36 protein-coding genes (2 of these 36 cut by a window edge) are annotated in these 57,671 nt (G+C 41.7%); 20 read left to right on the forward strand and 16 right to left on the reverse strand.

Going from position 1 to position 57,671, the window contains the following annotated elements:
- The 3 genes in view from IWX76_RS06470 to rnc are tightly spaced (at most 28 nt apart) and all read left to right on the forward strand, a layout consistent with a single transcriptional unit that may run on beyond the window.
- Positions 1-211, forward strand: the 3' portion of a protein-coding gene (locus tag IWX76_RS06470) for an acyl carrier protein (protein WP_031266521.1). 26 nt of this gene lie to the left of the window's left edge; the window shows 211 of its 237 coding nt (coding positions 27-237); its start codon lies beyond the left edge, outside the window; it ends in the stop codon at positions 209-211.
- 28 nt (positions 212-239) lie between these two features.
- On the forward strand, positions 240-1,493 hold the full coding sequence (fabF, locus tag IWX76_RS06475; protein ID WP_196859102.1) for a beta-ketoacyl-ACP synthase II: 1,254 nt from the start codon (positions 240-242) through the stop codon (positions 1,491-1,493).
- Between the two features lie 22 nt (positions 1,494-1,515).
- Positions 1,516-2,244 carry a ribonuclease III gene (gene rnc, locus IWX76_RS06480; RefSeq protein ID WP_196859103.1) on the forward strand — a complete coding sequence of 243 codons (729 nt, stop codon included), beginning with the start codon at positions 1,516-1,518 and terminating at the stop codon, positions 2,242-2,244.
- Between the two features lie 5 nt (positions 2,245-2,249).
- Here the strand turns inward: rnc and IWX76_RS06485 are convergent, their stop codons facing one another.
- Positions 2,250-2,957 (reverse strand): hypothetical protein, encoded by a 708-nt coding sequence (locus tag IWX76_RS06485; RefSeq protein WP_196859104.1) that lies wholly within the window; start codon positions 2,955-2,957, stop codon positions 2,250-2,252.
- Between the two features lie 135 nt (positions 2,958-3,092).
- On the opposite strand from IWX76_RS06485, the gene IWX76_RS06490 reads away from it, so the two are divergent.
- The 3 genes from IWX76_RS06490 to nadD are packed head-to-tail and all read left to right on the forward strand — an operon-like array spanning position 3,093 to position 5,139.
- Positions 3,093-3,956, forward strand: coding sequence for a YicC/YloC family endoribonuclease (locus IWX76_RS06490; RefSeq protein ID WP_196860010.1), 864 nt, complete (start codon positions 3,093-3,095; stop codon positions 3,954-3,956).
- Between the two features lie 16 nt (positions 3,957-3,972).
- Positions 3,973-4,545, forward strand: coding sequence for a guanylate kinase (gene gmk, locus IWX76_RS06495; protein ID WP_196860011.1), 573 nt, complete (start codon positions 3,973-3,975; stop codon positions 4,543-4,545).
- Between the two features lie 18 nt (positions 4,546-4,563).
- The gene (gene nadD, locus IWX76_RS06500) at positions 4,564-5,139 is read left to right on the forward strand and encodes a nicotinate (nicotinamide) nucleotide adenylyltransferase (protein WP_196859105.1); all 576 of its coding nucleotides are present in this window, start codon (positions 4,564-4,566) and stop codon (positions 5,137-5,139) included.
- 1 nt (position 5,140) lies between these two features.
- Here the strand turns inward: nadD and IWX76_RS06505 are convergent, their stop codons facing one another.
- Positions 5,141-5,854 carry an SAM-dependent methyltransferase gene (locus tag IWX76_RS06505; RefSeq protein ID WP_196859106.1) on the reverse strand — a complete coding sequence of 238 codons (714 nt, stop codon included), beginning with the start codon at positions 5,852-5,854 and terminating at the stop codon, positions 5,141-5,143.
- A 383-nt stretch (positions 5,855-6,237) separates the two neighbouring features.
- On the opposite strand from IWX76_RS06505, the gene IWX76_RS06510 reads away from it, so the two are divergent.
- Both IWX76_RS06510 and IWX76_RS06515 read left to right on the forward strand, forming a co-directional pair.
- The gene (locus IWX76_RS06510; RefSeq protein ID WP_196859107.1) at positions 6,238-7,779 is read left to right on the forward strand and encodes a DUF6600 domain-containing protein; all 1,542 of its coding nucleotides are present in this window, start codon (positions 6,238-6,240) and stop codon (positions 7,777-7,779) included.
- Positions 7,780-7,881: 102 nt separating this feature from the next.
- Complete coding sequence (locus IWX76_RS06515) at positions 7,882-9,462, forward strand: peptide chain release factor 3 (RefSeq protein WP_196859108.1); 1,581 nt, start codon at positions 7,882-7,884, stop codon at positions 9,460-9,462.
- A 249-nt stretch (positions 9,463-9,711) separates the two neighbouring features.
- On the opposite strand, the gene IWX76_RS06520 is transcribed toward IWX76_RS06515, so the two are convergent.
- The 5 genes from IWX76_RS06520 to IWX76_RS06540 form a co-directional block, all read right to left on the reverse strand.
- Positions 9,712-10,659: a formylglycine-generating enzyme family protein gene (locus IWX76_RS06520; RefSeq protein ID WP_196859109.1), complete on the reverse strand. Its 948-nt coding sequence runs from the start codon at positions 10,657-10,659 to the stop codon at positions 9,712-9,714.
- Positions 10,660-10,761: 102 nt separating this feature from the next.
- Positions 10,762-12,747 carry a RagB/SusD family nutrient uptake outer membrane protein gene (locus IWX76_RS06525; RefSeq protein ID WP_196859110.1) on the reverse strand — a complete coding sequence of 662 codons (1,986 nt, stop codon included), beginning with the start codon at positions 12,745-12,747 and terminating at the stop codon, positions 10,762-10,764.
- A 9-nt stretch (positions 12,748-12,756) separates the two neighbouring features.
- A complete protein-coding gene (locus tag IWX76_RS06530; RefSeq protein ID WP_196859111.1) occupies positions 12,757-16,062 on the reverse strand; it encodes a SusC/RagA family TonB-linked outer membrane protein in 3,306 nt (1,101 codons plus the stop codon).
- A gap of 58 nt (positions 16,063-16,120) precedes the next feature.
- On the reverse strand, positions 16,121-17,620 hold the full coding sequence (locus IWX76_RS06535; protein ID WP_196859112.1) for an alpha-L-fucosidase: 1,500 nt from the start codon (positions 17,618-17,620) through the stop codon (positions 16,121-16,123).
- 6 nt (positions 17,621-17,626) lie between these two features.
- A complete protein-coding gene (locus IWX76_RS06540) occupies positions 17,627-19,147 on the reverse strand; it encodes a sulfatase family protein (RefSeq protein WP_334641393.1) in 1,521 nt (506 codons plus the stop codon).
- 238 nt (positions 19,148-19,385) lie between these two features.
- Between IWX76_RS06540 and IWX76_RS06545 the strand changes: the two genes are divergently transcribed.
- The gene (locus tag IWX76_RS06545; RefSeq protein ID WP_196859114.1) at positions 19,386-23,303 is read left to right on the forward strand and encodes a two-component regulator propeller domain-containing protein; all 3,918 of its coding nucleotides are present in this window, start codon (positions 19,386-19,388) and stop codon (positions 23,301-23,303) included.
- A gap of 38 nt (positions 23,304-23,341) precedes the next feature.
- Here IWX76_RS06545 and IWX76_RS06550 read toward each other — a convergent pair whose 3' ends face one another.
- Positions 23,342-24,586, reverse strand: a complete 1,245-nt coding sequence (locus IWX76_RS06550) for a family 16 glycosylhydrolase (RefSeq protein ID WP_196859115.1) — start codon at positions 24,584-24,586, stop codon at positions 23,342-23,344.
- A 215-nt stretch (positions 24,587-24,801) separates the two neighbouring features.
- Here IWX76_RS06550 and IWX76_RS06555 point away from each other — a divergent pair, with 215 nt between their 5' ends.
- The 3 genes from IWX76_RS06555 (at position 24,802) to IWX76_RS06565 (ending at position 29,314) form a co-directional block, all read left to right on the forward strand.
- A complete protein-coding gene (locus IWX76_RS06555) occupies positions 24,802-26,712 on the forward strand; it encodes a beta-N-acetylhexosaminidase (protein WP_196859116.1) in 1,911 nt (636 codons plus the stop codon).
- A 77-nt stretch (positions 26,713-26,789) separates the two neighbouring features.
- On the forward strand, positions 26,790-28,166 hold the full coding sequence (locus IWX76_RS06560; protein ID WP_196859117.1) for an arylsulfatase: 1,377 nt from the start codon (positions 26,790-26,792) through the stop codon (positions 28,164-28,166).
- A 104-nt stretch (positions 28,167-28,270) separates the two neighbouring features.
- Positions 28,271-29,314 (forward strand): sialidase family protein, encoded by a 1,044-nt coding sequence (locus tag IWX76_RS06565; protein WP_334641396.1) that lies wholly within the window; start codon positions 28,271-28,273, stop codon positions 29,312-29,314.
- Between the two features lie 69 nt (positions 29,315-29,383).
- Here the strand turns inward: IWX76_RS06565 and IWX76_RS06570 are convergent, their stop codons facing one another.
- The 4 genes from IWX76_RS06570 to IWX76_RS06585 all read right to left on the reverse strand — a co-directional run bounded on the left by IWX76_RS06570 (position 29,384) and on the right by IWX76_RS06585 (position 36,521).
- The gene (locus tag IWX76_RS06570; RefSeq protein WP_196859118.1) at positions 29,384-30,292 is read right to left on the reverse strand and encodes a glycerophosphodiester phosphodiesterase family protein; all 909 of its coding nucleotides are present in this window, start codon (positions 30,290-30,292) and stop codon (positions 29,384-29,386) included.
- 171 nt (positions 30,293-30,463) lie between these two features.
- Positions 30,464-31,981: a RagB/SusD family nutrient uptake outer membrane protein gene (locus tag IWX76_RS06575; protein WP_196859119.1), complete on the reverse strand. Its 1,518-nt coding sequence runs from the start codon at positions 31,979-31,981 to the stop codon at positions 30,464-30,466.
- Between the two features lie 22 nt (positions 31,982-32,003).
- Positions 32,004-35,324, reverse strand: a complete 3,321-nt coding sequence (locus IWX76_RS06580; RefSeq protein ID WP_196859120.1) for a TonB-dependent receptor — start codon at positions 35,322-35,324, stop codon at positions 32,004-32,006.
- Between the two features lie 51 nt (positions 35,325-35,375).
- On the reverse strand, positions 35,376-36,521 hold the full coding sequence (locus IWX76_RS06585; RefSeq protein ID WP_196859121.1) for a FecR family protein: 1,146 nt from the start codon (positions 36,519-36,521) through the stop codon (positions 35,376-35,378).
- 101 nt (positions 36,522-36,622) lie between these two features.
- Between IWX76_RS06585 and IWX76_RS06590 the strand changes: the two genes are divergently transcribed.
- Positions 36,623-37,297, forward strand: coding sequence for an RNA polymerase sigma-70 factor (locus IWX76_RS06590; protein WP_196859122.1), 675 nt, complete (start codon positions 36,623-36,625; stop codon positions 37,295-37,297).
- Here IWX76_RS06590 and IWX76_RS06595 read toward each other — a convergent pair.
- From IWX76_RS06595 to IWX76_RS06610, 4 genes are read right to left on the reverse strand one after another with little or no spacing between them, the layout of a single operon-like run.
- On the reverse strand, positions 37,284-37,544 hold the full coding sequence (locus tag IWX76_RS06595; RefSeq protein WP_196859123.1) for a CBU_0592 family membrane protein: 261 nt from the start codon (positions 37,542-37,544) through the stop codon (positions 37,284-37,286). The two genes, IWX76_RS06590 and IWX76_RS06595, sit on opposite strands and share 14 nt — an antisense overlap.
- A gap of 14 nt (positions 37,545-37,558) precedes the next feature.
- A complete protein-coding gene (locus tag IWX76_RS06600; RefSeq protein WP_196859124.1) occupies positions 37,559-38,794 on the reverse strand; it encodes an alkaline phosphatase family protein in 1,236 nt (411 codons plus the stop codon).
- A gap of 20 nt (positions 38,795-38,814) precedes the next feature.
- Complete coding sequence (locus IWX76_RS06605) at positions 38,815-40,611, reverse strand: RagB/SusD family nutrient uptake outer membrane protein (protein ID WP_196859125.1); 1,797 nt, start codon at positions 40,609-40,611, stop codon at positions 38,815-38,817.
- Between the two features lie 11 nt (positions 40,612-40,622).
- A complete protein-coding gene (locus tag IWX76_RS06610; RefSeq protein ID WP_196859126.1) occupies positions 40,623-43,856 on the reverse strand; it encodes a SusC/RagA family TonB-linked outer membrane protein in 3,234 nt (1,077 codons plus the stop codon).
- A gap of 135 nt (positions 43,857-43,991) precedes the next feature.
- On the opposite strand from IWX76_RS06610, the gene IWX76_RS06615 reads away from it, so the two are divergent.
- From IWX76_RS06615 to bglX, 7 genes are all read left to right on the forward strand, one after another.
- Positions 43,992-44,582, forward strand: a complete 591-nt coding sequence (locus tag IWX76_RS06615; RefSeq protein ID WP_196859127.1) for a TetR family transcriptional regulator — start codon at positions 43,992-43,994, stop codon at positions 44,580-44,582.
- A 60-nt stretch (positions 44,583-44,642) separates the two neighbouring features.
- Complete coding sequence (locus IWX76_RS06620) at positions 44,643-47,546, forward strand: ligand-binding sensor domain-containing protein (protein WP_196859128.1); 2,904 nt, start codon at positions 44,643-44,645, stop codon at positions 47,544-47,546.
- A 248-nt stretch (positions 47,547-47,794) separates the two neighbouring features.
- Complete coding sequence (locus IWX76_RS06625; protein ID WP_196859129.1) at positions 47,795-50,806, forward strand: SusC/RagA family TonB-linked outer membrane protein; 3,012 nt, start codon at positions 47,795-47,797, stop codon at positions 50,804-50,806.
- A gap of 11 nt (positions 50,807-50,817) precedes the next feature.
- Complete coding sequence (locus IWX76_RS06630; RefSeq protein WP_196859130.1) at positions 50,818-52,305, forward strand: RagB/SusD family nutrient uptake outer membrane protein; 1,488 nt, start codon at positions 50,818-50,820, stop codon at positions 52,303-52,305.
- A gap of 67 nt (positions 52,306-52,372) precedes the next feature.
- Positions 52,373-53,740: a glucoamylase family protein gene (locus IWX76_RS06635; RefSeq protein WP_334641402.1), complete on the forward strand. Its 1,368-nt coding sequence runs from the start codon at positions 52,373-52,375 to the stop codon at positions 53,738-53,740.
- A gap of 2 nt (positions 53,741-53,742) precedes the next feature.
- Positions 53,743-55,488, forward strand: coding sequence for a family 43 glycosylhydrolase (locus IWX76_RS06640; RefSeq protein ID WP_196859131.1), 1,746 nt, complete (start codon positions 53,743-53,745; stop codon positions 55,486-55,488).
- Positions 55,489-55,491: 3 nt separating this feature from the next.
- Positions 55,492-57,671 carry the 5' portion of a beta-glucosidase BglX gene (gene bglX, locus IWX76_RS06645; protein ID WP_196859132.1) on the forward strand. 118 nt of this gene lie beyond the right edge of the window, so the window shows 2,180 of its 2,298 coding nt (coding positions 1-2,180); the start codon lies at positions 55,492-55,494; its stop codon lies beyond the right edge, outside the window.

Genomic DNA, 57,671 nt, shown 5'->3' on the forward strand with positions numbered 1-57,671 from the left:
GGCTATTATCGTTGAAAAATTAGGTGTGGATGAAAGCGAGGTGACCCCGGAAGCTTCTTTCACGAACGACTTGGGTGCGGATTCTTTGGATACTGTGGAACTTATCATGGAATTCGAAAAAGAATTCAATGTAGCAATTCCTGATGATCAAGCTGAAACCATTGGTACAGTTGGTCAAGCAGTTGCTTATCTAGAGAAAAACGTAAAGTAAACATACGGTCTCCGTATAATCCGTATAAATGGAATTAAGAAGAGTAGTAGTTACAGGTTTAGGTGCGCTCACTCCAATAGGCAATACTGTTCCAGAATTCTGGGACAGTTTGTTAAATGGGGTGAGCGGCGCTGCGCCTATTACAAGTTTTGACGTCGAAAAGTTCAAAACCAAATTTGCATGTGAATTGAAAAATTTCAATCCTGAAGACTTCATGGATAGAAAAGAAGCACGCAAATTAGATCAGTTTGTTCAATATGCAATCGCTTCTACGGCTGAAGCGGTACAAGATGGCCAATTCGATTTTACCCAATTAGACACCAACCGTGTTGGCGTAATCTGGGGATCTGGAATTGGTGGCATAAAGACCTTTATGGAAGAAATGAGGAACTTTTTCTCTGGTGATGGTACACCAAGATTCAATCCTTTCTTCATTCCTAAATTGATTATTGATATCGTTTCAGGACATATCTCCATCAAATACGGCCTAAGAGGTCCGAATTTTGCTACCGTATCTGCCTGTGCTTCTTCAACGAATGCCATGATCGATGCTTATAATTATATTCGCCTGGATATGGCCGATGTAATTATCAGTGGTGGATCTGAAGCGATTATCAATGAAGCTGGTATTGGCGGTTTTAATGCGATGCACGCCCTTTCTACACGTAATGATGATCCAGCTACCGCTTCCAGACCTTTCGATAAAGATCGTGATGGTTTTGTTGCAGGCGAAGGCTCTGGTACCATCATTTTTGAAGAATTGGAACATGCTAAAAAGCGTGGTGCTAAAATTTATGCTGAAATTGTTGGTGGCGGAATGAGCGCTGATGCCAATCACATTACTGCCCCTCACCCTCAAGGTTTAGGCGCAAGAATGGTGATGACAAATGCCTTAAAAGATGCACAAATGACCACTGCTGATATTGATTACATCAATGTTCACGGAACGTCGACACCACTTGGTGACTTTTCTGAAACACAGGCTATTGTAGACCTTTTCGGGGAAGATGCTTATAAACTGAATATCAGTTCTACAAAATCAATGACAGGCCACTTATTGGGTGCTGCAGGTGTTATTGAAGGTATTGCTGCTATTCTTGCAGTGAGAAATGATATCGTTCCTCCAACCATAAATCACTTTACAGACGACCCTCAGTTAGATTCTAAACTGAATTTCACCTTTAACAAAGCTGAAAAACGCACCATCCGTGCTGCTTTAAGCAATACCTTTGGTTTTGGTGGCCACAATGCGTCTGTAATTTTTAAAAAATACGAGGAATAGAAGTAGTGATTTTTACTAATTAATGCCATTGATAAATTTCTATAAACTCCACTTATCGCGTGATAGGGAGTTTATTAAAAAGCTGAAAAACATTTTAGGCTTTGTGCCTGGTAATGCCGTTTTGTATAAAATGGCATTCAGGCACCGGTCTGTGGCTAAAGTTTTGAAGAATGGCAGTAAAAGCAGTAATGAACGCCTGGAATTTTTAGGCGATGCTATTCTGGGTTCTGTTATTGCCGAACTGCTTTTTAAGGCTTACCCTTATAAAGAAGAGGGTTTCCTGACAGAAATGCGTTCTAAAATTGTTAACAGGGTTAACTTAAATCAATTAGCCCGGAAGATGGGATTTGACCAGCTTCTTGTTTTTGACCAGAAAATGGTTAATGTATCCACCAAAAATCACTCGATGCTTGGTGACGCCTTTGAAGCTCTTGTGGGCGCAGTTTATCTGGATAAAGGTTATAACTTCACTAAAGAATTCTTGTTAAAGCGTATCGTTAAGCCTTACATCGATGTACACACTTTAGAGCTTACAGAAACCAATTTCAAAAGTAAGCTGATCGAATGGTGTCAACGTCATGGAAAAGATGTGACGTTCGACCTGGTACCGAATATTGAAGGCGATAGTCCGAAACTTTTTACCATACAGGCCGTCATTGATGGCGAAAGCTTTGGTATAGGCAGAGATTACAACAAGAAAAACGCGGAGAAACAGGCCGCGGAGAAAACCTGCGAAGCGCTATCCCTCTAATTACTTTACTTTTTAAGGGTATCGCTGTATTTTTTATAAGCCTCCCTAATGTATTTTAACGCGTCGTATTCCGACCAGTTTTTTGCTGTTTCATAATCCGGACGGTAATTTAGCATGAAGTCTTCCAAAGCTTTACCACTTAAATCGGTATGCTGTTTAATCAGCGACTCATTGAAATAACCATCTATTTCCGTCTGTTGCAATTCGGTGTTGTAATAGCGGTTAAATCTTTTTGCGTTTTTAGGCGTACGGCCAAATAATTCATACAGGGCAGTGAGCGGCGTAAATATATATGAAAGTACAGGCGGTTTCCCGGCATAAAAGGAACCTTTATCCCTGAAATCTCTCTTCACTTCATTCATTTCCTGCTTCTTAGTCTTTCCGTAAATATTTACTTCGGCTAGTGTAGTTCCCTTATCTACATAAATAACTACGTCTTTTACAGAGGAAATCACCAGCTGTGCATCTGCATAGCTCTGTTTATAGACTAGCAGCGTGTCACCCGGATAAGCGCTGATCTGGAATAAGCCAAAATCATTACTTCGAACCGTTACCTTATTTTTTTTGTTATAAATTTCTGCTGCGGCAACCCGGCTCTGTGTGCCTTTTTCCATGATTACGCCTTTAATTATACCCGTTTCCTGAGCCGTAGCTTGGAAAACAGTACTGGTAAACACTAAAAAAAGGGCGATATAGGTGAGTTTAAGCTTCATATTTAAAAATATAACAACAAAAATAGACAATGTTATTCAGGGAATATGTTAAAAACTCTTAAATCTAATAAAGGAATAACACGCATACTTTCAACGATTAAACAATAAATTATATCTTTGCACATGATAAAATCAATGACAGGTTACGGCCTGGCCTCTACCGATCATGAAAACGTTAAGTTTTCTGTAGAGATCAAATCTTTAAACAGTAAGTTTTTAGAACTTAGCTTAAAGCTTCCAAAAGCTTACAACGAGAAGGAATTATTTTTACGTAACCTTTGCAGTAAGGACATTGAAAGAGGGAAGGTTAACGTTTCGATCAACGTTGAACGTACCGATGAGCAATTAAAAGGTGCCCAAATCAATACCGAACTCCTTACCAAATACTACAATCAATTAGCGGCGATTAACGAAACTTTAGGGGCCAATTCTACTAATTTATTACAGGCTGCTTTAGCTTTACCTGAAGTAATTAGCTATTCGGAAGAGGACGGCAAAGAGTCTGACTGGACCATCCTGCACGATACTTTCTTAAAAGCGCTGGCTAATTTTAACCAGTTCAGAATGATGGAAGGCAATGTATTAAAGGCCGACCTGGAGCTTCGCATCAAAAATATATTAAGCTTTTTTGAAAAAGTAGAGGAATTAGCACCATTGCGGATCCCTCAGGTTAAAGCCCGACTTAACCAGTTTCTGGAAGAAAGCCAGGTAAAAATTAATATCGATCAGAACCGTCTGGAGCAGGAATTGATTTATTACATCGACAAACTGGACATCACCGAAGAACGTATCCGCTTAAAAAGTCACTGCGACTATTTTATAGAAACCTTAAATGGGTCAGATACGAATGGTAAAAAATTAGGCTTTATCTCGCAAGAGATTGGCAGAGAAATTAATACCATGGGTGCAAAAGCAAATGATGCACAGATACAGCAGCTGGTTGTTGGCATGAAGGAAGAATTGGAAAAGATTAAAGAACAACTGCTTAACGTATTGTAGCAGCATGAATACACAAATGACACAAGGTAAATTGATTATATTTTCAGCACCCTCCGGTGCTGGAAAAACAACCATCGTAAAACACTTATTAAAAAAGTTCCCATCCCTGAGTTTCTCCATCTCGGCCACCACCCGTGAGTCGAGAGGCGACGAGATGCACGAGAAAGACTACTATTTCATTTCTAAGGAGGCTTTTCTGCATAAAGTTGCCCACCAGGAATTTGTGGAATTTGAAGAGGTATACAATGGTACTTTTTATGGCACCCTGCGTTCAGAAATCCAAAGGATCTGGAATGAAGGCAAACATGTTATTTTTGATATCGATGTGGAAGGCGGACTGCGCTTAAAACGGAAATATGAAGAAAATGCACTGGCCATCTTTGTACAACCCCCTTCACTGGAAGTTTTAAAAGAACGTTTAACCGGTCGCGGTACCGACAGCGAATCTAAATTGAGAGAGCGTTTTGTGAAAGCGGAGAAAGAGCTGGAATATGCAGATAAATTCGACGTGGTGCTTAAAAACTATGATCTAGATACTGCATGCGCAGAAGCGGAACAACTGATTAACGATTTTATCAATAAACCTTAATCCTTTTAATACACATACATGAAGACAGGCCTTTTTTTTGGATCATTTAATCCGGTGCACCTCGGTCACCTGGTTATTGCCAATTACATGGCTAACTATACCCCACTCGATGAGGTTTGGTTGGTGGTATCGCCGCATAATCCTTTGAAAAACAAAAAAGGCCTGTCTAACATGTACGATCGATTGGAAATGGCGCGTCTGGCTACAGAGAACTCCGTAAACCTCAAAGTGAGCAATATCGAATTTTCTTTGCCGCAGCCCTCTTACACCATCGATACCCTCACCCACCTTCACGAGAAATACCCTGAACGGGAATTCGCCATCATTATGGGTGCTGATAACCTGAGTTCCTTCAAAAAATGGAAGAACTATGAGGTGATCCTTAAAAATTATGAAATTTACGTTTATCCCAGACCAGGTGTTGAAGTAGAGGAATGGAAAAACCATCCCTCTGTAATCATGACAGAAACGCCACAAATGGATATCTCTTCTACCTTTATTCGCAAAGCGATACAGCAGAAAAAGAATGTACAGTATTTAGTGCCTGATCAGGTCATTGCCTTCATGGACGGCAAAAACATGTACCGTCTATAATTTAGAACAACCTGTATAACAGAAATATACAAGGTCTTTTATGCAGGTCAATTTTCTCCTGTCTCCATTGCCCAATAGACATCGTTTTAATAAATTCCGTCTCTGCAGTCAGGTCACAAGCAATACACAATAACGTTTGGGGTGCTGCACTTTTCAATACATCTTCCAAAAGTGAATTATTGCGAAATGGTGTTTCCATAAAAAGCTGTGTCTGTTTTTGCTTTTCAGCAATTTGTTCTAACTCTTTAATGCGCTTTCCACGTTCCACTTTATCTATAGGCAGGTAACCGTGAAAAGTAAAACTCTGTCCGTTAAAACCAGAGGCCATCAAAGCCAGCAATATGGAGTTTGGCCCTACCAAAGGCACCACGGTAATGCCCCTGCGATGTGCCTCAGCAACGATATCAGCACCAGGATCAGCTATACCCGGGCATCCTGCTTCACTCATCAAACCTACATCTTTGCCCGTCATCAGCTCCTTAAAATAAGGAACCAGAGAAGCTGCACGTTTATGTTTTCCGTAATCGTGAATCACTAATTCACTTTGTGGCCGTTTTAATCCTGCTTCTTTTAAAAACTTACGCGCTGTTTTTTCATTTTCTACGATATAGGTGTCTATTTCATTGATCGTATCCACCAGGTAAGGCGTAAAAGTTTTGGCAGTTGCATTTTCTGCTAAAGGAACAGGGACTAAGTATAAGGTGCCTTTTTTCATTATTATTTATTGTTTTTTATAGCTCATGAAACGATAATCCGCACGTTTTCCGTGCTTTATATGCGTAAAGCTTATCGTAGTTTCATTGGAAAAGATTTTTAATTAGTCACAACACGATCATAAATTTGATCGATATCATGTCCTATGCTACAAAAGAAATGAATAATTATGGGGAAAGAGAAAGGCATTTGGTTTTTTATTCAAATTTTTGTAAATTGTAACTTCTTTCAAAAGAACATATAACTGTATTTTGGTCAACAAAGCAAATATAGTTAGGCAATCCCGGCGTTCACTAATGTAACATTTCACACACAATTAAACCATTTCCTTTTTTGGAACTCCAATTGGTATAGTGAACGTAGGTTAACTTAAACACACACACAATGAAAAACTTGTTCAAACTACCGGTACTCGTTTTAGGACTTATACTCCTGCTAGCCGGAACCACACAAAAAGCTACTGCGCAGGATTACGATGTATCACTGCAAACATTCTACGATGAACTATCTCCTTACGGAACTTGGATACAAGACCGGGAATACGGTTACGTATGGCGCCCGGATGTAGACCAACGTGATTTCAGGCCTTACTATACCGATGGCCGCTGGGTAATGACCGAATATGGCAATACCTGGGTATCAGATTATGACTGGGGATGGGCACCTTTCCATTACGGAAGATGGGTAAACAACCGCTATAACGAATGGGTGTGGATTCCAGATACCGTTTGGGGTCCTGCATGGGTTAGCTGGAGAAGCGGTGGTGGCTATTATGGCTGGGCGCCACTTGGCCCGGGCATAAACATAAATGTTAACATCGGTGGTGGTTACTATGACATTCCACATTCATGGTGGGTATTTGTTCCTCAACGTAATATCTATTACGATAGGTTCCCTAGATACCGTGGCTATGGAAACGTTAATATCTATCAGCAAACTACGATTATCAATTATACGGGTCAACGTAACAGACATACTTACTATACTGGTCCACGACGTGACGATATCAGACGTGCCACAAACCGTGATGTACCTGTTTACAATGTGAACCGCAGCAACCGTGCTGGAAGGTCTACCATATCGAACAATACGGTTAATATCTATAACCCACGTTCTAACAGGAATACCGACAATAACAGCGGTCGTACCCCTGCACCAAGAACTGTGGTTCCTGAGAGCACTTATAGCAAAAACAGAACTCCAGTGAGTCGTGGTGGAAGTGCCGAGGCACGTAACAATACAGAGAGCCGTGCCAACCGTACATCAGTAGAGCGTGGCGCCACCCGTACAGAAACCTCTGCTGCACAACGTACAGAGCGTACCCGTCAGCAAACGCCACAGGGACAGCAAAGAACTACTGATCAGCAAGGTAATGTGCCCACTAGAACGCAACGTACACAACGTGTAGAGCAATCGCAGGTTCAGCAACAGGAACGCCAGCGCCAGCAGCAAGCAACTACACAAGCGCAGACAGAACGTTCTCAAAGAGTACAGCAGTCGCAGGCGCAACAACAAGAACGTGGTCGTCAGCAACAAGTTCAAGCCGAGCAGCAAGCACAAGAACGTGGTCGTCAGCAGCAAGTTCAAGCGCAACAACAAGCACAGGAACGGAGTCGCCAGCAGGAAGTTCAACAACAGCAGCAAGCACAGGAACGCGGCCGTCAGCAGCAAGCTCAACAACAGCAACAAGCGCAAGAACGTAGTCGTCAACAACAAGCTCAGCAACAACAGCAGGCACAGGAACGCGGTCGCCAGCAGCAAGCTCAGCAACAACAACAGCAACAGCAACAGCAGCAACAACAAGAACGCAGTCGTCAGCAACAACAAAGTGCTCCACGTCCGCAAGTTCAGCAACAAAATAATGAAAGCCGCGGCGGTGGAGAAGCAAGTGGCGGAAGCCGCTCTTCAAGAAGCAACCGAGGATAGTAAAAATTAAAAACAGGGAAACCGGCCGTAAATGGCCGGTTTTTCTTTTATATATTATATTTATCTTTGCAGCCTCATTCAAGCATACATGCTTAACTCTTTATGATTCACCCGGAAATAGAAAAACGAAAAACATTTGCCATTATAAGTCACCCCGATGCTGGTAAAACCACATTAACCGAAAAGTTCTTACTTTTTGGTGGGGCCATTAATACCGCAGGTGCGGTAAAACGGAATAAAGCCAACCAAAGCAATACTTCAGATTTTATGGAGATTGAAAAGCAACGTGGTATTTCTGTTGCTACCTCTGTAATGGGCTTTGAATACAGCGGTAAACGCATTAACATTTTAGATACACCTGGTCACAAGGATTTTGCTGAAGACACCTACAGAACTTTATCTGCTGTGGATAGTGTTATTTTAGTGGTCGACTGTGTGAAAGGTGTAGAGGAACAAACCGAAAAGCTGATGGCTGTTTGCCGGATGCGTAACACCCCGGTAATCATCTTTATCAATAAAATGGACCGGGAAGGTAAGGATGCGTTTGACCTGCTTGATGAAATAGAAACTAAATTAAACATCAGCTTGTGCCCCCTATCCTGGCCAATTGGACAGGGACATACTTTTAAAGGGGTTTACAGCATCTATAACAGTCACCTTAATCTTTTTGAACCGGATAAAACCAAAATTGCCACCAATGTCATTGAGGTAAGCGACCTGGAAGATAAAAACCTGGAGAAATTCTTAAAACCACAGGAACTGGATGGCTTAAAAAGCGATCTGGAACTTGTTAACGGCGTGTATGGCGATCTTGATCCAAGCATGTACACCGAAGGTTTACTAGCGCCCGTGTTTTTTGGTAGTGCCATTAACAACTTCGGTATTAAAGAATTATTAGATACTTTTATTAAAATTGCTCCAAGCCCGAGAAGCCGCGAAGCGGAACAGCGGGAAGTGATGGTGGGTGAGAAACATTTTACTGGTTTTGTATTTAAGATCCATGCCAACTTAGACCCTAAACACCGCGACCGCATTGCCTTTTTAAGGGTATGCTCTGGCAAATTTGAACGTAATAAATTCTATTTCCATACCCGTCAGGGCAAGAAACTGAAGTTTTCTAACCCAATGGATTTCATGGCCAATGAAAAAAGCATTGTTGAGGAAGCCTGGCCAGGTGATGTGGTTGGTTTATACGACAGTGGTAACTTTAAAATCGGCGATACCCTTACAGAAGGGGAACAGTTGAAATTTAAAGGCATTCCGAGCTTCTCTCCTGAGATATTTAAGGAAGTAGAGAACAGAGATCCTTTAAAGACAAAACAGCTGGAAAAAGGCATACAGCAGCTTACCGAAGAAGGCGTTGCACAGTTGTTTACACAACAGCCTGGTAACCGTAAAATTGTTGGTGCGGTAGGTGAATTACAGTTTGAGGTGATTGCATTCCGTTTGGAACATGAATATGGTGCAAAAGCCAGCTTCAGAACCTTGACTTACGGCCGTTCAAACTGGGTGACATCTAAAGACAAGACCAAACTCGAGGAGTTTTTAAAACGTAAACAACAACATATTGGCCAGGATAAAGATGGCAACAACGTATTTTTAGCTGATAACGACTTCATGATCAACATGACCATGCGCGATTATCCGGATATTGAATTCCATAAAACATCTGAGTTTAAATAAAAAACAGGGGGCAATTAAGATGATTAATTGCCCCTGTTTATTTTACAGACTGCAGTGTGCTTATGGTCTGGTTATAGTGTGGTTATTGGTTAAACCTGATATGCGACATACCTGGCTCCGGCTCTGCTCTATATTCGCTGGGAAAAACACCCAGAATAATGGAGTCAATAGTAAATCATACAGCACGCGGATAGGTTGTTGCCAAAAACCTCATGAGCACCATTGTGAGTTCTTAAACAAAGTTCTTTTCTAGTCCAACACGCAGCGGAAACCCGTATGTTCCAGTCCGGAATCCGGAGATGTCTCCATTCTTGAGGTGACACGGTAACCTTCGCAATACGACGAATTACACAGGAAGGAGCCTCCTCTGAGTACAGATGTTGATCTGCCGCACCACTCCCACACGTTTCCTGCCATATCATACAGACCATAACCATTCGGCGCATAGGACATGACCGCAGCTGACCCTATTGATTTATCCCACTTTGTATTTTGATTCGGAAAGCTACCCTGCCAGGTATTTGCTTTTGGCCGTCCGGTTTCTACAGGCTCGTTGCCCCAGGGATAAAGTGCATCCTTTTTGCCGCCCCTTGCAGCATATTCCCATTCCGCTTCCGTAGGCAGCCGCTTTCCTGCCCAGATGGCATAAGCATTTGCATCGTCCCAGGATACGTGGATAACGGGGTGGTTTTCTTTGTCGCTAAGGTTGCTGCCCGGGCCTTGCGGGTGTTTCCAGTTAGCGCCTTTTTTCCATGTCCACCACAGGGATGGGTCATCCAGCGGCACAGCTTGAGCAGTAGGTGTGAAAACCAGCGATGCGGCAACAAAAACACTGTCGTGCGGTTTAGGAGTACCGACAGGTAACTGCTGTTTCATAATTTCCCAATCTGGTATTTTCTCTGCAGTGGTTACATAACCTGTGGCCTCCACAAATTGCTGAAATTGCGCATTACTCACTTCAGTTTTGTCCATCCAAAAACCTTTACCGGGCGCTGGTATCCAGGCCATACCGGTAGTATCTGCCAGGCCACGCGGAATAGCTTCCGAGAATTGTTGTGCGGCAAAACGTACCGTCGGCATATGACCACAGGTGCTCCCTTTACTAAAATCAACCAGCTCTTCCTGTGGCGTGCAGCCTGTTAAGGCGAGTACATAGAAAAAGGTGGCTACACATGCGCTATTGAAAGTTTTACTCATAGATATACGGTGATTTTATCATTCTACCACTTGCAACTTAGTGAAATGTATAAAAACTAACAAGTCGCCTATTAAGCGACTTGTTAGCAATTTAGTTATGTTTTATTGAGCGCCCAAATTTGCCACTGTAGGCCAGCCTGGATTCTGATAAATGGCTGCGCTGTTAATGTCTCCAGCAGTTGAGGTAATAATCAAATGTTTAATCGCAATGGGTTCCAAGTAATGGGCTTCTGTCCATCTGTAACCATTATAAACAAAATTACTAGGTGTATTATTGATTCGGTATGGTCGTAGGTATGAACTTTCTGATTTTTTAGAAACGTTTGGCGTTTTACCTGGTGTACCTGATTCTATAAGCACACTTGCACCTGCAACGTTTTTATACCAACTTTCCATAGGCCCCCAAACTTTAAAACCTTCAATAATATATGGCTTTGTCTTTAATTGATCTAATGCTCTCCATCTTTTTAGGTCGTACATGCGGAAACCCTCCGCTATTAATTCAGAACGACGTTCCCTTCTAATATTATATAAGGTTTTATCTGACAGCAGATTACCTTTTGAATAAGCTGCAAAATCATTCTTTGCCTCCTCTGACATCACAGTAGCATCAACGGTACTTCTAAAATCAGGGTTTACGCCTGCACGGTTACGGATGGCCTGCCAATACTGAGTTGCTTTTCCATTAAGTGTACCTTCCTTCATATAAGAAGCTTCCATATAATTCAGGTAGGCTTCTACTGCGCGGAATACAATGCTTCCGGTATTGCCCATGCTACCCTCTGTATTAGATGCCAGGTAAGAAAAACCCTTCTTAACAGGATAACCTGTAACATCACGCGTTTCTGCAAGCCCAACAATATCTGGCCTTCCTGTAAGCAGCGGTGATCCGTCAGGATTAACTTTATCTGTAAGCCTTAAATTGCCTGGTGTTTTCATAAACAGCTGTAAGCGATTGTCGCGATTTACTTTTACAAGTTGCAAAGAATCATCTCCTGCGTATCCAGAGCCATTTGCATAAATAGGCAAGCCGTTGCTCATTAAGAAATTATCTACTAACCCTCTTGTATAGCCTGTATTACCCCCACTGGTGTTGATGTAATGATTCACATTATGAAAAATGCCTTGCGAAGGATCGTACCTGCGCCATAACAATACTTCCCCATATTTACTCATATCTACATCAGCAAACATAGCGGCATAAGGATTTGCCGAAGAGTTGTACCCATTGTCCTTAGTGTTTGCCACCAATGGAACGGCATCAGCCACCTGAGCAGCAGCATCCATCGCCTGAGTTAAGAAGAAGTCGATTTCTGTGTCGATATTCATATTAAAACCAGCAACCTTGCCTGTTCCGGGCCAGCCTGGTCCACCAGGAACCTGAGACGTATTTTTATGGTAAGTTAACCAGCTGGCTTCATGCAATGCCACGCGTGATTTAAATAAAAGGGCCGCATTTTTGGAGATTCTGTTTGTCCCATTAGGAGAAACCGCTTTCAATAAAGTAATTGCCGAATCTAAATCTGACAAGATAAAACGGGCAACTTCATTACGCGGGCGCCGCTGAGATGCGAGCACCAACTCGTCCATTTTGTCTGGTAATGTATTTTTAACAATTGGAAAATCTCCAAAATTCTGAACTTTATTAAAATAAGTATAGGCGCGCAGGAAATATCCTTCGCCAATATAATGTGCAATATTTGCAGCTGTACCAGTAAGCTTATTTTCTTTCCAGCGTGGCACAACGGTTTCGATAAAATAGTTCGCATTGCGGATATGGGTAAAGTCCCAGTTTCCGCCTGCTTGAGGCACACGCCATTCTCCCGGCACCCAAATGTTAGATATACCCGTGGTGGCCTGGTTATCGGTATGGTTGTCGGCACTAAATGTCCCTGGATTCCAGCCATCGTGTGTAGGAAAACTATATTGTTGGATGGTATATGCTGCAAGATCTGCTTCAGTAAATAAGAATTTTTCTGGGGTAACCGCAGATAGCGGCTCCATATCCAGTTGTTTGTTGCAGCTGACGATTGTAGTTGCGCCAACACATGCAAGAAGTAGGTATATATATTTATTAATTTTTTTCATGACTTTAAATTAGAAAGTTAGGTTTAGACCAAGGGAGTAAATCTGTGCTAAAGGATAAGTTTTACCATCATTATAGCCTGCAAGTCCTACAGTTTCAGGATCAAATATTTTAGTCATTTTAGTAACCGTAAATAGATTGTCGCCAGATAAGTAGAATCTAGCACGTCCAATACCTAGTCTAGACATCAGGTTTTGCGGTAAGGAATAACCTAACTGCAAGTTTTTCAACCTGAGGTAAGCTCCATTTTGGATGTACCGGCTTTGGGTAGCCTGATTTTTTGTGGTATTAAAATATGGTTTGGCAAAATAGGCATCCTGGTTTGCACCCGCTAAACCACTAGCCACCATAACCGATGATTCATCTCGGAAATAGTCCATGTGTTCGGTAAAACCAGCTGATTGCCACATACCGCCACTTGCACCCCAGAAATAAGCACCATTAGGCATGTAATCTCTTTTGCCAACACCTTGAAAAAATGCACGTAAGTCAAAACCTTTATAATCCATACCCAGATCAAGGCTATAACGGTAACGTAAAGATGCATTACCAATAATAGACCGGTCGCCGGTATTTCCTAACACGCCAGCACCGCCATCAACTTTTCCATCGCCGTTAATATCCTTATACATGATATCACCTGCGGTCCAATTTCCGCCCATGGCATTTTGGTTGGTTGTCGCCAAATGCGCATCCATCTCCGCTTGTGTTTTAGCAATGCCCACGGTGGTATATCCCCAGATTTCGTTACTCATTTTATTATTGTACCAGGTGTCAACGTTTCCTGTAGGATTTGGATAATTAGTTACACGTTGCTGGTCATCAGATAATACGGCACGTACAGAATAGCCAAAGTCGCCAATACGGTCCTGCCATTTTGCTTCCATTTCAAAACCGTACGACTCCATGTCAGCATTATTAACCTGTGGTACAGCGGTACCTAATATAACCGGCAATTCTGGCGCAGGGCCAACCATATCAAAAGTATTGCGTTTATAATAATCGAAACTTATATTCAGGCGGTTTTTTAAGGCCGCTAAATCAAAACCAAGGTTCCAGCTGGCAATACGCTCCCAGGTTAACAAGGTACTTACGATGCCTGGAGCAGTAGAAGTGTTTGGTTTTTGACCATTCAGTAACCAGGATCCATTGTTTACACCAACCGGCATGGTGGTATAGAACGGATACCATAAATTGGTGTTTTGATTACCCAATTCACCATAAGAACCTCTGATTTTAAAGGTCTGAATAACATCTTTGATCCCCCAGAATTCTTCCTGTGCCACATTCCAGCCGGCAGAAAATGAAGGGAAAAGATTCCACCGTTGATCTCTTAAAAACCTTGATGAACCATCATAACGGGCATTAATTTCTAATAAGTAACGCTCTTTGTAATTGTAATTCAAGCGACTAAAAAATCCTGTTGTTGCCCAATTCTGGTAACCACCTTCTATTGCCCTGCTCTCATTGGTAGCGGTATTGATGGTTGGCAACTCTGGTGTAATTAAGCCACTGCGGGAAGCAGCCAGGTTACGCACCTTGTTTAATTCTGAATTGAAACCAGCAAGCACTTTAAAATAATGGGCATCATTTATTTTAAACTCATAGTCAGTATAAACATTAGTAGTAAAATAATTAGCCTTATCATTAAATTCATATACATAGCTATAATCGGCAGCATAAGCACCTACCGGAATAGGAAAGCGGTTTCCTGCTACATTATAAGCATAGGCGGGCAAAATATCCTCATGATTATTTCTATTGGTAATTCTTACATTTCCATCCGCTACAATATTCCAGCCTTTTGCAGGTGTTACCACCAATTGACCTTGTTGAAAAAGAATGTCACGCTGTTGGATCACACGTCCGCCGTCAACCATTTGCGAAATCTCCGCAGGATCACTATAATAACCATTCGGATCTTTTACAGGCACTGTAGGCCAACGCCTTGCAATATTGTGGTAAAATAGGTTATTCTGGTGAGAGGCCCTGGTGTAATCCTCACGCAAGAATCTGCTGGTATAGTTAAATTTAGCAAACTTACTAAGGGTCGTATTGATTTTACCGGACAAAGAGTAACGTTTGAAAGCGTCGCCGGAGTAAGTGGTAATACCTCCCTGATCAAGGAAACCGCCGGATACAAAATATTGTGTTTTCTCTGATCCCCCATTGATGTTGATAGAGTGATCCTGAGAAAATGAATAATCCCTATATTGCTCTTTAAACCAATCGGTATTGGCATTTGATCCTGTATAATACTGCCATTTATCGCCATTGGCATCAGCCACTGTGGAGTAGTCAATTTCACCATTTTGGTATTTAACAATCCTGTCCATCACCACATCAGAAAAGATAGCCGACTGCCCGCCATTGGCAGCAGCTTCGTTCCAATAGTTAGCAAAAGTATGCGAATCCATCATGGTCGGCAGTCCCATTGGTTTTGTCCAGCGGAAGTTATTGCTGTAATTCACACTGGAAGTACCTGCTTTTCCTTTTTTGGTGGTAATTAGCACCACACCAAAAGGCGCACGTGAACCATAGATAGAGGAAGCTGCCGCATCTTTCAGCACGGTAACGGTCTCAATATCCTGCGGGTTAATGGTATTCATATCCCCTTCCATGCCATCAATCAGCACCAAAGGAGCGGAAGACGAACCTGCACCAATGGTACCGGCACCACGAATGTTAAAGTTTAAATTTTGATTAAGCTCTCCACCCAGGCCACCAGTCTGGAAGTTTAAACCAGGGATTAAACCCTGCAAAGCCTGTCCTACATTTTGCACAGGTCTCGACTCCAGCGCTTTGGCATCTATTGTAGATACGGCCCCGGTAAGGTTAACCTTTTTTTGTGATCCATAACCTACCACAACCACGTCATTCAGGGTGTTGGCTTGAGGTGTCAATGCAATGGACATTTCCCCTTTGGTCACTTTAACCTCCCGGGTGTCATAACTCAGATAAGAAACCACAAGCGTAGCATCTTCGGCAACATCCCTGAGCGTAAAGCGCCCGTTTGCATCTGTAATACTACCGGTACTTGTGTTTTTAACTTTAACAGTTGCGCCGGGTATCCCCTGTCCGTTTTCATCTAACACTTTTCCCGTAACCGTCATGGCTACTAGTTGTGATGATGTAAAGCCATTCATTGCCGTATGTTTACCTTCTATAAAGGTTAAACCCGGATGCTCACTGTACGTTGCAGCACTTATCGGCATAATGGCTGATGCCATCAGGAGTGTGCTGACTTTAATGGTTAAACGTGTTTTCCTCCACCTGGATGAAGAAATAGGTGAGTTTGTGTAGTAGTTTTTATTCATACGTTTTGATTTTGGTTATTAGATGAGGTGTGGTTTAATTATAGTTTAGTGAATTGGATTAGCTTTGTTTATAAAGTCCGAACTCCGATAGCGTAGGGTTCAATCGGGATTGTTCTATACGTATGCGAACCTTTGCAGCTTTCACAGGTTCAAACCTGATCAGGCGCTTATAGCCAACAGTAGTGCCTTCAGCGGCCATCTTCCAGACTTTACCATCCCAGTATTCGAATACAAATTTTTCTATACGCTGGCCTATACTGATATTTTCCTGTAAAGAGAGGACATCAAAAGTTTCTGCTTCGGGTAGGGTAAACTCAATAATGGCAGTACTATCCTTTTCTTTTGTAGTCCAGCTTGTTTTATAGTTCTGATCAAGAAGCGCTTTCGGATTTTTACCGTTTTTTGTGAGGATGGTTGCCCCTTTAGCAAGGTTCTTTTCAAAGGTTTTCGTTCTCCGCGTGGTCCAGTCTGTTAAGCTCTTGATATCACTTTCAGCAATAAGACCATGTTTGTCAGGTGGAATATTTAATAAGAGCACACCATTCCGACCCACCGAACTATAGTAGATGTCAAGAAGTTTTTCTGGCGTTTTCACCAGGCTGTCCTCTTTTTTATGGTAAAACCAGCCCGGTCGGATAGATACATCAGTCTCTGCCGGATACCAGACTAATCCTTTTGCACCTTTAAGTTTATCTCGGCTACCAATATCTTGTCCTTTCAGAAAACCTGTGGGTTTAATATTCATGTCTTTTTGAGAACCTGAGGAAACTGCGCCCTGATCCAGGTTATCAGCCGGAAGTACGCTCCATTCTGTTTCGCGACCATAACCAGTTTCTGTGCCCACCCAGCGCACATCTGGACCCATAACGGCGATTACCGCCTGAGGCTGGAGCTTTTGAATATGAGTATACCACCTGCTAAAATCATATTCTTGTTTTTTGCCATTAGGGCCTTCGCCATTTGCACCATCAAACCACACTTCGTCAATTTGACCATACTGGGTTAAAAGCTCGGTAAGCTGTGTAATAAAAAGATCATTGTAGGCCTCTGTACCGTATAATGGAGAATTCATATCCCATGGAGAAAGGTAAACACCAAACCCGATATCATATTTTTTACAGGCTGCGGCAACTTCTGCCACGACATCGCCATTTCCATTTTTCCATGGACTGCTTTTTACAGAGTGTGCCGTTGTTTTAGTTGGCCAGAGGCAAAATCCGTCGTGATGTTTAGCCGTTAGGATGACCTGCTTAAAGCCACTTTCCTTGGCTACACGAACCCATTGATCGGCATCTAGTTTATCGGGATTGAACAGCTGTGGATCCTCTTTCCCTGTTCCCCACTCTTTATGCGTATAGGTATTCATGCCGAAATGAAAAAAAGCAGTGAGCTCCAGTTGCTGCCACCGCAGCTGTTTTGCCGAAGGCGTAATTGTGGCTGCCTTAGCTATAATGGCCGCATGGCTTTCACCTGGCTTTAAAATTGCGTAGTTAGTCTGCCCAAAAGCCACTTGGCCCAACAAGAGCAGTGAACCGGTAATTAAATTTCTCTTCGTCATATGCCGCTATAGTTTCTGTTTTAAAATTTTTAATGCATCCTGATCCTGAAGCTTGACAATCTGGCGCATTAGTTCTTTACGTAAGTTGGCAGTGATCTTTTCATATCCCTTTTTACCATAGATATTTGCCATTTCAGAAGGATCTTTTTCCAAATCATACAATTCCCAACCTTCTACACGTTCGTATAACCTGATCAGCTTGTACCTTTTTGTGCGGACACCAAAGTGGGGGGAAACGGAGTGTTCACCGTTTTCATAATAATGGTAGTATATCGCTTCACGTCCCTCATCATCTTTGTTCATCAGGGCAGGTAGCATCGATAATCCCTGCATGTCTTTTGGAATAGGGACATTTGCAGCATCCAATAAAGTTGGCGCCAAATCAAGATTCATGACTAAGCGATCTGAAACTGTACCAGGTTTAACCATGCCAGGATACCGCATAACCATTGGGGTACGAAAGGATTCTTCATACATCCATCTTTTGTCAAACCAACCATGCTCACCCATGTAAAAACCTTGATCTGATAGATAGATGACAATTGTATTTTCACTCAGTCCATGCTCATCAAGATAGTCGAGTGTACGACCAATATTTCTGTCGAGCGATGCAGCTGTACTCAGGTAATCACGCATGTATCGCTGATATTTCCACTCTGTAAGGGCTTTTCCTTCTAATTTTAAAGCATTTAACTCCGATTCTATGGGATTATAGTAAGCATCGACCCTGGCGCGCTGTGCTGGGTTCATCCGCTTAAAGTTCCCATCCTGATCTTTTTTCTCCTTTGAACCGAACATTTTAAGGTCATAGCCCATCAACATGGTTTTTTCAATAGACATATCCTGCATTTCTGCACCTTTTCTGGTCTGATAAGTATCATAGAAATTGGCAGGCAAGGGAAAAGTAGTCTGATCGAATTTCCCCAGGTCGGTAGTGTCAGGCAGCCACACCCGATGAGTTGCCTTGTGGCCAATGACCAGGCAGAAAGGCTTCGACTCATCTCTTTTATCCAGCCATTCTTCGCTTACATCGCTAATAACATTGGTCACATAGCCGTCAAAACGCTTTTTAGTTCCATCCATCATGTCAAAATCAGGATTGTAGTAGTCGCCCTGATCAGGAAGTATTTGCCAGTAATTAAAACCCTGTGGGTCACTTTGTAAGTGCCATTTACCAATCCATGCGGTTTCATAACCACTACTGCGTAACTGTTTGATGAAAGAGTCCTGACTTCCGTTAAAAACAGAGCTTTCATTATCTCTAAATCCGTTTTTATGACTGTATTTTCCAGTGAGTATCACTGCTCTGCTGGGACCGCAAATAGAATTTGTTACATAAGCTTTATCAAAGCGGGCACCCGCTTTCGCTATCCGGTCTATATTCGGTGTTTGCATTAAACCTCCTCCGTAGGCGCTAATGGCCTGATAGGCGTGATCATCTGAAACGATAATTACAATATTCGGCCGCTTTGTAGCATGGGTGTCATTCGTGGCTTTACTTGCGGTTTGTTTTTTTTGCGCAAACATAGAAAGAGGAAAGGCTACACAAAAGAAAAGTGAACTGATTATGAATAGCCGGACTTGGGATGTTCTCATACTCAAATGTAGCAGCGTATAGAAGCTGCAAGTGTTCGATGATGTCTGTAATTCATCCAAAATCGTCCAATAAGCGCAAAAAATGATGATAGCCTAAAAATTCATCGTTCAATCGGCTCATTTGTGCAGCATCTTCTCTACATTTATGTTCAGCCAAATCAGAGACCGTTTGAAAACTATAATTTATAAAACCATCGTCATTCTATTCCCACTTTTTCTATGGGGTGGAACTATGCAGCTCCGTGCAGACGAAGGTTATTTTTTCAAACAAATATCTTTAGACGATGGATTAACGCAGTCGACCGTACGTTGTATTTTGACAGATCATAAAGGATACATCTGGATAGGAACCAGGTTGGGCTTGAACCGCTATGACAGATATAGTTTAAACGGGTATTTACACGACAAAAATGACCCAGGATCTATTCCGGGAAACCAGATTATTTTTTTATCAGAAGACCGGAAAGGCAACATTTGGATCGGCACGGAAAAGGGCTTGGCCTTATATGACCGCAAAACAGATAAGTTTAGGACCATATTGTTTCAGGGCAAGCCATTAGTTGTACGTTCAGCGATAAGGATACCACAGGGGATGATCTTTGGAGGCGCGGGTATGCTTTATCAAATCAAATCTGACGGTTCAACTCTTTCAAGAATACCTACGGTAAGCAGTGAAGAAAACATGGAGATGTTTACCAAAATGGCTGTATGGGAGAAAGATAATGTACTGCTTCAGACCCAAAGAAACGGCGCCTGGTTGTACAATACGGCAAATAAAACACTTAAACGGGCAAAATTTATCGAGGACAAGGATTTGATGGGGCTTTATGTAGATAAACAGCATCGGGTTTGGATCTCGCCATATGGAAAAGGGGTTAAAGCTTTTGATAGATCTGGAAAGATGATCTACCATTTCACTACTGAGAATTCTGGGCTAAATACTGATGTTGTGCTGGATATGCTTGAAAAAGACAACAAAATCTGGATGGCCACCGACGGCGGGGGAATAAACATTTTTGATTTGCAGGCTAAAACATTCTCCAATTTAAGCCATGTGCCAGGCAATGCAGCTTCCTTACCTGAAAAATCTATCCTTTCTTTATACAATGATCATGAAGATAACCTTTGGGCTGGCAGTATTCGCGGGGGACTTATATCTATCAGGAAGACCTTTATAAGCACTTATCGGGAAGCCCCGGTGGGTGGTGCACATGGGCTAAGTCAAAAAACAGTTTTAAGCACCTATGAGGATAAATCGGGTATTTTATGGTTAGGTACTGATGGTGGCGGAGTTAACCGTTTTGATCCGAAAAGCAAAATCTTCAAACATTACTTACCCACCTATGGCCTTAAGGTAGCATCGATTACAGACTTTAGTGATCAGGAGTTGCTTATTTACGCCTTCAGCAAGGGTGTTTACCTTTTCAACAAATATACTGGCAGCGTTAGGCCGTTTATGGGAAAAACAGGTAGGCAAATCGGAATCCAAAGCTCATCTGGTATTGCGGTAAACCTGAACAAGGTTTCCCCTGACTATATCTATTTGTTTTCCGACCAGATTATACGTTATGATATAAGTACAGGAAATTTTGCGCCTGTTGATTACAAACCCACTGCAAACGCCCACAGCTCGTTGCTCAAAGTTTACGCTAATAAAGAGATTACTTACCTATTTGGTCCTTATGGTTTATTTGAATTGAACCACGAACAAAATAAAATCAAACCTTTGTTAGCACTTCGGGCAAATGGCACGCCTATTACTGCTGCAGCGGTTGATAGTCGTGGTGTATTCTGGATTGGAAACAGGAACGGATTGATGTATTATCGCCCGGGGGAGAAAAAGCTACATCGCGTTCCAACCGGATTGTTTAATGAAATTTCTGCATTGGTCATAGACAAACAAGACCGACTATGGATTGGGGCGCATAATATGGTTTTCCTTTATAAGGCCAGTGATAAAAAATTCGTTGAATTTGGCGAATCAGACGGCGTAGTACCCAATGAACTTTTGTATAAAGCTTGTATTGCTGCAGAAAACGGGAATACCTACCTGGGGGGGGTGAATGGCCTGCTGGAAATTAAAAAGAGCATTCCAACAAATACAGGCGGGTCCTTTGTTATAGAACTCATGGCCCTGGAAGTTAATGGTGTACCGTTAAATCCCCAAGGTCGACGGACTACCATACCGTGGAACCATAGCTCCCTGGGCATCAAGGTGATGGCAAGGGAAAAGGATGTATTCCGTAAAAAGATGTATCGTTTCCAGATTGCAGGTCTTGACTCCAGGATCATCGAGACCTATGACCATTCCTTACCTATCGGGTCACTCCCTGTAGGTAATTATCGGATCATGGTAGCCTCCAATTTAAAAAATGGGGGATGGAGCAGCTACACTGAAGTGTTAAACATTACGGTTAGCCCACCATGGTTTCTGGGCTTCTGGTTTATATCCTTATTATTATTAGCCCTCTCTGCCACCATCATTCTTTTTTATAGAATGGCTATTGCTAAAAGGGAACGAAAACTTCAATGGGACCTGAAAGAGCATAAACTTCAGACCGATGAGGCTAAGATCAACTTTCTTATCCACATTAGCCATGAACTGCGAACACCACTTACACTGATCTACTCGCCACTGCGAAGGCTATTAAAGGAAAAAACCCTTAATGGAGAGCTTGCCAGAATATTGGAAGGCATTTACCGACAAGCCGGGAATATGCGAAATATCATAGATATGGTGCTTGACCTGCAAAAAATTGAGTTGGCACAGGAGCAATTGAAGCTTGAAAGCTATGAACTCAACGAGTGGGTACTCAACATCGTGGAAAATTTCTCAAGTGAATTTGATCAAAAGGACATCACCCTTAAATATGAGCTTGACCACACGATTCCAGAAATCGCTTTCGATGGAAAAAAGTGTGCACTGGTCTTAACAAATTTAATGGCTAATGCGCTTAAATTCAGTCCAACACATACCCAAATTACAGTAAGTACTGCTTTTAAGGAGGGCTTTGTTCGTGTTTCTGTTAAAGATGAGGGAATAGGCCTTGAACATGTAGACATCACACAATTATTTAAGCCATTTTATCAGGGCACACACAGTGAACATGGAAGCGGAATTGGCCTCTCCTATTCAAAAACACTTATAGAAATGCATGGAGGCATTATCTGTGCTGAAAACAACCTCAATAAAGGAGCTACTTTCTTTTTCGAATTACCTGCCGATCTGCAGGCAGCGACAACTACCGTTATCGCTCCTATTTCGCCGGAACACATGGGGCCGGAATTTCCGACCCTGGGATATACCCTGATGATTGTAGAAGACGAGCCCGAGCTCCTGTTATTTTTAACCGAAAGTCTGAAGCCCCATTTTAAGGAGATAATAGAAGCGGCAGACGGACTACAAGCTGCCTCGATTATTGATCAAAGACAACCAGATATCATTTTGAGTGACGTGATGATGCCTGGGATGGACGGATTTGAGCTCTGCAGGCGACTAAAGGAAGATCTTTACGTTAGTCACACTCCCTTTGTACTTTTAACCACACAAGGAGATGCGGAAAGCAGAAATCTGGGTTACAAGCTTGGCGCTGATGCTTATATCGCGAAGCCCTTTGATCTGGATTACCTCCAAACCATTCTGGCTAACTTATTAAAAAACCGTGAACTAGTTAAATTAAAATATAAAACCTCTCCCTTATCCATTCCTGCTCAAGAAGGAACATTTAGCAGTGCTGATGAGCTTTTCATCATCAAGTTAAACGAATTAATTAGGGATAATATCGATAGCAAGGATTTGCATGTCAATTTTCTCACCGACAAGATGGCCATGAGCCGTGCAACGCTCTACAATAAATTGAAGCAAATTGCAGACATCGGCGTGAATGATTATATCAATAAACTTCGCCTGGAAAGAGCGTGTTATTTACTTACCCACACGGATAAAAATATTATGGAGATTGCCGACAGTCTGGGGTTTAATAACCAGCGGTATTTCAGCACGGTATTTAAGCAGTTTTACAAGATTACACCAACTGCATACCGGAATGACCATCAAGCAGCAGAGGTACAAAAAAGAGGGCTATAAGTAATATATAGCCCTCCTTGTTGATTAGCGTAAGTATTTTATTGTTTATTCAAATAAAAATCATCACCGTATACAGTGCCCGAATTTGGTTTATAGTAGTATACTGTAGCCGAGGTATTGCTTGCCCCGGTGGTAAAGGTAACAGAGGCGTGCTGGTAGCTGGTGCTGTTGATCTGACTACCCATTGACGTTCCACCATAATTTTTGACGCCGATGATGGCCGTTGTTCCTGCTGCAATTACTTTACCATAACCCCCAAATGTGTAAGTTGTATTAGGGAGAAGTCCGGTTACGGTCTGCTCCAGGGTAGTTGTTCCACCCTGCTCACATATCGCTTTTGTACCCGTTCTGGCATTATTGGTGACCAATGTTGTTGTTGGTCCTGCAACCCATGGCGCAATGGTAGCAGATTCCAGTCCTGGGTTACCCAGCTCCTCTTGTTTGTATACCCTAACCCAGTCTACCTGCATATCAAAAGGCAAATCTGCGTTGGTGATTGGCCCTGGCCAGCCCGCTCCACCTGATTGGTTTAAAATCAGGTAAAAAGGCTTGTCAAATGGCCACTGTGCCGAGGTTGCACCAGCTTGTTTAGCATAGGTATATTGAAGTACATTATTTACATAAAACTCAATTGACGATGGGCTCCAAATGATCCCATACAAGTTATAATCAGTAGTATTGTAAGCCGTTGCACGTGTAGCGGTACTACCCCCTGATGCGTTAGTTACAGCGCCATTGTGAATGGTATTATGGATGACATTCTCCTTATTCACGTGTTCCATGATATCAATCTCACCACTGTTAGGCCATCCTCCATAAGCTACTGGGAGCTCAGGCATCATCCAGATTGCAGGCCAGGAGCCTTGTCCTTGCTTAAATTTTGCGCGGACTTCTACTTTACCATAGCGCACACTAAATTTAGTAGAAGTTTGAATTCCACCAGAATGATAAGGTACATTATCACCGGCAATAACTGCATCATCCATCTTTAACACCAGGTTGGCACCATCTTGATAAACATAGTCGGGTGAGGATGTCAGGTACTTGTTCCAGGCCGAAGTCTGACGTGGAGCATACATCCATTTGGTGGCATCAAAGCTGCCCGAGGAATTAAACTCGTCCGAAAAGACCATTCTCCATGTTAAAGGAGTAGCTGCGGCATTGTTTACTGCACCTAATTTTTTCAAGGATTGGGCTTTTGCCATGGATTCAATTTCCGGTTGCGCTTTAGAACAAGCGAATAGCAATAAGAGAGAAATGAACATTAGATTCGTTTTTTTCATGTCTTTTTGTTGAGGTTTAGATTTGGTTCTTGGTTCACATCATTTCTTGATGCTTATCAAAGTTAGCCCAACGCGTATTAATGTGTTTCCACGTTTGTCTGATTTATGTTCGATTGTATCTGTTTTCCATCCAAAATCGTCCATCAACTAGTTGAATACCATTTACAATTTATTTTTTCATTTACATTGGAAACTTATTACACGCTAAAATAATTATGAAAAAATTTTTATCCTGTATCTTAGTCGCTGCTATCGCAGTTCCTGCATTTGCACAGCATGATGCAAACATGGGTATCATTCCTGTACCGGTATCTGTACAAAAGTCTAATGGATCATTTGTACTCGATAAAACCGTGGTACTTGTTTCTAATAACCCTCAAAATCAAAAACATTCCGATTTTTTAAATGCCTTTATTACTACTAAAGGTGGATTTGCACTTCGCGAATCAAATAGTGTGGACAATACACAAAATGCCATCATCCTTACTTCGGAAGGGGCTGAGCAACTTCCTGCGGAAGGATATAAAATTGCCATCACTAAAAACAGAATCACGGTGATTGGTAAGGACGCCGGTTTATTCTATGGCGTTCAATCCCTCATGCAATTATTGCCGGAGCAGGTAGCTGGAAAAATTGCCATTTCAACTGCAGAAATTAACGATTATCCAAGATTTAAGTATCGTGGATTGCATCTGGACGTAGGACGTCACTTCTTTCCTGTTTCCTTTATCAAAAAATACATTGATATGATGGCCGCATATAAGTTAAACAACTTTCACTGGCACTTAACTGAAGATCAGGGTTGGAGAATTGAAATCAAAAAGTACCCTAAACTAACCAGCGTAGGTGGATCGCGTAACGGAACCATCATTGGCCGCCTTCCAGGTGTAGGCACCGACAATGAAGTTTATAAAGGCTTTTATACACAAAATGAAATAAAGGAAGTGGTTGCTTATGCCACTTCAAGATACATCAACGTAGTTCCAGAAATTGAAATGCCAGGACACGCTTCAGCGGCGATTGCGGCCTACCCGAAGCTAAGTTCATTTCCTGAACGTGATACCTTTATTGATGATAAGACCCCATGGTCTGGATCAAGAAAAGGAAAACAGGTGCAACAAACTTTTGGCGTATTCCAGGATGTTTTTGCCCCAACAGAATACACATTCAACTTTCTGGAGGATGTTTTAGATGAAGTGATTGCATTGTTCCCATCGAAATATATCCATATTGGCGGCGACGAAAGTCCGAAAGACTACTGGAAAGAATCAGCTTTCTGCCAGGAGTTTATTAAAAAGAACAATTTGAAAGATGAGCATGGCTTGCAAAGCTATTTTATCCAGCGTATGGAAAAATACCTGAACAGTAAAGGCCGTTCTATTATTGGTTGGGACGAAATTCTGGAAGGTGGTTTAGCGCCAAATGCAACCGTGATGTCCTGGAGAGGTGAAAAAGGTGGTATTGCTGCAGCACAACAGTTTCACGATGTGATCATGACTCCAAATAGTGCAGGTTTGTATTTAGATTATCAGCAATCATCATCACCAGATGAGCCTTTAACCATGGGTGGAAATTCTCCCTTAACTAAAATTTACGCTTATGAACCCGTTCCGGCATCCTTAACCCCAGAACAACAAAAGCATATTATCGGTGTACAGGCCAATGTTTGGACAGAATATATTGAAACCCAAGAAAAAGTAGAATATACCCTTATTCCAAGGTTGTACTCCTTAGCAGAGGTAGCATGGAGCCAAAAGGAACGTAAAGATTTCAAGAACTTTTATGAAGAACGTGTGCCGTCGCATTTGTCACGCCTGGATAAAACAGGCACAAACTATTGGGTACCTACACCAATTGGACAGGAAGAAAAAGTGATGAACGGTGAGAATTTCAATATAGCGTTAAAAGCGCCAGCACAGGGTGCCAAAATTTACTATACGCTTGATAACTACCGACCATCAGAAAATGCGCATCTTTATCAAGAGCCAATAAAATTAAATGTTCCTAAAGGACAAAAACGTTTGTTAAAGACTATTGTGATCATGCCAAGTGGAAAAAGGAGTGTTGTTACCGAAACCATCTTGAACAACGAGGCCCCGGATGTAAAAGTAAATTCTGTTAAATAGTATAAGATCATTTCAAATTGAAAAAGTTATTTGCCTTAGCCCTTTGTGTCCTATGTTGTTTGTTTACCTTTCAGGGCATGGCTCAGGAAAGTATACCATCAAAGCCAAATATCATCTACATTCTTGCAGATGATATGGGTTATGGCGACCTGAGTAGCTATGGGCAAATAAACTTTAAAACACCCACGCTGGACAGCCTTGCTGCACATGGCATAAAGTTTACGCAACACTATGCCGGTGCGCCGGTATGTGCACCATCGCGCGCAGCACTCATGACGGGCCGGGATATTGGCCACGGCTGGGTGCGGGGTAATTATGAAAAGGGGCCAAAGGGATTAGGTGCCGGGTTGCCCCTCAGGCCTGAAGATATTACCATTGCGGAAGTGCTAAAAACAGCAGCCTACCATACGGCTATTATTGGCAAGTGGGGTTTAGGAATGGATGGAACTACCGGACACCCCAATAAAAAAGGCTTCGACTATTTCTATGGTTACCTAAATCAGGCACATGCACATAACCATTATCCGGATTACCTGTACCGTAATGAAGGCAAAATTACGATACCAGAGAATGCCAACCGAAGTCAGAAAAAATTTTCCAGTGATCTGTTTACGACAGAAGCTTTAGGATATTTGGACAGGCAGCAAGCACATGAACCTTTTTTTCTTTACCTGGCTTACATTACGCCGCATGCAGAAATGATTGCGCCTGATGATGAGCTATTTAAATCCTTTAAGGGAAAATTTAAGGAACAGCCTTATGCAGGGAAAGATTATAATGCTGTAAAGTCAATTGGTGGTTATGGCGCTTCGGAACATCCCATGGCTGCTTATGCAACGATGGTTGTACGACTGGACCGTGATGTTGCTAGAATTATTAAAAAACTACAAGAAAAAGGGCTGGATAAAAACACAATCATCATGTTTTCTAGTGATAATGGATCACATAAAGAGGGTGGTGCAAATCCTGCTGTGCTGAATAGCTCAGGTGGACTACGGGGTGCCAAGCGCGATGTTTACGAAGGTGGCATCCGGGTACCATTCATTGTATCTGGTACTGGTATTAAAAGCGGTGTGGTTTCTGATCACATCTCTGGTTTTCCTGACATATTACCAACCATTGCTGCCTATGCAGGGGTGAACCTGCAGAAAAGCGGCATTACGACAGAAGGCATATCTCTGCTTCCGGTACTATCAGGCCAGGAAAAAAGCCAGAAAGATCATAAATACCTCTACTGGGAGTTCCACGAAGGTAAACAACCTGCGCAAGCCATTAGGTTTGGCAACTGGAAAGCGGTGCGTTATGGAGCATCTAAAGAGATCGAACTTTACAACCTGGAAACCGACATGTCAGAGCAGCACAATGTGGCTGCCGCGCATCCGAAGTTGATTTCTAAGTTTTTGACGATGTTTAAGTCTGCAAGAACCCCGAATCCATATTGGAAGATTAATTAATCATTGTCTTAAAAACAATGGAATTCCGTAGTCTATACATTGACTGACGGTACTGGTTGTTGGTTTTATAAATTTCACTATATTGCTTTACAGACAATTGTAATATGTTAAGTTTTAAATCAACACTTATTTTCTTTTTTGCTGGGCTGTCAGGATACATGGTGAGCGCACAATCTACATGGAAAAAAGTTAAACAAGAAATTGTCTTTCAAAACCCACCTTTTAATAACTGCCATGCTTCAACCTTAGTAGAAACAAAGACAGGAGAAATCCTGCTTTCCTGTTTCGGAGGCAGTCAGGAGGGTAAAAATGATGTATCGATCTGGTTATACTCGTTGAGTAATAAGGATAACCGCACGCCTACGAAAATAGCGGATGGCGTGGTTAGCGATACGTTAAGATATCCCACCTGGAACCCTGTGCTTTTCAAAGAAGCAAAAGGTAGATTATTCTTGTTTTATAAGGTGGGGCCAAATCCACGTGAATGGTGGGGTATGTATAAAACATCAGATGACAATGGAAAAACATGGTCTTCATCGGTTAAATTACCGAAGGGAATTTTAGGTCCGATTAAGAATAAGCCAATTCAGTTAGCCGATGGCGTCATTTTAGCTCCCTCCAGTATAGAAGAAGAAAATGGAAGATGGAAAGGCCATATGGAGAAATCTGTAGACAGGGGTCTGACCTGGTCTTTAATTCAGCTTGACACCAATAAAAGATTTGACATTATTCAGCCAAGTATTCTGGAATATCCGGAAGGCAGACTACAAGTGCTTTGTAGAAGTAAACAAGGCAAGGTGGTTCAGGCATGGTCATATGATAGCGGAAATACGTGGAGCAAATTGTCTGAGACGGAATTATTAAACCCTAATTCAGGAACAGATGCGGTAACGCTAAAAAGTGGAAAACAGCTCATCGTATACAACCCTGATGTACCCGGCAAGGACTGGTTTGAGGGGCGGGGAAAACTCAGGGTAGCGTGTTCTAAAGATGGTAAAACCTGGAATGATGTTGCCGTTTTAGAAAATGGAACAAAAGAAGAATTTAGCTATCCTGCAATTATTCAAACTAAAGATGGCTTAATTCATATCACTTATACTTTTGATCGGAAGAACATCAAACATGTAGTTTTAGAAGAAGGCAGTTAATAACCAGACCTCTCTGTGATGGAAGCGGAATTCGATTGCACTCAAATGGAGCGCAATCGAAGTGATTTCTTACTTGTGCTGGTAACTCCCGTACATATTCACTAATTTATCTGGACTATTGGTAATGATGCCATCAACCCCCATTTGACCTAGAGCAGCCATATCTTTTTCTTGATCTACGGTCCAAGGTACAATCTGCATCTTTAGAGCATGTACTTTAGCAACCATCTGCGGATCTACTGATGCGTAGTGGGGACTATAAATAGCGGGTGTAAAACCTAACTTTTTCAAATCTTCCTCCAATCCACCCTTACTTTTACCTAATGTCAAAAGAGCAAGTTTAATTTTAGGCTCGGTTTTATTTAATAGCTGAAGCGTACGTACGTCGAATGACTGAATAATTAAGCGGTTCTTCATCGCCTTTTTATTAATGACTTCCATCATCGTTTGTACGAATACATTAGGAGTCGGGTTGTAGATTCCATCACCGGCAGGGGATATTTTTGTTTCGATATTGTAGTAAACAGGCTTAAGCTTATTTAGCTTTACATAAGCCTCTACACTGTCAATCAAATCGCTAAGCAATGGCTTATGTGTTTTCATTTTCAGCTGTTCAGGAAAACGAGGGTGAGGTTTGCTGCCAGCGTCAAAACGGCTGATGCTATCATAAGTCATTTTATACAATGCAATACTCCGCTCCTCCGCTTTACTTATATCGGCACCATTTGGCTTACGCATAAAGTCTGAAGACATATAGGCATCGTGGGACACGACGACCTTCCCGTCGCCTGAAATAACAACATCAAGTTCGAGGGTCTTAGCGCCAAGTTTAACACCATTAAGCATGGCAGCGATTGTGTTTTCTGGCATTAATGCCATACCACCCCGATGGGCCTGTACGTCTATTTTCTGTTGCCCGAAGGCTGTACCTGACAGGAGTATTCCAGTAGCAAGTACAAGGATAAGGTTCTTTTTCACCCCGCTAAACTACTTAACCTAACTTTTCTGCACATTAAGATATTGTTAAGTTTGATAAATTACATTATCGAAAGTCGCCGGAATGGCTGACCATTTTTTATGATCAGCATGAGGTAAAATAAAAAAGCCTGGGTCAGCTTACTGACCCAGGCTTGAATTTTAAAAAAAGTGTTACCATTTAGGATTTTGCGTAATCGACTGATTGGCGTTAATTTCACCCTGAGGAATTGGAAAAAGCTCGTGTTTACCAGGAACAAAAAACTGCTTTCCTACTTTATCACTGTTAGCTAGCTCTGTAGCCAGTGTACCCCAGCGTTTCAAATCATAAAAACGTTGGTTTTCTCTTGCAAATTCAATCATACGCTGGTGCATAATTTCCTGCATCATTTGAGTTTGGTTAAGCCCGGTAGCCAATTGAGGTAACTTTGCACGGTCTCTGATCTGTTTCACATATGGATACGCCTCCGCTGTTTTTCCCTGCATGGTCAGCGCTTCCGCTAACATTAACAGCACATCAGCATAGCGCAATGCTCTTTCATTATTACTCGAGGTATAATTTGATGCACCACTGGAACCAGACAGCTCGTTATCCTGCATATAATTCTGATATTTTTTAAATAGGGATTTAAATCCAAATACCAAATTAAAATCACTGAAAGGCCTGTTATAAAAGGTCGCCCCTTCATAATTCCAGACTAAAGTAGCATACATTCTAGGATCAAAATCACCACTTACGGTCTTCTCTTTCTGAAACGCATTAAAGAGTTTATCCGTAGGTCCGGCTTCAAACCAGCCGCCTACTTCTGATGGTGCAAATTCCTGAGCGGTAGTTACGCCTAAAGCCTGACTAGCGTTTTCTCCGCCCCATGCTTCGGTACCACCAACGTCACCCAATTGAATTTCAAACACAGATTCTGCATTATTTTCTCTGGTAGCAATAAAGTTATCGCCATATTCAGGCATTAGCTGATAGCCAAGTGCAGTCACTTGTTTTAAAGTTTCTTCCGCTTTAGCATAATCCTTAGTGTATAGGTAAGCTTTTCCTAAATAAGCCAGACCGGCACCTTTGGTAGCCCTACCTACCCATGTTGCCGGGTAGCTTTGTGGAAGATCTGTTCCCGCAGCGGTAAAATCAGCGATAACTTGTTGCCAAATTTCTGCTTCAGGAGACTTTTCTTTAAAATAACCCTCCGTGTCTTTGGCCGTTTCTAAAACCAATGGCACATCCCCGAAATTGATAGCCAGAATAAAATAATTCAAGCCTCTTAAAAATTTCGCTTCAGCGATATATTCTTGCAATTTTGTGCCTTCAAGAGTCACTTTTTCTACATTTTCCAGAATTTGATTCGCCCTAAAAATTGCTCTGTAAGAAGTATTCCAAAGGGAGTTTGCTGTTCCGTTATCGGCATTGTTGGTGAAGGTAGACAGTCTATATAAATCGGCAACGTCGTTCCTGATGAAAAAATCATCACCCCGTCCATTTCCAAGTTCGATCCCTCTCACGCCGTAGAAGCCACCATCAACATCTCTTAATAAGCCGTAAGTAGCGGCCAATGCACTTTGTACATCGGCTTCAGACTTCCAAAAAATTTCAGTGGTAATCTGATTTGGATTCTGTAGTTCTAATACACTTTTTTTACAAGCACCTAACATGGCCGCTACGCAAAAAATTATAATTATCTTTTTCATGATTCTTTTATTTGCTGTTTCATTATAAGGTTAATTGAACACCAAGGGAGATCGTTCTTGCCAAAGGATATGACACATGACCAAAATCAACCCCACGATCGAAAATACTACCCGAACGTCCTAAATCAGGGTTAAAACCACTGTAATCAGTTATGGTAAATACGTTATCTGCACTCACGTAAGCACGCAATGAAGATATTTTGATTTTTTTTGCAAACCCGTCTCTAAGCGTGTAGCCAAGTTGCAAGGTCTTCATTCTCAAATACGAACCATCTTCCAAAAATCTGGACGATGTTCTGGTATTGGTATTCGGATCACTGCTAATTACACGTGGAATGGAGCTATGATTAGTTGGCGTCCAGGCGTTAAGCACTTCTCTGGAATAGTTGATTCCAAGGTTAGTGCTTTGAAGATCTTGCGCCAGGCCATTATAAATCTTGTTTCCCTGTGATCCCTGAAAGAACATACTGAAATCGAAATTGTCATAAGAACCGTTAAGTCCAAAGCCATACTCAAAATCAGGGAACGGGCTACCCAAATTCACCTTATCATTATCAGTAATTTGTCCGTCGTCATTTTTATCGAAGAACTTCACATCACCCGGAGATGCGTTAGGCTGTATCAATTGTCCGTTTTTTGCATAGGCATCAATTTCTTCCTGAGAATTAAAGATTCCTAAAGCCTGAATCAGGTAAAACGATCCGATAGAACCACCAGCCTCTGTTAAAGTACTTGATGCGCCATGGTGAGTGGGCTGCCCCCCGAAGATTTGTTGTGAACCTGTACCCAATGCAATAACTTTATTTCTTACTGCACTGATGGTTCCATATACATTATAATTGAATTTACCGATGTTGCTATTATAGTTTGCCCCAAATTCAAAACCCTTGTTACGTAAAGTACCTGCATTCACAACCGGATTAGATACTGACCCTGCAGACCCAGGGATTGGCACATTTAACAATACATCCGTGGTTTCTTTAATGAAATAATCAGCAGTAAAGTTCAGTTTCCCGTTCATAAAACCTGCGTCGACACCAAAGTTTGATGTTTTTGTGGTTTCCCACTTGATGAATGGGGATGCAAAGGCTGTCTGGATGGCACCAAACCATTTCTGCTGCCCATTACCAACCACATAATTAATGTTTGATGCTACGGCAGCACTATATTGATAATCACCAATCTCCTGGTTACCCAATATACCATAACTTGCTCTCAACTTTAAGTTAGAAATCGTGTTAGATAAAGGCTCAAAGAAGTTTTCTTTAAAAATATTCCAGCCTACAGCCACAGAAGGGAAGTTACCATAACGGTTTCCAGTACCAAATCTTGACGAACCATCACGTCTGAAACTTGCGGTTAGTAAGTAACGGTCATCATATGAATAAATGGCACGGCCCAATACAGAAACCAGGTTATTCTCTGTGCTGTTACCCTCAGCTGTAGATACACCAGCACCAGCATCGATCTGGTCAATTCCATCAGGAAGATCTGTTCTTGCTGCACCTGTAAATTTGTACTTATTGCTTTGATAGGTATAACCGGCTAAAGCCTGAATACTATGTTTTCCGAATTCCTTTGTATAATTCAAGGTATTTTCCAACAAGACTAAGATATTACGATCTTCACTTAAAGTAATATCGTTGGTTGGATGTGTAAATAAACCACCAACCTGGTATCTTCTGTGGTAGTCATAATTTGAGTTTGAATTATTGGTATAACCAAGGTTAAACTTATAAGTCAATCCGGGCAATAATTTTAATTCAGCAAAAGCATTGGCAAGGATGCTTGTATTTACCCTGTTGATATCTTCAAGGTTTAACATCGCTACGGGGTTAGCAATATTCACTACAGACCCGGTGGCACCACCGTAACCACCTAATAAACTAGGGTCATAAATATCGAATGCAGGGATCATTTTTAAAGCTGAACCTATTGCATTACCACTTTGACCACCCCAACCTCCGGGCATAGTGACAAATTTTTCTCTCGACAATAATACGGTTTGCCCAAATTTCAATCGCCCAAAAGTGGTTTCTGTTTTTACTCTTAAGTTATACCTGTTATAGTTGGTTACATCAACGATACCTTCCTGATCATTATAACCACCAGACACACTATATTTAGTGGCTTCACTACCACCGCTTACCAATAAATTATATTGTTGTATAATGCCTGTTCTGAAAATAGCGTCCTGCCAGTTGGTTCCTTCACCTAATTGATCCGGATTTGCCGCAATAGCTAAACCTGGAAATCCTGCATTTGCATTGGCTAGGTTACTTACAGTTGCCCACTCTCTTGCATTAAGCACATCAACGTTGCTTGATTTGCGTTGCTGCCCATAATTGGCATTAAACTGTATCACTGGCGCACCAATTTTACCAGATTTTGTCGTTACCAACACAACCCCGTTTGCCGCTCTCGATCCATAGATCGCAGCCGCAGATGCATCTTTTAACACGTCAAAAGATTCGATATCTGCCTGATTTAAATTGTTGATGTTGGCTACCTGTACCCCATCAACAATATACAATGGCGTTGCGTTTCCAAGGGTACCTACACCGCGGATTAGAATTCTAGTACCTGCACCCGGATCACCACCTGCCGACTCAATCGATACGCCGGGCATTCTACCTTGTAAGGAGCGTGTAATATCACTCACCCCTTCAGCCCTGACATCAGCACCTTTAACAGACGCAACAGAACCTGTTAAATCAGAACGTTTTACCGTTCCGTAACCAATAACAACGACTTCATTTAAATCAGACTGTGCTTCTTTCAAACTAACATTAATGCTTGTACGTCCACCTACAACAATTTCCTGTGTAGTATACCCTATATAACTAAATACTAACGTACTATTCTCCTCAGCAGTAACAGTGTACCGTCCTTGATTATCAGTAACTGTACTGGTGGCAGCCTCTTTTACTTTGACGCCTACGCCCGGCATTCCCTGACCACTTTCGTCGCTTACCACTCCAGAAATGGTAATGGCTTTCTTTATAAGTGGTGCCACCTCATCTCGCAGCCTGAAAACTACAGTGTTCTCATTAATAGCATAGGTGAAGGATTGATTAGCCAGACATTGATCAAGAACCTTAAAAAATGGCACATTATCCACTTTGATACTTATTTTTTTGGCGTCATTCAGCATTTCTTCTTTGTAAAGAAAGTGATAACCCGTTTGTTTCCTCAATTCTTCAAATACCACCTTGAGTGGGGTATCTTTAACATTTAAGCTTACGCTTTGCGCATAAGTATTGGCATTTACCTGAAAAATGGTCAGGATAAATAACATCAGCATCAATTTGGCGATCCTGATAAATTTTTTATTGATATTCATTTTATGAAAGTTTAAAATTTGGTTAATGATAAATAAGCTGGTTTGGTTAGTTTATGGCATCACTGTAATCCTCCTTCCTTCTTTTTTAAAATGAACCGTTCCGGTTAACTCCAGCGACTTCAGTACACTGGATACACTGGTAAACCGGGAAACTGTTCCACCGAATTCTTTTTGATCTATATTTCCTTTGTAGACCACTGACACATCATACCATCGGGATACCTTTCGCATGATACTATGAATATTTTCATTGTCAAATACGAAATACCCATTCTTCCAGGCAATGGCATCTTCCACATTCGCCTTCGTCACCTTCAGGCTTTGGTTTTTTGCATACACCGCTTGTTCACCTGGTTTAAGCATTGCTTTTTTTGCAGCAGTAGTTAATCTTACAGATCCTTCCAAAAGTGTCGTTCTCACCTCCTCTTCGTCATCATAGGCACTTACGTTAAAATGTGTTCCTAACACGTCCACATTCATTTTTTTCAACTCAACAATAAAAGGCATTTTCCCATTTTTGGCAACTTCAAAATAGGCCTCTCCCTCAAGCTGAACAATCCGCGATTTGCCTATAAAAGCTACCGGAAACCTTATTGAAGATGCTGCATTAAGCCAAACCTTCGTGCCGTCAGCTAACACCAGTTGATATTGTCCGCCCCTAGGTGTCATTACTTTGTTAAATACAGGTTTTAAAGCTGATTTTTCGCTTGCGGTGCTGCTATAAACCAGGTGTCCGTCAGCTAGCTTGGCTATAGAGATGTTTCCTTGCTGCACCAATAATCCGTTTTTCACTTCATCAAGTGAAATTGCAGGTTTTCCATCCAGGATTAAGGTAGCCCGGTTTTTTCCGGGAAGCACTTCATCAACAATAGCCAGAACCTTTGGTTGTGCAGACACTTCATTCATATCCCTTTCTCCGCTGAAAAATAGTATACCCCCGGTGGCTATCATCAATCCAACAGCTGCAATCGCCAGCGATCGCCTACTTAGAAATGATTGATGCGCAGGTTTAACCTGTTCGTGGAGACGGCTCAGAATCTGCATTCTGACGTCAGATTTCTCTCCCATCGCTGATGTCCATGGCTGGTCCACTAAACTAAACTGGTCCTGATAACTTTCTAAAGCCCTTTTCTCCTCGGCACTACACTTCCCTGCGGCATTTTTTTCATACAATTCAATATATTCTTCGGGGGTCATATTTATATAGAGACAAATTTTACCTGGCACACACATAAAAAGTAAAAATTTGTAGGGCGTTAATATTTTTCCTATGTTTAGAACACCATTTATAAATTTGTATGCAATTCCAGAAATGTTCAGACGCTCAATTATGGGAAGCCATAAAAGATGATAACACCAAAGCTTTTGATACTTTATTCGATCGCTATTGGTCTGCCATCCATAGTACCGCGTTTTCATACCTGAAAGATGCTGATGCTTCGTCAGAAATTGTACATGACATATTTTTGAAGCTGTGGCAAAACAGGAAGGAGTTTGAAATCCATTCATTCAGAAATTACTTATGTACAGCTGCGCGTTATCACGTTTATAAATACCTTAAGGCAAAAAAGTCAAATGCACTCGTCTATATTGCCGATTACACCGCACATAATCAGCAACAAAGTAAAAATGAAGGTGCTGACGCGTTGATCAGTCAGGATTTGGAGGAGGTGGTAGATCGCTCGCTAACCCAACTACCGAAAAGATGCAGAGAGATTTTTATCCTGAGCAGAAAAAAACACCTTAGCAATGAAGAAATTGCCATAGCATTTGGCATATCCAAAAGAACTGTAGAAAACCAATTGACCGCAGCGTTACACTTTTTACGTCCTATTTTGAAATACACTACGGTAATGACCTTCATGTTTTTTCAACTCCTAAATAATCACCATATCGGTATAAATAAACTAGGAGGCACTGCACAAAGCACCTGGCATTCGGGAAATAAAACCCTAAATTTTACCTCTTTTTAACATGATCACTAAAAACACCATAAGCCGCAATGAAAGCCCAGGCGAGATTGATATATGCCGCAGGATAAGATTGATCATAAAAGGCGCTAAGGAATATCAATACACCACCAAATAGATTACAGAGGTGAAAAACAAGAGAAGTTGCTGACCATTTTTTTATGATAAGCATCAGGTAGGATATAAAAAAAAGCAATGCACCAAACCATCCGGCAAAATCGAAGATTAATTTATAAATAGTTTGATGCATTACAATTGAGCTTTTTATTTTTTATTGACTATCCAACGGTTTACTGTATTGTACTTTGCTTCCAATACAATTTTGTAAATAGCTGACGATGGTAACTTACTTAAATCTAAGGTAAAGCGACCATCCTTTATGGGTACCTCGCCTAATAATTTATAAGTATCCGCAAGGCCACTTTCTTTAAATTTATTGTCGCTTGCTACCCATACCTTAAGTTTTCCTTGGTCATCAGCAGGCACCCATTTCAAGACAGTTTTTCCGTTATCAGCAATGATTTCTGGTTTATAAATAGACACTTTTCCGGTAAGCGGTACACCGTCCAGTTCCCGCATTTGGTTTGCAGAAAGAGAAATATTAAGGTGTCTGGCTACCGTAGGCAGAATATCGACCACGGAAACTTCCCCTTTTTTTGCATAGGTGTTAAGCGGACTGGCATTTGTTGCGATCCAGGAAGCACGTTCCCGGTCAGACTGTCCGCCATGATGATGGCCGGTTTTTGGATCGCGACCATGGTCGGTGGTAATCACAATTAGCCAGTCTTCATCATGTTCTTTCTTGCGTAGCTTAATTGCTTCCCAGATTTGGCCAATTTGCTTGTCGGCAGATACCACGGCATCATCATACTTTTTGCTATCGCCAAACATATGACCCATATCATCTGTGTATTCCAGGTAAACCCACGATAAATCAGGCGCATTTTCTTTGATTTGTCTGGCGGCCTCATCGGTAACAGCCTGATCAATTTTGGCCATAAATAGTCTATCCTTGTCCTGCGGAAACTTCACCGTATCCAATTCTAGACCGTCAAATTTATAGTCGAATTTGATTTTACCCGTTTGCGCCAAACTTTCGCCAACTAGCTTTGTACGGTTATCTTCCCAACTGGAAAAAATACCTATTTTTTTCTCTGGGTATTGATTCTTAAAAAATCTAAAAATAGTGGGATAGTGATAATTAGGGGCTTTGATCGCATTATCAGGAACATTATGTTTATTGTACCAAACGCCTGAAATGACATTCGTATATCCCGGAGCAGATATAGTGGGCGTTTGATTGTACTGTCCGCGTTCGCCTCCCTGGAACGCACTTAACAAAGCGCCCTCTTTAACAATAGCATCAATATTTGGCGTAGGTAACTTGTCAAGTACATCTTTAGACACGCCGTCTATAATAATAAACACAGCCTTTTTCTTTTGGGCAGCTACCGTTATGCAGAAGCAGGTAAATAGGGTAATGATAAAAATCTTTTTCATGTTTTTTTGTCGTAAACGCTTTACCAGTTAAATATTTGTTTAAGATTAGGGTTAAGCTGTACCTGACTTTGTGGAACAGGCCTATAATAATACTTAGGTGTTATAAATGTTCCGTTATCAGCAATTGTCTGCACAGTTCCGGAAGTTCCATTCTTCAAAAACACCCCAGCATCATCTCCAATCACCCCTGTACGGTAATATATAAAATCTTTGCCTACTGAATTCTTTTCTTTTACTGCTGGGATAGATTGATTGTTAGCCAAAAGGATGATATCTGCCACCCCGTCTCCGGTAAGGTCATGTTTGCCAAGCCCCGAAAAGTATATTCCTTCCTGCTCTTTCTCCAGCAGTTTCCCTGCATTCCAACGCATCAAGTCGTCAAACCTGTAGCCTTCAAGGGCAAGCTCAATACGGCGCTCGCGGCGAATCTCCAGCAACGCATTTATTTGTGAACCCGCAATCGTTGGATATTTGGCTATCTGAACTGGATCAGCAGCAGGATTCAGTGGCATACGAGCCATACCTACCCGCTCACGTAATAGGTTTATGCTTAGATCAAGATCACCTTGAGTAAGTTCTCCCAATTCAGCCCTTGCCTCCGCATAAATTAATAGTATTTCTGCGTAGCGAAGAATCGGAGCATCGACCGTTTGCATCGCTGCTGTCGCAGGGTCATTCACAAAGCCTTTCACCTGATGGTATCCTGTGAAATTTTTTGCAAGCTGCTGTACATAAATGCCACCACCCTGAGAATAGGTACGTGTATTAAGGAGGTTGAAACCCGGAGCAGCATAGGTTTGACTTAACCGCGGGTCACGGTTTTCAAATTCTTTCAGAAAAGAGAAGGTAGGGTAACCAGCCTGACTACTGTAATAAGTTCCATCTTTCATGAGATAGTCTTGCAATAAGTCTTTAGCCGGAGACACTTCATAGTTTCCAAACATCGTTTCACTCCAGCCGCTGTTACGAAGACCACTTTCGTTATAGACAGCAAGAATTACTTCTGGATTATTTAATAGACTAGGCTGTATAAATAAGTTCATGTAATCTTCAGCGGGTTTACCTGTCGTATAGAGTCTGAATTTGCCACTTTTCATGATATCGCTGGATACATCACGAGCGATTTGCAGGTATTTTTCGGCTGTACCGGCAAGTTCAAGTTCATTATGGTATTTTCTGGTTGTACCCTCATACAGCGCAAATTTTGCCTGATAAGCTTTAACAATCCAGCGGTTTACTGCACCCGACTCCCCTGTTTCGTTCACATGTTCGGCAGCGAAAGCAAAGTCTTCCATAATTTTGTCTACAACCATTGCGCGCGGATCACGCCCTTTCATCAAGAGGTCATTATTATCCATACTAATTGGTTGGTCATACCAGGGCACATCTGAGTATCGTTTTACCTTTTCAACATAAAACTTGGCCCTGAAGAACCTGGCTATGCCCTCATAGTGATTCAGTACTTCATTGCTTAAGGGAGCCTTTTTAAAATTAGCCAGGAAATAGTTTACACTGCGTAACTGCTCCCAATCCCAACCCGAATTGATACTCGATGGAGATGGATTACCAATCATCATCGTTTTTATCTCTGCATTACCCGTGGTAGCGGCATTATCTGTGGCCCTGTCGTTATTTAATATGCCTACACCATCAAAGTCATAGAGATTAGTGACGTACAATTTCAAGTCCTGCTCGTTATTGAAAAAATTATCGCTACCGATAGAAGTTTGCGGTTGCCTGTCTAAAAAATCTTTTTTACAGGCACTCAGGCTTATTGCTGCCAGCGCAATTCCTGCTATATATTTATTTAAGTTCATTGGATTTAGATTTAAAAATTAACATTCATACCAACCGAGTACCGTCTTTGCCAAGGATAAGCATAGCCGTTCCCACTTCGCTCCGTATTTCTTGAAGGATCAATCACTGAATTTATATTAATGGCTTCCGGATCGTAATGTTTCTTCAGTGCAGACCATTCATAAAGATTTTCGCCGCTGACATAGAACCTTACATTAGAGAGGTGCCATTTTTTTGTCATGGATGCCGGAATGGTGTAACCAATGGTTAGGTTTTTAAATCGCATATAAGCGCCATTTAACATATAACCAGTCTGCGGAATGGCCAATCCTTTGGCATCCCCGTTGGCTGTACCCAGGTTGACATCGGCAAGCCAGGATTGAAGAATAGGATATTTGGCATTTAGATTTTGTTCAGCGAGTCCTGCGTTAAGATAAGCCTGGGAGTGCTTGGCGATATCAATCGCGCTATCCGAACCCGGACGATAGAAATCTAACAAGTGTGAATACCCTCCAGCATAAGGCTGTTGATAGAAACCCCAATAAAGGTAGTCAAGGGGATAGTAGTCACGTTTGGCCACCCCCTGGAAAAATGCTCTTACGTCAAACCCTTTCCAACTGACATTGAGGTCGAGACCTATGTTGTAACGTGGTGCCGAATTACCAATGATGGATAAGTCTTTTGCGTTATCGGCAGTCAGCCCTGCTTCAATTTTTCCATCACCGTTTTTATCAATATATGTTGGCCATCCAGGTACAATAGATAGAGCGCCCCATGGAATGATAGACGACTGATCGAGCGCATCAATTTGTTCCTGATTTTGGAACAAGCCATTGCTGGTTAATCCCCATATTTCACCAAGCTCCATGCCTTTACGATATTGTGTTAAGGTTTGATTAGGATTTTGGAAATCAGTAATCACAGAACGGCTGTCAGATAATAAAAACCGGGCGTTAAAATTTAGAGGGTCAGCACCTGTGTTAATGCTCGTTTGGTAGGCTACTGAAAGTTCCCAACCACGGTTACGCAGATCGGCAGCATTTTCACGTGGTTCTAAAGCGCCTAAAACGTCAGGAAGATCCCGTCCGTTTGCCAGCATTCCAGTGGTATTACGCTCATAGATATCCATTGTTAAGTTAAGCTTATTGTCAAATAAACCTATATCAGCACCAATGTTTGCCGTGGTAACCTTTTCCCAGGTATAGTCTGAACTAACCAATCCAGGTGTTTTAACAGCTAATGGAAGTGAACCATTGAAAAGATAATCTGATTGTACAGGCTCAAAGGTGGAAACATAACCGTAACTCGATGCCGCCTGGTTACCCAGGGAGCCGTAAGAACCACGAAGTTTGAAAGTGCTTATCACTGGCTGAAGGCCTTGCATAAAATTTTCTTTATCCAGGCGCCATGCTGCCGAAGCAGATGGGAAGAATCCCCAGCGCTTATCAGATGGGAAGCGCGAGCTTCCATCATAGCGACCATTCAGCTCCAGGATATACCGTTCGTTATAAATATAATTTACGCGATAGAAAAGTCCGCGTACTGCCCAGTCGTCAATAGCCTGGCTTGCTATAGGCACACCAGTTGCTAAACCAATGGTAGGGTATGATGCAGAAATAAGGTTAACCCGGCTTATTTCATTTTGTTCTGTTCTGAAATATTCCTGGTTGTATCCGCCTAATGCAGTAAAGTCATGCTTGTTCGATTCTTTATGAAAAGTGGCATAAGCATTAACGATCGTATAATCATTGAAATCGGACCCCTTGAAAACAGAGCTGTTACCTTCCTCCCGCACATCCTTTGGACCGAAACCAATTTTGTAGGGAAGCGTGTAATCATCACGATTACCTGCGCCGCGTCTATAGGTAAAATCGGTATTTAACTTTAACATGTTTTTAAACAAGGACACTTCACCATTAAATTGCGTTTGCAAACTAAAGTACTTGCCGGTGGCCCTGCCGCCATTGGTAAGCTGAGCAGCCGTTCGGCCCACAGCAGTATTTGCCCAGGTGCCGTCTGGATTTACGTCATAATCCGTAGGAAAGAGATTATAGATATCCGCTATCGAATACTGGCTAGGACTTTCTCTACGTGTGGTGGTTAGGTAAGTATTATTACCAAAGTTTAACCATGGCGTAACCTGGTAGTTTACTTTACTCCTGAAGCCATACCGGTTAAAGTAATCGTCGGCAATTTTAAGCACACCATTCTGCTTATTATAATTACCTGAAATGTAATACTGTGCTTTTTCTGATTTACCACTGATGGAGATGGCTTGGTCATGAGAATATGTCTGATCGCTCATAAAATAGCGGGTCCAGTCGCGGTTACCCATGTATTCCCAAAGATTCTCATCTGAGGGATTAATGCGTACCCCTGGGGTGGATGGATTATCTGAACGATCTTTAGCATATTGATAGAACTGATCGCTGTAGTTCACATTATCCCAGGGTGTGTTGTTAGTGGAGAGTTCCAGCAAACGCGAGTAAATATAAGGGTCTGTGATTTTATCGGGAATCATAGTAGGTTTGTTAAGGGAAACGAAGTTGCTGTAACTTACATTTACGCCCTGTTGGGACCCCGTTTTTGTTGTAATCAGGATCACACCAAATGCGGCTCTTGCGCCATAAATTGCCGAGGCCGAAGCGTCTTTAATGACCGAAATGGATTCAACATCTTGTGTAGCTAAACGATTTAGTTCCGAGGCATCAGAAGGTACGTTGTCTACTAAAATTAACGGGTCTCCACCATTGATGGAGGTGATCCCACGGATGTTTATATTCGCAGCCTGACCAGGTTCACCTGAACCGAAATTAATGTTAAGGTTTGGCACCAAGCCTTGTAATCCTTGCGATACGTTGGCAATAGGCCTGCTGGCTAAGGTTTTTGCACTCACCTGGTCAACAGCTCCTGATAAGTTGACTTTCTTCTGCGTACCATAGCCAACCACCACCACTTCACTGAGGGCTGCATCATCATTTTTTAGGATAACATCTATGGATTTACGGTTGCCCAAGGCGGCCTCCTGTTTGATGTACCCCACGTAAGTGAAAACTAACACCGCATCAGGGTGGGTCACATTAAAGCTGTAATTTCCATTAACATCTGTTTGTGTGCCTTGTGGTTTACCTTTCTCCTGAATAGACACGCCTATGAGCGTTTCTCCAGTATCGTCTTTTACAGTCCCCGTAACTTTTTGCTGCGCAAAAGTATCAGCCGAGTAAAGTAAAAGACAGGTTAATAACGATAAGTAAAATTTTTTCATGTCTTCATTGTTTGCAACAAAAGAAGCGTTGGCATATTAAGCACATATGAAGAGCCTATTAAATAAACTGACTATTCAGTAAATTTATATCTTAACAGCGTTTTTCTCGTAGAAGGTTTTTACTTTAGCGGAAGAATGGGAAGAAAAAGCTTAAAGGAAGATCAGCAGAAAAAGATCGTTGAAGCATTTTACAAAGTTGCTAAACATGAAGGAATTGAAAACATATCATTTGGAAGAATAGCCAAGGAATTAGATATGCATCAAAGCCTGGTTATTCATTACTTTTCGAATAAAGAAGAGCTGCTGTTAGGGCTAATTGATTTTATTATTGCTGGTTACCAGAATATCTATCTAGCAGAAGAAGGCCATGAAGATGCCATGGCAAAATTGAAAGATGTGTTAAATAATATATTTTCACGTAGATGGAACAGTTATGTAGAAGACAGTATTTTTTATAATTGCTATGCACTGATTTTTAGAAATGATGTTATTTTAAGCCGTTTCCGTGAATTACATCAGCTACTTCGGAAATGGCTAGAAAGTCTTATCCAAGCTTGTATAGACGAAAACCTGCTGGATTGTGAAAGTGCTGAAGAAGCGGCCGATATTATATTTGTGATATCCGACGGTGCGTACTATTATCTAGGGATGATCAATGATGATAAATTATACCATAAACACCTGGAAAGATATAAACGTGAAGCGTTTAAGGTATTGGGTATGTAACAATGAATATCCAGGACAAAAAATTAACTTCGCATCTGCAACTATTCAGTCAAAGCCATCATGCCATTTCTAAAAAACGGCGCTCCGCGTTTTCTTCTATTCTTATTATGCTTAATTGCAGCTTATAACCCCACATTTGGGGAGGATATTAAAAGTATAGGCGTTCCATATATTGAAAATTACACCAAAGGAACCTATCAATCTGGCAACCAGAATTGGTCTATTGCTAAAAGCAACAATGGCGTTATGCATTTTGGAAATGCGCAGGGACTATTAATATTTGATGGGAAATACTGGAAACAATATGAAATGCCTAACCGGCAAATTGTTCGGGCTGTAGCCACAGACGATTCTGGTAAAGTTTATACCGGCAGTTACGGAGATTTTGGATATTGGAGCATTAAGCATAACCGGCAATCTTATACCTCTTTAAAAGACCTCCTTCCAGGCAAAAACCCACTTAGCAGCGAAGTGTGGAAGATTTACCCTGATGGCGACCGCGTGTTATTTCAGTCCTTTTCTGATATTTATATTTATAAAGACCATAAAATTACTGTGGTTACTGCCCCTGGCTCCTACCTTTTCCTTCACCAGGTCAATAATCGTTTTATTGTAGAGGTGCTTGGAAAAGGATTGTTTGAATTAAAAGGAAATAAGTTAAGCGCATTGAAAAATGAAAGCACCCTACTTCCTGCTGACGTTTTATCCATTTTGCCATACAAAAATGGCAAACTCCTGATAGGTACCAGAAAAAACGCGTTATACCTTTATGACGGAAAAACCTATAGGCCTTTTGAAACCCCGGCAAGCCCATTTTTAAAAGCTTTTCAGCTTAATAATGGAACACGGATTTTAAATAAATACTATGCTTACGGTACCATCCTCAATGGGATTATCATTATTGATGAAAACGGACGTATTATTCAGCAGATTAATAAGTCGAGCGGCTTACAAAACAATACCATATTAAGCTTACACATAGACAAGGAGCAGAACTTATGGGCTGGCCTTGATAATGGAATCGATCGCATAGAATTGAATTCTCCGTTATATTTCTATTTTGATAAAGCAGGGCGGTTCGGTACTGTCTACTCCAGTATAATTTACAATGGTAATATCTACTTAGGCACCAACCAGGGATTGTTCTATAGCAAATGGGCTCCTGGCGCCGGCACACCATTTAATTTCCAACTGATTCCACAGTCGCAAGGACAAGTGTGGGAACTCATGGAGATCGATGGACAGCTATTTTGCGGCCATAACGAAGGAACTTTCCGGGTGGCAGATGGCAAAATGAACAAGGTTTCGGGTGCTGCTGGTGGCTGGACCTTAAAAAAACTGAAGAGCAATCCTGATTATTTAATTCAAGGCACCTATAACGGCCTCGTACTTTTCAAAAAGGATATAAATGGCGCCTGGAGGTACTTTAACAAAATTGAGAACTTTGGCGAACCTTCACGTTATGTGGAACAAGATGGTAAAGGTGACCTATGGGTAAGTCATGCCTATAAAGGTTTATACCGGTTAACCCTCAGTTCCGACCTAAAGAAAGTAATATCGACCAATTATTATGATGAACAAGATGGTTTACCCAGTGGCTACAATATTCATGTATTCCCTTTTGAAAATAAGCTGGTGTATTCTTCTGACAATGGCTTTTACCTCTATGATGAAGTAAGTAATCGATTCAATAAATATCAGGCGTTGAATAAAAAATTGGGTTCTTTTGCGAATTCAAACAAAATTATACCGGCAGGCCAACATAAGTATTGGTTCATCAATCACGGAAAAACCGGACTTGCAGACTTTAGTGTTCCCGGAGAAGCAAGGATGGAGACCAACCGTTTCAGTGTCTTAGATGGGCGAATGGTTCAGTATTACGAAAACATTAGTAAAATAAGCGAATCAATATATCTGATCAGTGTTGACGATGGTTTTGTGGTTTACAATGAAAGTCCGGTTAAAACAGCCAGCCAACAGAAACCGTTACCTGCGGTATTGGTAAGAATGGTGTACGATTTAACGGATACCGATAAAATTATCAGTGAAAATGGCAATGCTGGTGAGGCCATTACTATTCCTTACCAACGTAACAACATCCGCATTACCTATGCATTACCTTATTACAGACAGGCAGAAGTTAAATATCAGTTTAAATTAGAAGGATATTCAAAGCACTGGTCTGACTGGAGCAGTGCTTCGCAAAAGGATTTTACAAATTTGGGTTGGGGAAAATACCGTTTTCTTGTTAAAGCAAGAAGCAGTGGGCAAGTACAAAGCAAAATAACGGTTTTTGAGTTTGAGGTACTTCCACCGTTTTACGCCACTAAACTTGCCTTTGTATTATACGTATTCATGTTGCTTGGTTTACTATTCCTGTTTAAAAAGCTTTACGAGCGAAAATTGTTAAAGGACAAACTGCGGATTACGGAGAAACTTCAGCTGGAAAAAGAGGAAATTTTAAAGCGCGAAGCTGACATTAATGAGAAACAAATTGCCAGACTAGAACGTGAAAAACTACAGGCAGAACTTTCCAGTAAGAATCGTGAAATTGCCAATTCTGCCATGAGTTTAGTTTATAAAAATGAGTTGCTTCAAAAATTAAGTCAGGAAATTTCAAAGCTTAAAGACGGTGATGGAAAGACAATTACTGAAGACCAGCAACGCAAAATACAGCACATCATTACCGAAGGTATGAACGATGAGCGAGACTGGGTTTTATTCGAGAATAGTTTTAATGATGCACATGAAAGTTTCTTTAAAAAACTAAAAGCAAAACACCCGGACCTGGTACCAAATGATTTAAAATTATGTGCGTTTCTGCACATGAACATGAGTAGTAAGGAAATGGCATCTTTGCTTAATATTTCTTTACGAGGTGTTGAAATCAGACGCTACAGGCTTCGAAAAAAGCTAAATATCCCACATGACATGAACCTCACAGAGTTCTTAATGAGCCTTTAATACTACATCATTACTACACAAGTGCTAAAATTTTCTACACAAAACGTAAAAACTATTGTTATCCTCTACAAGATAATTGATCCTAATTAGCTATAACACTGACCTTTTGCCACCTTATTATTTTAATTAAGGCTATTGTATGATCTACACACTCAGGTATTGACGTATTGATGTATAGGTGAATTTTTTGCTATCCTAATTTATGTACCTGAGATTTATTGAATTAATAATTTCAAATATAAACTAGTATGAAAAGAATCTTTACAAGAATTTCTGTTCTGGTATTTCTTGGTTTACTCTTTATTAGCAATGCTTTTGCGCAGAATGTAACGATCACTGGTACCGTTACTGATGCTGCAGATCAAACTACAATTCCGTCAGTTAGCATTTTGGTAAAAGGTACAACTACAGGAACACAAACAGACGCAAATGGAAGGTATTCCATTAATGCACCAGCCAATAGCACTTTGATATTTGCCTATATCGGTTATAGCAATATGGAAGTTCCGGTAAACAACAGAACGACAATCAACACTGCTTTACAAAGTGCTACACAAACCCTAGAACAGGTTGTGGTAGTCGGTTACGGCACACAACGAAAAATTGATGTGACCGGGTCCGTTAGTACAGTGAAAGGTGAAGACATTTCTAAGCAAGCTTCTGTAAACCCCGTAAGTTCTTTACAGGGTAAAGTTGCCGGGGTATCAATTACAAATAATGGTGCACCGGGCTCATCACCTAAAATTACTATTCGTGGTACAGGTACTATTTATGGTAATACCGGCGTGTTATATGTTGTTGATGGCGTTTGGTATGATGACATCAGCTTCTTAAACCCTGCAGACATTGCAAACATCAGTATTTTAAAAGATGCGTCAAGTCAGTCGATCTATGGTATACGTGCTGCAAATGGTGTAGTTTTAGTAACCACGGTTCGCGGTAAAAAAGGCGATGCGACCATAAATTACAATGGCTATGTTGGCCTTCAAAAAGTAACCAATGCTGTAGAAATGGCCAATGCCACAGAATATGCTACCGCAGTGAATGAGCTATATAACCTGGTTGGTTCTGAGCCATTATTTGCTAACACCAACTTAGGTGAAGGTACTGATTGGTATGATGTTGCGCTTAGAGACGCCATGGTGACCAATCATCAGCTATCTGTTAACGGTGGGTCTGAAAAATCTACCTATAACCTAAGTCTGGGGTACCTCAATCAAGATGGGATTATCGTAAATAACAACTATAAACGATATACAGCACGCTTATCAAGCGATTTCCAAATCTTTGAGCCCTTAAAAGTTGGTTATAACATTACAGGTACATCTAGTTCTTCAGACAATGCGCCTGGATCAATTTATCATGATTTGTATGCTGCATCGCCAGTAGTCCCAATATTTAAAGCTGATGGCTCCTATGGTGATCCGAATGAATTTAATTTAGGTAATGGTAGTAACGTTAACCCACAGGCTACTTTAGACTTCTTTAATAATACATCAACGAAATACCGTGTTACCGGTAATGTATTCGCAGAACTAAAATTCGCGAAGAAGTTTACGTTTAAAACAAGTTTTGGTGGTGATTTTGGCCAGGATGAAGTAAGATCGTATACCCCTAAATATTTTGCTACCCCTACACAAAATGCAAATGTTAGTGTGTTAGGTGTTAATCGTGTAGAAAGCAGGAATTGGATTATTGAAAATACACTGACTTACGACAACAAGTGGGAAGATCATAACCTGACCGTTTTATTAGGACAAACTGCCCAACGTTTTAAAACTTATAATTTAAATGCTTCGGCGCAAAACGTTCCTTTTAACAGTGACGCTGATTTATATTTAAGCCTTGGCGATGCAGCCAGCAGAGTGATCAATGATTCTGGTTCTTTGAATACCGCAGCTTCGTATTTTGCAAGGGCTAATTACTCCTTCAAAAATAGATACCTGTTAAATGCATCTATCAGAGCCGATGGTGCCTCTCAATTTTTTGGTGGTGACGATTTATGGGGTTATTTTCCATCAATCGGTGCAGGCTGGGTGATTTCCAATGAGGACTTCATGAAGGATCAAAACATATTTTCAAACTTGAAACTACGTGCAAGTTGGGGTAAGGTAGGTAACGCAGGTGTACCAATTAACCCGACAACTTTAACTGTTTCTCAGGTTCCACAGCTGATTGCGTTTTATAACGGTATTGCTAATACAGGCGCAAGCATCAGAACAATCGTTCCACCAGCCTTGTTTTGGGAACGTAGCGCAGGTACGGATATCGGTTTAGAAATGGGCTTTTTAGAAAACCGCCTGAGTGTTGAATTAGATTATTACAACAAAACCACGGAGCAGGCTATTTTCGATATCCCAATCTTAGGATCGTTAGGTACGTCAAACAGCAGATTGATTGGTAACCAGGCAGATTTCCGTAACCGTGGATTTGAGGTAAGTGCTACCTGGGCTGATAAAACAGAAGGTGACTTTACCTACTCGGTTACTGGTAACATAGGTATCAATAACAATAAAGTGTTAAATGTAACTTCAGGTGCTAACCCAATCTATGCGGGTGGAGCAGGCCTGGTAAGTGGGGCTTTATCGACAAGAACTGTAGCTGGAAGTCCAATTGGAGAATTTTTTGGCTATGAAGTAGGGGGCATCTTTCAAACCAATGAAGAAGCAGCAGCTTCCGCACAAGGAGGTACTACTGCAGGTGATTTCAGGTACATTGACCAAAATGGAGATGGCTTGATTGATGGAAAAGACCGTATTGCTTTAGGTAATCCAAACCCTAAATACAATTATGGTATCAACACCAATTTTGCTTACAAAAACTTTGACTTAACCGTAGACATTCAAGGTGTTGCCGGTGTTGACGTGTATAACGCCAACTTAGGTTTTCGCTTTGGTAACGAAAACTTCACCAAGGAGTTTTACGACAACCGTTGGACCGGTCCGGGATCAACAAATACCTATCCATCTGCAAAAATCGGTGGAGCGACGAACTACCTTCCGAATTCATTCTTCGTAGAAAGTGGTGCTTATATCAGATTGAGAAATATCCAATTAGGCTATTCATTACCAACTGAATTGGTTAGCAAATGGAAAATGAGAAAACTTAGGGTTTTCGCTAATGCGCAAAACGCATTGAACTTTTTCGGCTATCGTGGCTTTAGTCCTGAAGTTGGTGGTTCACCAACCAATGCAGGTGTTGATGCAAATGTATATCCGCTTTTTGCGACATACAACCTTGGTTTAAATGTTACCTTTTAATTGATTAGACTATGAAAACCTTTAATAATACGATTATTATAAAAAGCCTTGGTGTAGCCCTGCTCTCTACGGTCTTGCTGGTTTCCTCCTGCAAGAAAAGTTTTCTGGACGTTGATCCGCAAGGGCAACAGCCAGCACTGGAGTTTTGGAAAACACAGGATGATGCCACTAAAGCCGTTAATGCCATTTATGCAAACCTACGCACCTGGGAAAACGTTGCTTTCCCGGCATTAGTTATAGAGAGCGTTGGCGCTGATGAAGCAGATAAAGGCAGTACACCCAATGACGCCACTTTCTGGTTGTTATATGATACCTACACGGTAACCTCTACTGAAGGATCCTTACAAAGTTTCTGGACTGGACAATACCAGAACATTAATCTCTGTAACCAGGTATTAGATAATATTCCAACCATAACCATGGACGAAACCCTGAAAGCAAGATACATTGCAGAAGCTAAATTCGTTCGTGCCTATGCTTACTTCAGGTTGGTTAGGGCTTATGGTGATGTACCATTACGTTTGTCAGTACCAAAAGATGCGAGTGAATATAACATTCCACGCGCCCCTAAAGAACAGGTTTGGGCACAGATTGAACAAGATTTAACGGATGCAGCAGCTGTTTTGCCGGTTACCTATGGCGCAACAGACCTTGGTCGCGCTACTAAAGGTGCTGCGCTTGGCTTACACGCTAAAGTGGCCTTATATCAGAAAAAATGGAGTGATGTGGTTACACTAAGCAATCAGGTGATTGGTTCGGGCTACAATTTATTCCCTGATTTTGAAAGATTGTTCCGTACAAATAATGAAAACAGCAGTGAGTCGGTGTTTGAAATTCAAGCCGAACTTGTTCCTGGTAATAATGATGCTTCAAATTCTCAGTACAGTCAGGTGCAGGGCGTTGCCGGTGTAACTGGCGGTGGATGGGGCTTTAATGTACCTTCAGCTGCATTAGCTGCTGCTTTTGAACCAAATGATCCAAGGAGAGACGGCACCATTATTTTCAGGGGAGAAACAACACCGTCAGGTGATGTCATTCCTACAGCTGGTCCTAACCCAATGTACAACCAAAAGTCGTATGTGCCTTTTAGCCAATATGTTTCTGGTTTTAATGAGGGTTCACAACAAAACATTCGTGTGTTGCGCTTTGCAGACATTCTGTTAATGAACGCAGAAGCAGCAAATGAGCTGGGAGATGCCAGTCAGGCATTGACTTCACTAAACAGGGTAAGGGCCAGAGCACGTGGCACCAATCCATTAACCGTATTGCCTCCGGTAACAACTACTGACCAGGCTTCACTAAGAGCTGCCATTTACAAAGAAAGACAAGTGGAGCTTGCGATGGAAAGCGATCGTTATTTCGATGTGATCCGCCAGGGAAGAGGTACAGAGGTTTTTGGTCCTAAAGGATGGAAAGCCAATAAAAATGAGGTTTGGCCAGTTCCTCAAACAGAAATAGACTTGAGTGGCGGATTGCTCACTCAAAATACAGGTTACTAATTATCACTATAATCAATGAATTCAAGAGGTTGCCGGTTATCCGGCAGCCTCTTTCAAAAAAGAGACTATGTTAAAATTTAAGCGATGCCGATTGACGATGTTTAGCCTAGCGCTGCTATTTATTAGTGGAAGCATACAAGAGGTAACAGCACAACAAAAAAACGTCAACCACATTAAGCCTGATCTTAAAATCAGAAAGAATCTAACTGATGATCAGCTCCTGGATCTTGTACAAAAACAAACTTTCCGTTACTTCTGGGATTATGCCCATCCGGTAAGTGGTATGGCCAGGGAACGCAGTAACAAGTCCTTTGATTATGGTGATGAAGTGGTAACCACAGGTGGTACCGGTTTTGGTGTCATGGCTACCATTGTGGCTTCGGAACGTAAATTTATTACCCGTGAGCAGGCCGCAGCACATACCAAGAAAATTGTTGATTTTCTTTGGAAAGCAGACATGTTCCACGGCGCTTTTCCACATTGGTTAAATGGAGAAACCGGAAAAGTAATCCGTTTTAGTCTTAAAGATGATGGTGCCGATATTGTAGAGACCTCTTTATTGTTTCAAGGCTTATTAGCCGCAAAGCAATATTACAATGCAGATAATCCGACTGAACAGGCCATTAGAAATAAGATTACCTGGATGTGGGAAAACATTGAATGGGACTGGTTTACACAAAATCAGGATGTTTTATACTGGCACTGGAGCCCTAATAATGGTTGGGCACAGAATCATCCTATCAAAGGCTGGAATGAATGTTTAATCACCTATGTACTTGCCGCCGCCTCACCTCGTTATTCCATCAATAAAAGTGTGTATGATAACGGTTGGGCCAACACCAGCACCTTTTTTAATGGTAAAAAATATTTTGACATTACCCTTCCCCTTGGCTTCGACTATGGTGGACCGCTTTTCTTTTCACATTATTCCTTCATGGGGCTTGATCCAAGGGGTTTAACAGATGGCAGAGCAGATTACTTCGAACAAAATAAAGCACATACTTTGATCAACCGTGCCTATGTAATAGATAATCCTAAAAAATACAAAGGTTACAGTGAAAAAAGCTGGGGACTGACTGCCAGTGATAGCTGGCAAGGTTACGCCGCCCACTCGCCCACCGAAGATCTCGGTGTGATCACGCCTACTGCAGCTTTATCGTCATTTCCTTATACACCTGAATTTTCTATGCAGGCTTTAAGGCATTTCTATGAAGATAAAGGTGAAATCCTTTGGAAGGAATATGGTTTTGCTGATGCTTTTAGCGAACACCATAACTGGGTAGCAAAATCTCATCTGGCGATTGACCAGGGGCCAATTATCGTCATGATTGAAAATTACCGCAGCGGCCTGATCTGGAATTTATTTATGAGTAACCCCGATGTACAAAATGGTTTAACTAAACTGGGCTTCAAAAGTCCGGCATTAAAAAAATAAACATGATCAGAAAAGTATCATTTGCCTTGATTCTTATGCTGCTTTCTTTCCATGCATATAGTCAGAAAAAGCAGCTGACCTATTGTAATCCGATAAACCTGGATTATGGGTATACCCCTATTCCTAATTTTGCGGAGCAAGGCAGGCACCGTGCAACGGCCGACCCCGTAATAGTCAACTACAAAGGTGATTATTATCTGTTTTCTACTAACCAATGGGGTTACTGGTGGAGCAGCGACCTTGCCGACTGGAAGTTTGTTTCTAAATCTTTTTTAAGACCGGAACACAAGGTTTATGATGACCTGTGTGCACCTTCAGTCTGGATTCAGGGTGATACCATGTTAGTTTTTGGATCTACTTATGCAAGAAACTTCCCAATCTGGATGAGTACCAATCCAAAAGGAAATGAATGGAAAGAAGTGGTTTCCAATTTCGATATTGGTGGTTGGGATCCTGCACATTTTGTTGATGACGATGGGCGCCTGTATATGTACAATGGCAGCAGTAATGTTTATCCCTTATATGGGGTTGAATTAAACGCAAAGACTTTTGACCCGATAGGAACAAGGAAAGAATTGTTGCTGTTGAAGCCGGAACGTTATGGCTGGCAGCGCTTTGGCGAACACCTGGATAACACCTTCCTGGACCCTTTTATGGAAGGGGCCTGGGTTACCAAACATAACAACAACTATTACCTGCAATATGGAGCTCCGGCGACCGAATTTAGTGGTTATGCTGATGGTGTGGCGGTGGGCAAAACACCCTTAGGGCCATTTGAGCACCAGTCGCTCCCCCTATCCTGGAAAGCAGGAGGATTTGCAAGAGGTGCAGGCCATGGCGCCACTTTCCAGGATAACTGGAAGAATTACTGGCATGTATCTACTGTGGTACTTTCCGTAAAAAACAATTTTGAACGCAGAATTGGCATCTGGCCAACAGGCTTTGATCAGGACAATGTGATGTACACCAATACCGCATTTGGCGATTACCCACATTACCTGCCCACCGAAAGCACCGACCATTTAAAAAGTAAATATACGGGCTGGATGCTGCTGAATTACAATAAGCCCGTACAGGTATCGAGTACTTTAGGCGGCTACCAGGCAAATAATGCAGTGGATGAAAGCATCAGAACTTACTGGAGTGCGGCTTCAGCAAAAGCAGGCGAATGGATACAAACGGACCTTGGAATGTTATCAACGGTACATGCGGTTCAAATTAACTATGCTGATCAGGACGCAACGTTTTTAGGAAAACAACAAGGCATTTATCATCAATACCAATTGATGTATAGCGCTGATGGGAAGAACTGGAAGATGCTTGCCGACAAAAGCAACAACAAAACAGATGTACCACATGATTACGTTGAGCTTGACCAACCAGTAAAAGCCCGATATATTAAACTCATCAACCAGCATATGCCAACTGGAAAGTTTGCCATTAGCGGCTTGCGGGTGTTTGGTAAAGCTAGCATAGCCAAACCAACAGCGGTGAAGGATTTCCTTGTCCTACGGACTGAAGGTGATAAGCGCAGCGCCTGGATCAGGTGGCGCACAAATAATGACGCCTATGCTTATAACATATACATCGGTACCTCACCAGATAAACTGTATAACTGCATCATGATTTATGGTGCGAACGAATACTGGTATAAAGGCATGGATAAAGAAAAGCCTTATTATTTCAGGATTGAAGCACTCAACGAAAACGGGCGTTCCACCCTATCGGACATTATTAAAGCAGAATAAAATATGAAAAAATCTATATACCTGATTATTGCCGCCACCCTTATCAGCGGCAGCACCGGATTTGCACAAAAGAAGGCTGTGCCTGCTGCAAATAAAACCATGGACACCTACATTAGCCGATTGATGGCTAAAATGACCATTGAAGAAAAGCTTGGACAGCTGAACCTGGTTACAGGTGGTGAAGCCACTACAGGATCGGCAGTAAGTGCTGATGTGGAAGGTAAAATCCAGCGAGGCCAGGTAGGTGGTATATTCAGTATGACTACGCCACAGCGAATCCGCAAGGCACAGGAAATAGCAGTCCATAAAACGAGGTTAAAAATCCCTTTGATTTTTGGACAGGACGTCATCCATGGTTACAAAACCGTGTTCCCTATTCCATTAGGACTTGCAGCTACCTGGGATCTCGCTCTGATTGAAAAAACAGCTAGAATTGCAGCAACGGAAGCAAGTGCAGATGGTTTGAATTGGACCTTCTCCCCTATGGTGGACATTTCCAGAGATGCACGCTGGGGCAGAATATCTGAAGGTAGCGGAGAAGATACTTACCTGAGTTCTGAAATTGCTAAAGTGATGGTGAAAGGTTATCAGGGTGATGACCTGTCTAAATACAATACCTTGATGGCTTGTGTTAAACACTTTGCCTTATATGGTGCTGCAGAGTCTGGCAGGGATTATAATACCACTGACATGAGCATGCATAGAATGTACAATGAATACCTTCCACCTTATAAAGCTGCTGTTGATGCTGGCGCAGGAAGTATTATGACAGCCTTTAATGACATCAATGGTGTACCTGCCACTGCTAATAAATGGTTAATGACAGACCTTTTGCGTAAACAATGGGGATTTAAAGGTTTCGTTGTAACAGATTATACAGCCGTTTCCGAATTGATAGATCATGGCTTGGGAGACCTGCAGGCCGTGTCAGCTTTATCTTTAAAAGCAGGTGTGGAAATGGACATGGTAAGTGAAGGCTTTTTAAACACCTTAGGCAAATCACTTAAAGAAGGGAAAGTAACGGAAGCACAGATTAACAACGCCTGCCGCCTGGTGCTGGAGGCTAAATATAAACTGGGCTTGTTTGAAGACCCGTTCCGCTATTGCAATGACGAACGCGCCAAAAACGAGATTTTAACCCCGGCAAACCTGCAAACGGCACGTGAAATAGCGGCCCAGAGTTTTGTATTGCTAAAAAACCAAAACAACTTATTACCCCTAAAAAAGGCAGGCACCATAGCTTTGGTAGGTCCTTTAGCAAATACAGGAAGTAATATGCCGGGTACCTGGAGTGTTAATGCGGAATTAAACAATACGCCATCATTACTACAAGGATTAAAAGCAGTGGTTGGCGACAAGGTGAAAATCCTTCACAGCCTGGGTTCTAATTTAATCGAAGATGCCGCTTACCAGGAAAGGGCAACCATGTTTGGTCGCGAAATTCCAAGAGATAACCGCAGTGAAGAGGTGATTATACAGGAAGCACTGGATAACGCAAAAAAAGCGGATGTAATCGTTGCTGCATTAGGCGAAAGCTCTGAAATGAGTGGTGAAGCTTCCAGTCGCACAGACCTGGAAATACCTGCTGTTCAAAAGCGCTTACTTGCTGCTTTGCTTAAAACAGGTAAGCCTGTAGTCTTGGTCCTTTTTACTGGAAGACCTTTAGTATTAACCTGGGAACATGAAAATGTACCAGCCATATTGAATGTGTGGTTTGGTGGCACCCAGGCGGCGCCTGCCATTGCAGACGTCCTTTTTGGTGATGTTAACCCATCAGGAAAAATTACGGCTACCTTCCCTCAACATGTAGGTCAGGTGCCGATTTATTATAGCCATAAAAGCACTGGCCGTCCTTTGGCAGAGGGAAAATGGTTCTCTAAGTTCCGCTCCAACTACCTGGATGTTAGTAACGATCCCTTATATCCTTTTGGCTATGGTTTGAGTTATACCACCTTCAGCTATGGTGATATCAAATTATCAGCACCATCATTCAAAGCCGGTGGTTCCATTACCGCTCAGGTAACGGTGACAAATACAGGCAAAGTGGAGGGCAAGGAAGTGGTTCAATTGTATACCCGCGACTTAGTCGGCAGTCTTACCCGTCCGGTAAAAGAGTTAAAAGGTTTTCAGAAGATAAGCCTTAAACCAGGTGAAAGCAAAGAAGTAAGTTTTACCATCAGTGC

The organism is Pedobacter sp. CAN_A7, from assembly GCF_015752175.1.
GTDB lineage: Bacteria > Bacteroidota > Bacteroidia > Sphingobacteriales > Sphingobacteriaceae > Pedobacter.

What these genes read in the sequence shown, in the direction of transcription:
- fabF (WP_196859102.1), top strand. Translation starts at nt 240, where the DNA reads ATGGAATTAAGAAGAGTAGTAGTTACAGGTTTAGGTGCGCTCACTCCA.
- rnc (WP_196859103.1), top strand. Translation starts at nt 1,516, where the DNA reads ATGCCATTGATAAATTTCTATAAACTCCACTTATCGCGTGATAGGGAG.
- IWX76_RS06485 (WP_196859104.1), bottom strand. Translation starts at nt 2,957, where the DNA reads ATGAAGCTTAAACTCACCTATATCGCCCTTTTTTTAGTGTTTACCAGT.
- IWX76_RS06490 (WP_196860010.1), top strand. Translation starts at nt 3,093, where the DNA reads ATGACAGGTTACGGCCTGGCCTCTACCGATCATGAAAACGTTAAGTTT.
- gmk (WP_196860011.1), top strand. Translation starts at nt 3,973, where the DNA reads ATGACACAAGGTAAATTGATTATATTTTCAGCACCCTCCGGTGCTGGA.
- nadD (WP_196859105.1), top strand. Translation starts at nt 4,564, where the DNA reads ATGAAGACAGGCCTTTTTTTTGGATCATTTAATCCGGTGCACCTCGGT.
- IWX76_RS06505 (WP_196859106.1), bottom strand. Translation starts at nt 5,854, where the DNA reads ATGAAAAAAGGCACCTTATACTTAGTCCCTGTTCCTTTAGCAGAAAAT.
- IWX76_RS06510 (WP_196859107.1), top strand. Translation starts at nt 6,238, where the DNA reads ATGAAAAACTTGTTCAAACTACCGGTACTCGTTTTAGGACTTATACTC.
- IWX76_RS06515 (WP_196859108.1), top strand. Translation starts at nt 7,882, where the DNA reads ATGATTCACCCGGAAATAGAAAAACGAAAAACATTTGCCATTATAAGT.
- IWX76_RS06520 (WP_196859109.1), bottom strand. Translation starts at nt 10,659, where the DNA reads ATGAGTAAAACTTTCAATAGCGCATGTGTAGCCACCTTTTTCTATGTA.
- IWX76_RS06525 (WP_196859110.1), bottom strand. Translation starts at nt 12,747, where the DNA reads ATGAAAAAAATTAATAAATATATATACCTACTTCTTGCATGTGTTGGC.
- IWX76_RS06530 (WP_196859111.1), bottom strand. Translation starts at nt 16,062, where the DNA reads ATGAATAAAAACTACTACACAAACTCACCTATTTCTTCATCCAGGTGG.
- IWX76_RS06535 (WP_196859112.1), bottom strand. Translation starts at nt 17,620, where the DNA reads ATGACGAAGAGAAATTTAATTACCGGTTCACTGCTCTTGTTGGGCCAA.
- IWX76_RS06540 (WP_334641393.1), bottom strand. Translation starts at nt 19,147, where the DNA reads ATGTTTGCGCAAAAAAAACAAACCGCAAGTAAAGCCACGAATGACACC.
- IWX76_RS06550 (WP_196859115.1), bottom strand. Translation starts at nt 24,586, where the DNA reads ATGAAAAAAACGAATCTAATGTTCATTTCTCTCTTATTGCTATTCGCT.
- IWX76_RS06555 (WP_196859116.1), top strand. Translation starts at nt 24,802, where the DNA reads ATGAAAAAATTTTTATCCTGTATCTTAGTCGCTGCTATCGCAGTTCCT.
- IWX76_RS06560 (WP_196859117.1), top strand. Translation starts at nt 26,790, where the DNA reads ATGGCTCAGGAAAGTATACCATCAAAGCCAAATATCATCTACATTCTT.
- IWX76_RS06565 (WP_334641396.1), top strand. Translation starts at nt 28,271, where the DNA reads ATGTTAAGTTTTAAATCAACACTTATTTTCTTTTTTGCTGGGCTGTCA.
- IWX76_RS06575 (WP_196859119.1), bottom strand. Translation starts at nt 31,981, where the DNA reads ATGAAAAAGATAATTATAATTTTTTGCGTAGCGGCCATGTTAGGTGCT.
- IWX76_RS06580 (WP_196859120.1), bottom strand. Translation starts at nt 35,324, where the DNA reads ATGAATATCAATAAAAAATTTATCAGGATCGCCAAATTGATGCTGATG.
- IWX76_RS06585 (WP_196859121.1), bottom strand. Translation starts at nt 36,521, where the DNA reads ATGACCCCCGAAGAATATATTGAATTGTATGAAAAAAATGCCGCAGGG.
- IWX76_RS06590 (WP_196859122.1), top strand. Translation starts at nt 36,623, where the DNA reads ATGCAATTCCAGAAATGTTCAGACGCTCAATTATGGGAAGCCATAAAA.
- IWX76_RS06595 (WP_196859123.1), bottom strand. Translation starts at nt 37,544, where the DNA reads ATGCATCAAACTATTTATAAATTAATCTTCGATTTTGCCGGATGGTTT.
- IWX76_RS06600 (WP_196859124.1), bottom strand. Translation starts at nt 38,794, where the DNA reads ATGAAAAAGATTTTTATCATTACCCTATTTACCTGCTTCTGCATAACG.
- IWX76_RS06605 (WP_196859125.1), bottom strand. Translation starts at nt 40,611, where the DNA reads ATGAACTTAAATAAATATATAGCAGGAATTGCGCTGGCAGCAATAAGC.
- IWX76_RS06610 (WP_196859126.1), bottom strand. Translation starts at nt 43,856, where the DNA reads ATGAAAAAATTTTACTTATCGTTATTAACCTGTCTTTTACTTTACTCG.
- IWX76_RS06615 (WP_196859127.1), top strand. Translation starts at nt 43,992, where the DNA reads ATGGGAAGAAAAAGCTTAAAGGAAGATCAGCAGAAAAAGATCGTTGAA.
- IWX76_RS06620 (WP_196859128.1), top strand. Translation starts at nt 44,643, where the DNA reads ATGCCATTTCTAAAAAACGGCGCTCCGCGTTTTCTTCTATTCTTATTA.
- IWX76_RS06625 (WP_196859129.1), top strand. Translation starts at nt 47,795, where the DNA reads ATGAAAAGAATCTTTACAAGAATTTCTGTTCTGGTATTTCTTGGTTTA.
- IWX76_RS06630 (WP_196859130.1), top strand. Translation starts at nt 50,818, where the DNA reads ATGAAAACCTTTAATAATACGATTATTATAAAAAGCCTTGGTGTAGCC.
- IWX76_RS06635 (WP_334641402.1), top strand. Translation starts at nt 52,373, where the DNA reads ATGTTAAAATTTAAGCGATGCCGATTGACGATGTTTAGCCTAGCGCTG.
- IWX76_RS06640 (WP_196859131.1), top strand. Translation starts at nt 53,743, where the DNA reads ATGATCAGAAAAGTATCATTTGCCTTGATTCTTATGCTGCTTTCTTTC.